Genomic DNA, 45,277 nt, shown 5'->3' with positions numbered 1-45,277 from the left:
CCGGATGTCGGGCGGTTCATAGTTACGGACCCGATAGGGCTGGCGGGCGGGCTGAATTTATATGATTATGCGCCTAACCCAATAAACTGGATTGATCCGTTAGGCTTACAACGGCTTTGTGCATTTGGAAATAAGAGTGGGCCAAAAGGTATTCGTGAGCGAGATTTGACACCCAATGAGCATGGTTTACTTCCTTCACAAGCAGGTAAGGTAAGACCTCAAGGTAAATCAGTGACCAGAACACCTAAAGAATCAGGTTTACAGGGGCATTATCATACTTTACCTGAAGATGTGAAAATGCCTGATGGGCTAGGTATTAAGCACGATGGGCGTGATATGCCGGGAGGGTATATGTCTCCTGGACATTCAACAGTGTATCCTACTAGAGATATGACGCCAGATGAGTTCAATGATTTGTTTAATTCATTACCATGGGAGTATGGTGGTAAAATATGAACAATTTTATAAAAAAGTTTATTGCTATAGAAGATTGTTTTAATGAAGGGACTCGTAATTTTATTGAGTTAGTCCAATGCAATGGGATTACATGGTCAAACTATGAGTTACAGGAAATCGCTCTAAACCAATACTATTATCATGTCCGTTCCCTACTTCTCGAATATGAACCTGATTTAATGTTTTTGTTGTGTTCTAACGATAGTGAATATAGAAGAGTGTCTCTGAAATTAATAAAAGACGGTTTGCTTGATTTGTCTTCATCTGATTTATATCTCGAGAAACTTATAAATATATCGATCATCGGTAATGATGAAGAAAAAATTCTGTCAAGAAATATTATAATTTCACGTGGATGGTTGTTAGCTCGACATGAGTTAGTCGAAGATATCATATCCAGTTTTTATAAGAATGGTTTAGACTATTATTTATATAAAGATATTGGAGAGTTTTTGTATGTTATAAGAAATAATACATTGTTAAATATGCATGTAACATTAGGAATACATAGTCAAGATAAAGACATAGTTGAGTTGGCTAATGAACTAAAAATGAATTTAGTCGGAAGATAATTCTGCCTTTGCATTCTCAATGGATGACTTTGGTTGTGAGGCGAGACTGCATTATGACCTGTTCAGATACTATGACCCGGAGCGTGGAAGAGTTACATAACCTGATCCGATAGGGCTGGCGGGGGGTATAAACCTCTATGCTTATGCGCCAAATCCGCTCTCATGGATTGATCCCCTTGGATTAAGAAAATGTTCCTCATCACGTAAGCCTGAAAAAACAAAATCAAAATCTACAGGCAGAACGAGGCCAAGAAACAAGAATGAAGAGTTTGCATTAGATCATGTAATGAAGCATCCTGAAAATGGCTCGGTAATTATTAAAGCAGATCAAATTGGAGATCCTCACTTTAAAGGTAAGGGGTGGTCAAAAGTAGAACAAAAAACCAACGGTGTAGTTGTTCATTATATGGCGAAGTTTGATAAGAATGGAAGAATGACTCATGTTACTGACTATAAGATAAAGGATTGATCATGAAATTTATCTATCAAGATAGTAAGCAAAAGAGTTATCACTGGAAGCAGTGTGAGAAACTGAATGCTCCTTTTATAGAGATTAGTCAAATTAATCGGGAGTATATGAATATATTTTATGACGTTACCAATTCTCAGATTGATTTGGAAAAAATATCCGCTGATATTAAATGTATATATTTAAGTTATACTAAATTTTTTATGTGCGATCATTTAATTATTGATGATTTATATGATCAACATTATTTTTTTAATTTAGTAGTAAAGATTGAGCATGCTGAATTTATAGCTGAGTCATTATATGATTATCTATTTAGCAAATTAAACACTTAACTGTAGTTGATAATTCGAAAACACTAATACCTGCGTTTTCAGGAACAGTACCTTGAACGTGAAACGGGACTGCATTATAACCTGTTCTGGTTCTACGATCCGGAGTGTTGGATATTAAAGGAAAAATTATCACAACTGATGCGATGGGTTGCCAGAAAGATATTGCAGAGAAGATACAAAGACAGGGAGGTGATTATTTATTCGCTGTAAAAGGAAACCAGGGGCGGCTAAATAAAGCCTTTGAGGAAAAATTTCCACTGAAAGAATTAAATAATCCAGAGCATGACAGTTACGCAATTAGTGAAAAGAGTCACGGCAGAGAAGAAATCCGTCTTCACATTGTTTGCGATGTCCCTGATGAACTTATTGATTTCACGTTTGAATGGAAAGGACTGAAAAAATTATGCGTGGCAGTCTCCTTTCGTTCAATAATAGCAGAGCAAAAGAAAGAGCCAGAAATGACGGTCAGATATTATATCAGTTCTGCTGATTTAACCGCAGAGAAGTTCGCCACAGCGATCCGAAATCACTGGCACGTGGAGAATAAGCTGCACTGGCGTCTGGACGTGGTAATGAATGAAGACGACTGCAAAATCAGAAGAGGAAACGCAGCAGAATTATTTTCAGGGATACGGCACATCGCTATTAATATTTTGACGAATGATAAGGTATTCAAGGCAGGGTTAAGACGTAAGATGCGAAAAGCAGCCATGGACAGAAACTACCTGGCGTCAGTCCTTGCGGGGAGCGGGCTTTCGTAATCTTGCCCTGGGTGGTACGATTTGCAAGATGGATAGATTGCGCATTCTGACCCGATAGGATTAAACGGTGGGCTGAACTTATATGCTTATGCGCCGAATCCGCTGAAATATAGTGATCCACTCGGATTAGATAAAGAACTTTGTAATGGAACGACTTGTGTGCGGCATTATACTAATCGTAAAGGTTCAACCGAGATTGGTAAAACAGGTAAAATATTGGCAAAAGATAATAATAGAGTGTATCTTGAGCCGGCTAGTAAAAAACCATTAAGTCAAGTCGAAGTCGAAAGTAAATATCAAATAAAACCAGGCCGTGGGTGTGATTATGTTGAAACTGATGTTCCAAATGAACAACTTGAATGGGTACCTAATCCACGATATCACACCGATGAATTGACTGCAAAAGGTGATATCACTCTTTCTGATAATGCAAAAATCACCAAACGGAAATAATATGCATAAAGACAATAAAAACATCGTGTTAACTGGAGAGGAGGCTTTGTCTGTTCTAAGTGAAATTAATTATTTGCTGATTTCTCTTAGAGACATAGCCCGGTATTATTATCATTCTCAAAGCGATGATAATATGATTAATAATGAAATTGCTTATTGCAAAGAAACCACTGAATTTATTGATAGAAATAAAATAACTCATCGTCTTGCATATATAAGAATGATTATAACGGAGAAATTTAATAACGAACTAGGCGATGATGATATGGATGATATCGAAAGAGAAATGGAAAAAATAAAGTATTGGGAAAAACCAGGCGATTAAAATAAAGCGGGTGAGGAATTAAATCTCTGGACTGCACCCCAAAAGTTGGACACCCAACTGATTAAGGTGCAGTTTTTTATGGCAAAGCCAAAATATTCTCTCAAAACCAGATTAGCTGTCGTTAATCATTATATTGCCGGACACGATGGCGCACGTCGTACTTTGGTGTTGAAGAAACATCAGTGCGACGCAAGGTAAGAGCCTGGCAACTCAGGGAAAGATCATCAGAAGTACACTTTTTGTACTAAATAATTCGCATTTTATGTTTAAAAATTGAGATATTCCTTATTACCTAAAGCTGTTTTTCATTGCTTATACATGATCAAATACTCCTTACATAATTAAGGAGAACAAAATAGAACTTAAAAAGTTGATGGGACATATTTCTATTATCCCCGATTACAGACAAGCCTGGAAAGTGGAACATAAATTGTCAGATATTCTACTGTTGACTATTTGCGCCGTTATTTCTGGTGCAGAAGGTTGGGAAGATATAGAGGATTTTGGAGAAACACATCTCGATTTTTTAAAACAATATGGTGATTTTGAAAATGGTATTCCTGTTCACGATATTATTGCCAGAGTTGTATCCTGTATCAGTCCTGTAAAATTTCATGAGTGCTATATTAACTGGATGCGTGATTGCCATTCTTCAGATGATAAAGACGTCATCGCAATTGATGGAAAAACACTCCGGCATTCTTATGACAAGAGTCGCCGTAAGGGAGCGATTCATGTCATTAGTGCGTTCTCAACAATGCACAGTCTGGTCATCGGACAGATCAAGACGGATGAAAAATCCAATGAGATTATGTGATTTCTGAACGTCTTAACATGATGGGCATTAAAGGAAAAATAATCACCACCGCTCCAATGAATGCCAGAAAGACATCGCAGAGAAGATAGCTCTAGACAAATATTACCACCCGTCAGCCCTTGTTGAGAGCGGAGAGACGTAATCTGGCCAGTCCACTAATGCTTATAAAGCCCATCGATTTCGCCCACTTTCTTTCGCCCGGTATAAAGCGCTGTCGGCATCCGAAACAATTTGTTCAGCCGTTTTTGCGGGAGCAGAACAGGCAATCCCCTGACTAACCGTAACAAATGCATTAACAGCAGATGCCTGATGCGGGATAGCTGCCAGTTTAAGTTCTTGCTTCACTCTGGCTGCTACCGTCTCAGCTTCCGGCAATGTCGCATTAAAAAGTAGGATGGCAAACTCTTCGCCACCATAACGAGCGACTATATCTTCAGGCTGGCGAATTGCGCGTTGCAGGGCGTCGGCAACTTGTATCAAACATTTATCGCCCGCTGGGTGCCCGTAGGTGTCGTTGTAGCGTTTAAAAAAATCGACATCCAACATAATGAGAGCAAATGACCCGCCGTTATCTATCGCGTCGTGTAAGATACTGTTCATTGCACGTCGGTTTGCTATCCCAGTTAAAGGATCACGATGTGCTAATGCATCAAGGCGATTAATTAACTGGTTGTTGTACTTGTTTTGTTGCCATGCTTCTTCAAACCAACGTAATAAAATAAGTCGCCCACCATATAGCGCCAGTGAAAAAAGGCCCCAGATGACAGCGAAATGAACATTCACATGCTGATTGAGAACAAGACTGGCTAACGGGATGCTAAACCATAATGGAGTGATAAATGCGAGTAATGATGGCGTGTGAAAATACAGCGCAACAACGGCACTAAGCATTAATAATACACACAGAGGGTAAGCAAAAGGTAACGTCCAGTGTGCAATGAAATAAAAGCAACACCATGACCATAACAGGCTTAGAATGACCAATAGTTGCTGAATATACAGCACTTTTTTTCGGGAGATGAGCAATAAAAGGCCACTAATCAGCAGAATGCCGAAAGATGAAATATCAATAGTATGTACAAGGTTTTTCTCATTAAGCCCTGAAGTCATGTCCTCATTAAACAAAATACCACGCAGCAAAATCATCGATGAAAAACAGATATTAATCAAGGCAAACCACGGCAGGCTAATCGACATTCCGCGAATAACCATATCCTGGCGATTTTTCCACGAATAATGAGCGTTTTTTCTTTTATCAGAAACCATTTTTTATAACCAGAAAAGGGCAGGAAACCTGCCCAATTTATACTGAATTTAAGGTGTCACTATATTGAACCAAAATTCAAAATTATCCATATAACCTAACAGCTCGTTGAGTTTTTCCGCATTGCCGGTAATTTTAACGTCTCCTTTGTCCGTGGCTTCTTTCAGCGTCTCTTCTTTCAGTACTATTTTGTTCAATACATCACGAGACAGAGTGATAGTGGCATCCGCATTCGAAGCCTCTACACCAGCGGTATGATTGAGAACACCATTTTCAAGCTCCACTTTATAGGTGCCGCCATCTTCACCAAAATCGAAATTCAACACGGCTTTGGCATCTGCCGCTTTCTCACCATTAATATGGACGGCAAGATAATCAAAGAACATCTCTGGCGTCATTGCACGCACAGTGTCAGGGCTGGCAGTATTTGGTGTTGGTAATTTTTGTACGCCGTTACGCAATTCCTGTGCGCCAGTGAGATAGAAATTACGCCACGGCCCAGATTCAGCCTGATAGCCTAACTGCTCAAGCGCATCAGCTTCCAGATTTCTCGCTGCCTGGTTGTTTGGATCCGCAAACACCACCTTACTGACAACCTGAGCAACCCAGCGGAAATTACCCTGGTCATAATCCTGTTTGGCTTTTTGTAAAATGGCATCAGCACCGCCCATATACTCGACAAATTTCTTTGCGCCTTCTTCTGGCGGCAGTTCATCAAGCGTTGCGGGGTTACCATCAAACCAGCCGAGATAAAGCACGTAAGTTGCTTTTACGTCATGACTTACCGAACCATAATAACCGCGATTCGCCCAAGTGTTAGCCAGTGAAGAGGGCAGTTTAAAGTTTGCGGCAATTTCATCACGGGTCATCCCCTGATTTGCCATACGCAGAGTTTGATCATTGATGTAACGATACAAATCACGCTGGCTTTTAAGCAGTTTGACCACGTTATCATTGCCCCAGGTTGGCCAGTGATGTTGAGCGAGAATAATCTCGGCTTTATCACCCCATAGATTGAGCGCTTCGTTAATATATTTTGACCACGGCAGCGGTTGGCGAATTTTAGCCCCGCGCAGCGAATAGGTGTTATGAAGGGTGTGCGTGACATCTTCTGCTGTTTCGATCAGTTTCTTTTCCTCAATAAACCACAGCATTTCAGAAGGCGCTTCGGAACCTGGCGCCATCAGAAAATCATAGGTCAACCCGTCAATAGTTTCTTTTTGCCCGGTTTTGGTGATGTAGTTAGTAGGAGCAATCAACGTGACCGTTCCTGCTGAAGTGGTTGTTCCCAGTCCCGCGCCGACCTGGCCTTTAACATCAGGTTTCAATAAGTTGCCATACATATAACTGGCTCGTCGGCTCATCACATTGCCAGCCATAATATTTTCGGAAACGGCCTCCTCCAAAAATCCGGCTGGCGCATAGATTTTAACTTTGCCTGATTTAACGTCAGCTTCATCAATTACGCCGCGAACACCACCGTAGTGATCGACATGACTGTGTGTGTAGATAACCGCCACTACCGGTTTTTGGCCGCGATTTTTGTAATAGAGATCCATCCCAACTTTGGCTGTTTCTGCTGAAACAAGTGGATCAACGACGGTAATACCCTCTTTGCCTTCAATGATGGTCATATTTGATAGATCGAGGTTACGAATCTGATAGACACCTTCAGTCACTTCAAATAATCCGCTGATATTTATCAGTTGCGCCTGACGCCATAAACTTGGATTCACCGTATCAGGGGCTTTATCGCCTTCTTTGATAAAAGCGTATTGTTGTGGATCCCAGATAACATTTCCTTGTTCGCCCTTAATCACGTCCTGAGGAATAGGGGCAATAAAACCTTTATGGGCATCAGTAAAGTCAGTGTTATCGGAAAACGGCAACTGGTTATAGAGTAAATTGTTTGCTTGCTGCGTGGCTGCGGTGGCGTTTTTAGGGGCTTCCGCCGCGAGGAGAGGTAAGGAACTGGTGGTGAATAATCCCGTTATTAGCAGACTTTTAACAATATGATTAAGCTGCATCTTAAGTGTCTCCAGAATGGATTTTTATTGAGGGTAATTACGGATGAAAATTTTTAGTGAGGGCAAGAATAACTATAATGGGCGTTAACAAATTGGCAAGCCGGGAACTTGGTGTTTTCTTAATGGCATGTTGGCGAAGAATATATTCTGCAAGTTAACGTTTTCGTTGGCGCTTTATTTAAAAGGGTGTAGTACAAATATGTACAATTTCAAGTAGGCATTATTACCGTAAAAACGCATTACCGGACACACGACATTCACAACGTGTGTTAATTTTACTGACATCTTTCAAAAGGAGCACAATCATGCCGCACATAGACATTAAATGTTTTCCGCGTGAACTGGACGAACAACAAAAAGCAGCGCTTGCTGCAGATATTACCGACGTTATTATTCGCCATCTGAACAGTAAAGACAGCTCGATAAGCATTGCGCTACAGCAGATTCAACCAGAATCATGGCAAGCTATCTGGGACGCCGAAATTGCGCCCCAAATGGATGCCTTGATAAAGAAACCTGGTTACAGCATGTAATGCTTAACCAGCCGTAACACGCTTGCCGCTGGTAACAAACGTGCCAGCGCCTAAATGATGCAACGTATTGAGCTTATCATCATCAAACTGCCAGCGGCCTTCGACAAATACCTGTGCGTCTGCCGCTGCTGATACCACTTCGCCAAACAGCGTGTCGTATTTCTCTTGCGCGGAAGTCGCTGGTAGCAATCGGCACTCCATCCACGCCAGACATTTCTCTTCAACAAGTGGCAAACCAAGCACCGGACCTTTCACCACCGGAATGCCATAGCAATTAAATTTATCTTCTTCACGCCCAGATACACTTCCCACTGCCCATGTCCAGTTAGTCGCTGCAACGCCCGGGATAACGATGCCAAATTTACCGTTACGTTCAATCAACTCCCTCGTCCATGTCGATTTATCTACTACAATCGCCACGCGTGGAGGTTCAAACTCCACCGGCATTGACCAGGCTGCCGCCATAATGTTACGCCGCTGGGATTGCTCATCTAAACTGGTGATCAGGACAGTAGGGCCATGATTTAACAGACGGCTGGCATGGTGTAATTCTACGGGGATGAATCGGCTCACGGTATCGCCTCGCTAAGAAGGTTGTTTTAAAAGCGTAGCTCGTAACGCAATAAGCAACGAAATTAACGGGATCGGCGATTTGCGAACGTGATGCATGTCCGCGATCGCACAAAATAGCCTGTGCGGCGTCTATTCCAGGTTTTGACATCCTCCACGCCCTGAATGACGAGGATCCCTGCTACGTTCAGGCTGTCGCCTGAATCATTTCGGTGGGTTCCTGCTTCAACGGGCGGCCTGACTGCACCATCCCTCCACAGGCAAGAACGGCGTGTCCCGCCGCTAAAATGTTACGAGCGCCGTTTACATCGGCGTTCGCAGTATATCCACATACCTGGCATCTGAATTTACTTTGTGACAGGCGATTTTCTTTCGCTGCATGACCACAACACGCGCAACGCTGGCTTGTGTACGCTGGCGGAACAGCAAGCACCTGACCGCCACGCCAGAGCTGCTTGTACTCAAGCTGGCGGCGCATTTCATACCAGCCCTGATCCAGTATCGAACGGTTTAAACCTGATTTTGCCCGGACATTGCGCCCCGGCTGGCTGACCGTACCCGCGGCTGACTTTGACATGTTGCTGACCTTCAAATCCTCAATGACTATCATTGCGTGGTTTTTGCTGATTGTCGTTGTGACTTTGTGAAGGTAGTCCCTGCGGATATTTACGATACGGTGTACCACTTACCGCAGGACTGGCTGACTGTGACATTTTTTACAACCCCCATGACCTGACGACTGTTCCGGTAGCGCATCCAGCCAAGTTTCGGCAGAAAAATACGGCTGTTTTCCTGATCGAGCTTAACGCCCTGCGGGTAGCTGAATGCGTCATTCTGTCCCCGCTTTTTGAATCGGGGAAAAGCCGCACGCTTCTGGAAGAAATTTTTGTAGGCTCGCTCAAGGTCTTTCAGTGACTGTTGCAATGGCTGTGATGGGGCATCTTTAATCCATTGTGTTTCAGTGGCATTTTTCCACTCAACCAACCAGGAAACCATTTTCGCGTAAGGGATGTATTTATTACCGGCCTCATGATTCTCATTCTGAAGCGCCAGAGCACGATTGAAAACGAAACGACATGCGCCTGCGAAGCACCTCATTTCACGCTCCTGTTGACCACCGGGTCTTAACTGGAATTTAAATGCTTGTAGTCGCTTCACAGGGCAAACTATACTTTGGTCTATGAAAAAAGAAACCGATATCCGACGCGGAAGGCACTGTGTTTTCCTGATGCATGTTCACCTGGTCTTTGTCTAACCAAATACAGACGCCAGATTTTTGACCATGACGCGACAGAAAAACTACGCACTTACTTTTCAAATGTATGTGCTGATTTTGAAGCTGAACTGGTTGAAATGGATGGTGAACAAGATCATGTCCATTTGTTAATTAACTATCCACCCAAACTGGCGATATCCAGTCTGGTAAACAGCCTCAAAAGCGTATCGAGTAGATTGCTGCGACGAGATCGACCAGATATTGCAGTCAGGTATTACCACAAATGCGTTTTGTGGAGTCCCAGCTATTTTGCCAGTAGCTGCGGATGTGCGCCAATATCCGTCATCCGCCAATACATTGAACAACAGCAAACACCTGGTTAGGTGGAAAACCGCGCCTTATATCCCCACCCTGAAGGACGGGGTTTTATGGCGCACTGGATAAAACCACTAACGGAAACGCCTGATGACGCCCATTCTGAATCATTATTTTGCCCGCATTAACTGGTCGGGAGCTGCTGCGGTCAATATCGATACGCTTCGTGCATTACACCTGAAACACAATTGCACCATTCCATTTGAAAATCTTGATGTTCTGCTGCCGAGGGAAATGCAGCTTGATGATCAATCTCTGGAAGAGAAATTGGTGTTCGCCCGGCGTGGCGGTTATTGCTTTGAACAGAATGGCGTGTTTGAGCGGGTTTTACGCGAGCTGGGTTTTCATGTACGTAGTCTGTTAGGGCGCGTAGTGTTATCTAATCCACCATCATTACCGCCGCGCACGCACCGTTTACTGTTGGTAGAACTGGAAGGTGAACAATGGATTGCCGACGTTGGTTTTGGTGGTCAGACGCTGACCGCGCCAATCCGTTTAGTGCCGGATATCGCGCAAACAACGCCACATGGCGAATATCGGCTGTTACAGGAAGGGGGCGACTGGGTGTTGCAGTTTAATCATCATCAGCACTGGCAGTCGATGTACCGTTTTGATCTCTGTGAGCAGCAACAAAGCGATTATGTGATGGGTAATTTCTGGTCGGCGCACTGGCCGCAATCGCATTTTCGCCATCATTTGTTAATGTGCCGCCATTTGCCGGACGGTGGCAAGCTGACGTTGACCAATTTTCATTTCACCCATTATGAAAATGGTCACGTAGCAGAGCAGCAGAATTTGCCAGATGCGGCGTCGTTGTATGCCGTGATGCAGGAGCAGTTTGGACTGGGCGTGGATGATGCGAAACATGGGTTTACTGTGGATGAGCTGGCGCAGGTGATGGCAGCGTTTGATACGCATCCGGAAGCGGGGAAATAGTTGGTGCCAGAGTGCCGGATGCGGCGTAAACGCCTAATCCGGCGGTTGTAGGCCTGATAAGCGAAGCGCATCAGGCAATTTGTTTTTCTGCCGTATATGGCAACGGTTTTAAAGATCAATTGCCCACTCGGCATGAAATAAAATCACCGCTGTACCAGAAATAGTCACTTTCTCCGGCTGGTTATCGCGAATTGTCACCGTCACATCAATCACACCGTCACGCCCCAGAGCGCGCCCCTGATGGCCTTTAACACGCAACACGCTGCCATCGTGGGGCAATACGTTGTGATGTACCAACCATGCCCCCATCGGACCATTGGCATTGCCGGTCACCGGATCTTCCACAATACCAATCGCAGGCGAGAACATGCGACCATCGGTTTCGTTTTTGCCTGGACGGATCTGGAAGGGAAAGAAACCATTGCAGCCAATCTGTTTGCTGATAGCGGTCAGCGCAGCAAGATCAGGCGAAAGGGCGTCGATATCCACCTCTGGTTTCAGCGGAATCATCACTTTTGAGTGTCCTGTTGTTGCGACCTGAATTGGCAAGCCTGGCAGAATATCGTCTTCAGTGAGATGAAGCGCGTTGATAATCGTCGCACGTGTTTCACCTTCCAGCGGTGGCTCAAAGCCAGGAGAACCTTGTTCCAACGAAATACGATAATCATCGTTGTGCTTTTCGATAGTCACGCGGTGTTTTCCTGCCTGCGACGTTTGCCAGACCGTGCAATTTCCCAAACCTAATACCTTCGAACGTACATAATGTGCTGCCACGGTCGCGTGACCGCAAATCGGCACTTCAACCGTTGGCGTAAAGTAGCGAATGCGCACATCGCTGTCGTCACTGTGCAGCAGAAACGCAGTTTCCGAATGGCCTAACTCGCGGGCGATAAGTTGCATTTGCGCTTCACTGAGATTATCGGCAGGGAAAACAACACCGGCAGAATTGCCGCGAAACGGTTGAGAGGTAAAAGCATCGACGTGGTAAACCTGCGGTTTCATTAATGTTCTCCTGTGGCTGGAGAACTATCATAGCCTGCAACTGGCCGGAGAGCGAAGGGCTATCCGGCCAGGGTGATGATTAACGCCGCGAACGCACAATCTGATACCGACGAGTAAAGTACTCAAACGGCGCGCTCCACACATGCACCAGTCGGGTGAATGGGAAGAGCAGGAAGATGGTCATTCCCAATACCAGATGAACGCGAAAGATATAAGCTACGCCATCAAGATGCGTCGATGCGCCGCCCTGGAAAGTGACAATGCTTTGCGCCCAGCCCACCAGCTTCATCATTTCACTGCCGTCCGGATGTTGTGCTGAAAAGGGAATGGTGGTTAACCCAAGAATGCACTGAATTAACAAAATGGCGAGGATCAGGATATCCGCACCAGAAGACGTCGCCCTGATACGCGGATTTGTTAAACGACGTACCAGCAGCCCCGCACCGCCAATCAACGTTAATACACCGCAAATACCACCGAGCACCATCGCCATCTGTTGTTTTACCGCCACCGGCAGAAACCACGCGTACATCCAGTGCGGCGTTAACATGCCAAACAGATGACCGAAGAAGATCCCCAGAATGCCGATATGGAACAAGTTCGACCACAGCACCATCCCGCGTTTATCCAGCATCTGGCTGGAGGCGGCGCGCCAGCTATACTGCCCGTAATCGTAGCGCAGCCAGCTTCCAAGGATAAAAACCGTGCCACACAAGTACGGGTAGATATCGTAAAAAAAGACGTTCAGATACTGAATCATTTCCCACCTCCCGCACTGATGTCGACATACTGCGGTGCGACATCCTGGCTAAAGCGTCGCTGATATTGATTAAGCGGCGAGCTGTCACACGCCGTGGCGTTATCTTCAATAAACTTCACCTGTTCCTCTTCCCACACCGCATCCAGCGCCTGGCGGGTGTCATCGCGCTCTTCGCTGCGAATTTGTTTAGTGACACTGTCACTTGAAAGCGTACTTCCCGCCAGATGCAGTAGGGCGTCAAACAACGAATACCACGGTGCCTCGCGTTGTTTTAAACGTCCGCCAAGCAGAGCGAGGATCGGCGCAACGTTGAGTAACCCTTCTTTCGCCTGGTCGTCCGGCAGTACGCTTAAATACTCCAGATACAGCGGCAGATAATCAGGCAGTTCCCGACAATCCAGTTGCAGACCGACCTTTTCATACTCCGCCAGCAGGTTCACCATTGCCTGGCCTCGATCGCGGGACTCGGCATGAACATGTTCGAACAGCAGCAGCGATGTGGTACGTCCACGGTCAAACACTTCGCACCATTCGGCCTGTTTATCCAGCAGCGGCGCGTTAAGCAGGTTACGGGTGAAATCCGTAAGCATCGGCGCATCGCGGCGGATCAACACCAGCGCGTCCTCCTTGCTTTCCCACAGCAGCTCGTCCGGATACTCCATCAACAGGCCGATCACCTTTAGGATCTGCATTATTCGCCCTCCGCTTTATTGCGTACTTCGGTAATGTCGATGGCATCAATTCGGCTACTATTGAACAGGTTGAATTTGCTGTCCGAGCCGTGGCAACCGTCGCCAAAAGTAAAGCCGCAGCCGTTGCGTTCTGCGAAGGCGTCGCCCGCCATTTCACGATGACTGGTCGGAATGACAAAACGATCTTCATAGTTGGCGATAGCGAGATAGCGATACATATCTTCGACCTGAGCGACGCTCAAACCCACTTCGTCGATGGCGCGGGTATCAGTAACGCCTTCCACGGTTTGTGAACGCATATAGTGGCGCATCGCCATCATCCTTTTTAGCGCCCGCAGTACCGGGCCGGTATCGCCGGCACTCAACATATTGGCGAGGTATTGCACCGGAATACGCAGGCTTTCGATGGCGGGGAGCACGCCTTCGCTTTTCGGCAAACCGCCCGCATCAGCGTAGGACTGAATCGGCGACAACGGAGGAACGTACCAGACCATCGGCAGGGTGCGATATTCAGGGTGCAACGGTAGCGCCAGTTTCCAGTCCATCGCCATTTTGTAGACAGGCGAACGCTGGGCAGCTTCAATCACATTTTGTGGAATACCTTGTTTCAGGGCTTCCTCGATCACTGAGGGATCGTGCGGATCGAGGAACACTTCGCACTGGCGCTCATAGAGATCAACCTCGCGCTCGGTGCTCGCCGCTTCCTCAATGCGGTCGGCGTCGTAAAGCAGCACGCCCAGATACCGGATGCGACCCACGCAGGTTTCTGAGCACACGGTTGGTTGGCCTGACTCAATTCGCGGGTAACAGAAGATACATTTTTCTGACTTGCCGCTTTTCCAGTTGAAGTAGATTTTTTTGTACGGACAACCGCTAATGCACAAACGCCAGCCACGGCATTTATCCTGATCGATCAGCACAATGCCATCTTCTTCGCGTTTGTAGATAGCGCCGCTGGGGCAGGTCGCCACGCAGCTGGGGTTGAGGCAGTGTTCGCACAGACGCGGCAGATACATCATGAAGGTGTTTTCAAACTGCCCGTACATCTCCTTTTGCATGGCTTCGAAGTTGCGGTCGCGGGCGCGTTTTTCGAACTCGCCGCCCAGCAGTTCTTCCCAGTTTGGCCCCCAGATCACTTTGTCCATCCGCTTACCGTCAATCAGCGAACGCGGGCGGGCGGTGGGAATATGTTTACCTTCTGGCGCGCTATGCAAATGTTCGTAGTCGAAGGTGAAAGGTTCGTAGTAATCGTCAATCTGCGGCACCACCGGGTTGGCGAAGATTTTGGTTATTACCCCCATCTTGCTGCCCAGACGCGGACGGATCTTACCGTTGACATCGCGGACCCAGCCGCCTTGCCACTCTTCCTGATCTTCCCAGTTTTTCGGGTAACCAATGCCCGGTTTGGTTTCGACGTTGTTAAACCATGCGTACTCCATGCCTTCGCGACCGGTCCAGACGTTTTTGCAGGTCACCGAACAGGTATGGCAGCCGATACATTTGTCGAGGTTAAGCACCATGCCGACTTGCGAACGGATTTTCATTTTTTCGCCTCCTGTACCTGATCGCGACCTTCATCATCCAGCCAGTTAACGTTCTTCATCTTGCGGATCATGATAAATTCGTCGCGGTTCGAGCCGACGGTGCCGTAGTAGTTGAAGCCCCAGGCCAGCTGTGCGTAACCGCCAATCATATGCGTCGGTTTCGGGCAAACGCGGGTGACCGAGTTATGAATGCCGCCGCGCATGCCGGTTACTTCCGAGCCGGGGATATTCATAATGCGTTCCTGGGCGTGATACATCATGGTCATGCCCGGCGGTACGCGCTGACTAACAACCGCACGAGCTGTCAGCGCGCCGTTGGCGTTAAACACTTCCACCCAGTCGTTATCGACAATGGTCAGTTCACGGGCATCGGTTTCGCTGATCCAGACAATCGGCCCACCGCGAGAAAGCGTCAGCATCAGCAGGTTTTCACTGTAGGTGGAGTGAATGCCCCATTTCTGGTGCGGCGTCAGGAAGTTAAGTGCTTTTTCCGGGAAGCCGTTTGGCGGGATCTGGCGCATTTCACTGACGCTGCGGGTGTCGATAGGCGGGCGATAAGCCACCAGGCTTTCACCAAAAGCACGCATCCACGGATGATCCTGATACAGCTGCTGACGGCCCGACAGCGTGCGCCACGGAATTAACTCATGAACGTTGGTGTATCCGGCGTTGTAGGAGACGTGATCGCTTTCGAGACCGGACCATGTGGGGCTAGAGATAATTTTACGTGGCTGCGCCTGAATATCGCGAAAGCGAATCTTCTCGTCCTCTTTGTGCAGCGCCAGATGGGTATGTTCGCGTCCGGTGATTTCGCCCAGCGCCTGCCACGCTTTGACCGCCACATGGCCGTTGGTTTCCGGTGCCAGCGCCAGAATCACTTCTGATGCATCAATGGCGGTGTCAATCAGCGGACGCCCCTGTGCTGGGCCATCACGCTTGGTGTAATTGAGTTTACCGAGGAAATCGATTTCATCCTGGGTATTCCACGAAATCCCTTTACCGCCGTTGCCAAGTTTGTCCATCAGTGGCCCGAGCGAGGTAAAGCGTTCATAGGTAGCAGGGTAGTCGCGTTCCACCGCCACAATATTGGGGGCAGTTTTGCCAGGGATCAGATCGCATTCGCCTTTGCGCCAGTCGAGCACTTCACACGGCTGGGAGAGCTCTGCCGGAGAGTCGTGCAGCAGTGGTTGTAATACCACGTCGGTTTCTTTGCCGAGATGTCCCACGCACACTTGCGAAAAGGCTTTGGCGATACCTTTGTAGATTTCCCAGTCGCTGCGTGATTCCCAGGCCGGATCGACCGCCGCAGAAAGTGGATGAATAAACGGATGCATATCCGAAGTATTCATATCGTCTTTTTCGTACCAGGTGGCAGTAGGCAGAACAATATCGGAGAAAAGACAGGTGCTGGACATACGGAAGTCGAGCGTCACCAGCAGGTCGAGCTTGCCTTCAATCGCTGCAGTTTGCCACTCAACTTCTTCCGGTTGGATTCCCTCCGTCGGTCCAAGTTCTTCCCCCTGAATGCCACTTTCCGTACCCAGCAGATACTTCTGCATATACTCGTGGCCCTTGCCGGACGAGCCAAGCAGGTTTGAACGCCAGACAAACAGGTTACGCGGATGGTTGCTGCCGTTGTCCGGCTGTTCGCAGGCCATGCGTAACTCGCCTGACTTCAGTGCCTGGGCGGTAAATTCGGCGGGTGATAATCCGGCCTTGTCGGCTTCGGCTTTCAGGGATAGCGGGTTACGCCCCAGTTGCGGCGCAGAAGGTAGCCAGCCCATGCGCTCGGCGCGAACGTTGAAATCAATCAGATGACCGCTGTATTTACTGGCGTCGGCCAGCGGTGAGAGCAATTCCTGCGCGGTGACTTTTTCATAGCGCCACTGGCTGGAGTGATTGTAGAAAAACGAGGTGCTGTTCATCTGGCGCGGTGGTCGGTTCCAGTCGAGCGCAAAGGCCAGCGGCAACCAGCCGGTTTGCGGGCGCAGTTTTTCCTGACCGACATAGTGCGCCCAGCCGCCGCCGCTTTGCCCGACACAACCGCAGAAGATCAGCATATTGATCATCCCGCGGTAGTTCATGTCCATGTGATACCAGTGGTTGACGCCAGCACCGAGGATAATCATCGAGCGCCCATGCGTTTTATGGGCGGTATCAGCAAATTCGCGGGCGATGGTTTCAATATACTGGCGCGGTACGCCGGTAATTTGCTCACCCCAGGCTGGGGTGTACGGTTTGATTTCAGCGTAATCTTTCGCGCTGCTTTCATCTTCCAGCCCGCGATCGAGGCCGTAATTCGCCAGTACCAAATCATAAACGCTGACCACCGGACAGACACTGCCATCGGCTAATGTCAGGTTTTTAACGGGTAATTGACGCACCAGTACCGGATCGTGTTTTACGCTGCGAAAGTGCGGATTTTCAATGCCGCCAAAGTAGGGGAAGGCCACGCCTGCAACGATGTCGTGTTGACCGAGCAGGGTTAACGACAATTCGGTTTCCGTACCGGCGGCAATGGATTCCAGATTCCATTTGCCTTTTTCTCCCCAGCGAAAACCAATCGAACCGTTCGGCACCACCAGTTCACCTGCGGTATTAACCGCCACGGTTTTCCACTGCGGATTGTTGCTTTCGCCCAGTCCATTCACCAGGTCAGACGCGCGGATCATGCGCCCGGGAACGTAGCTGCCATCTTCACGTGGTTCCAGCATTACCAGCATCGGCATGTCGCTGTAGCGGCGGCAGTAGTTGATAAAGTAGTCGCTGGGATTATCGAGATGAAACTCTTTTAAAATCACATGGCCCATCGCCATCGCCAGCGCGCTATCAGTGCCTTGCTTTGGCGCCAGCCACTGGTCGCACAGTTTTGCTACTTCCGAGTAGTCAGGGGTAATGGCGATAGTTTTGGTGCCTTTGTAGCGCACTTCGGTAAAGAAGTGAGCGTCTGGCGTGCGCGTCTGCGGTACGTTAGATCCCCAGGCGATGATGTAACTGGAGTTATACCAGTCGGCAGATTCTGGCACGTCGGTTTGCTCGCCCCAGGTCATTGGCGAGGCGGGCGGCAGGTCGCAATACCAGTCGTAGAAACTTAAACAGGTGCCGCCAAGCAGCGACAGATAACGCGTTCCGGCGGCGTAAGATACCATCGACATCGCCGGAATCGGTGAGAATCCGGCAACGCGATCCGGGCCATAGGTTTTGATGGTCCAGACGTTAGCTGCGGCAATCAGCTGGTTTAGTTCCTGCCAGTTGGAGCGGATAAAGCCGCCGCGCCCACGCACTTGTTTGTAGCTCAGGCACTTTTGCGGATCGTTCATAATCGATGCCCACGCCAGTACTGGATCGTTGTGCTGTTTAAGGGCTTCGCGCCACAGTTCAATCAGTCGTTTACGAATTAGCGGGTATTTCAGGCGGTTAGCGCTGTAAAGATACCAGGAGTAACTTGCGCCACGCGGGCATCCGCGGGGTTCATGATTGGGCAGATCAGGGCGAGTGCGCGGGTAGTCGGTCTGTTGGATTTCCCAGGTCACCAGGCCATTTTTAACGTAGATTTTCCAGCTACAGGAGCCAGTGCAGTTAACGCCGTGGGTGGAGCGCACGATTTTGTCGAATTGCCAACGCTGGCGATAGCTATCTTCCCAGTCACGGTTGCTATGCATCACCTGTCCGTGACCATCGGCAAAGATTTCGCCCTTTTGTTTGAAGTAGCGAAAGCGATCCAAAAGTTTACTCATGACTTGACTCCTGCTCCAGGAATGATTTGGGATCTGATGCCTTGTCGGATGCGACACGGTTGTACATCAGGCATCGATCTCTTATTTTTGGCTGAACTTCCGCCGACCATAAACCAGCCAGGTCAGCAGCACACAGATGATGTAAAAGATTAAAAACACTTTCATCGCGCCCACTGGCGATCCGGTCATATTCAGCGACATGCCAAATGCTTGTGGAATAAAGAAGCCGCCCACCGCGCCGATGGCCGAAATAAAGCCCAGCGCCGCCGCCGTTTCAGTGATTGCTTCTCGCTGGGCCTGTTCATCGCTGCCGCCTTTCATCTTGACGCGATAAACCGTTATCTGGCGAAAGATGACAGCGATCATCTGGAAAGTAGAACCACTTCCCAAACCAGCGGTAAGGAATAACCCCATAAACACAGCGTAAAATGCGATGAAATTGCCGGAACCCGTGCCAGGTAGGGTAAGGAACAGCAGGGCGCTGAAAATCGCCATAAAAATGAAGTTGATCAACGTCACCCGCACGCCGCCAAATTTATCGGAAATAGCACCACCCACCGACCGCGCGATGGCACCGATAAACGGGCCAAAGAACGCCAGGCGCAGAATATTCACATCCGGGAACTGTGTTTTTGCCAGCATGGCAAATCCGGCGGAAAAACCGATAAACGAGCCAAAGGTAGCGAGATAGAGCAGACTCAGCAGCCACAGATGCAACCGTTGCAAAACGGGCAACTGGTCAGCAATTGACGCACGTGAACTGGCAATATCATTCATCCCTGACCAGGCGGCGATAGTGGCAATCGCCAGTAGCGGTACCCAAATCCATGCGGCGTTCGCCAGCGACATCACCGAACCATCGGCCTGCGGTACGCCATTGACGCCAAGAAAAGCAAATACCGGTACAAAAATCACCAGCGGCGCAACCAGTTGCATCACGCTGACGCCTAAATTCCCCAACCCGCCATTAATCCCTAATGCACTGCCTTGTTTGGCTTTCGGGAAGAAAAAACTGATATTTCCCATACTCGAAGCAAAGTTCGCGCCAGCAAAACCACAGAGCAAAGCAATAACAATAAATATCCCAAAAGGGGTATTCGGATTTTGCACAGCAATACCGAGCCAGACGCAAGGAATAATCAGAATCGCGGTACTAAAAACTGTCCAACGGCGTCCACCGAATATAGGCACCATAAAGGAGTAGGGAACACGCAATAATGCGCCGGAAACGGAAGGTAAGGCGGTTAATAAAAAAAGCTGATCGGTAGTGAAATTAAAGCCGATTTTATTGAGATTAACGGCAACTGCGCTAAATAACATCCAGACACAGAAGGCAAGGAGTAAACAACTTACTGATATCCAGAGGTTTCTTCGGGCAATGTGTTTTCCTTTATTTTCCCAGAAGGCCGGATTTTCTGGCTTCCAGTCGCGTAAAAGGTAACGATTATTTTTCTCATTTTGTAGTGCCATATTCTTCCTCACATGCACACATTGTTAATGAAAAAAAGACAAGGCAGGACATTGGACGCAATGGTCCGTTATTAGAATTAAGAGTAAATAGAGTGAAGTGCTGATTGAAAGAATAGATAACAAAGCGAAACTGCGGGGGGAGAAAGCTGATTATCTGAATGGATATGTGTTACTGAATGTAACAATGATGCATCATATTTTTTACTTATTTTTAAACTAACATACGGCAAACGTGTTTGTTGCCGTATGAATCGTGGCTTTATTGTCGTAGCCTTTGCTTATCGTTGACGCGTTGCCAGCCAGCAGAGCAGGGAACCGCCGCAGACCATCAATGCGCCTTGCCAGAAAGAGAACGATAGCGGAGCACTAAGCAGTACCGCAGCAAGCGCCGACGAAAGCACAGGCGTAAAATACGAACCTACCGCCATAATGGTGACATTGCCATGTAAAATGCCGACGTTCCACGCCGCGTAAGCAAATCCTAAAGTAAATGCCGCTGAGATAAGTTTTATAATGACGGGCGTGCTAAATACCATCTCCGGTTGCGGCGTTAAAAAATAGTAAACCCACAAACTTGCTCCCGTCAGCAGGACGAAAACGGTAATACCGTTAAATCCACGGGCATATTTATTGGTGACCGTGCAATAAGCGGCCCAGATAAAAGCACCAATAAAAGCCAGGCAATAACTCAACGGGCTGGTAGTGATATTGTTGATAATTTCATCCGGCTTGAGGCCATTTTCACCCCCTAATACCCAGCAGACGCCACCAAGGGCTAATAATAATCCTGGTACAATCAGCCAGTTGGTTTTCTGACCATTAAACAGAATGGCAAAGAGAATTGTCAGGCTGGGCCATAGATAGTTCACCATACCCACTTCAATCGCCTGATGACGTGTCGCCGCATACCCTAAGGAAAGCGCCAGACAGATTTCATAGCTGACGAATAACAGACTCCCGGCGAGTAAATAGCCTTTAGGAATCTGCCGAATACGCGGAAATCCAACCGTGAAGATTAACAGCAGCCCGCTTAATGAATAGATAGCAGCAGCTCCGCCGACCGGGCCGAGCCCCTCGCTGACACCGCGAATCAATCCTACCATCGTGCTCCACAGGACGATCGCTATTAGCCCTATGAGAGTTGCTTTTTGTCGTGTCATGCTCGCTGTTTAGTCTCTCTTGCCGTTAAAAATTAAGCTGAAATTTATAGCATTTTTTTAACCAGGCTGTCAGGCAGTGGTGTGTTTTTCTACCGCCATTGAGGTAGGTCAATTTGCGCAGGCGGATTATTTTGTGGCAAACAGGTGTTCTTTTTGATTTCGCGCAAAAAGATTCAGAATTTTACTGTTAGTTTCCTCGCGCAGTAATACCCCTGAAAAAAGAGGAAAGCAATGGACGTCAGTCGCAGACAATTTTTTAAAATCTGCGCGGGCGGTATGGCGGGAACAACAGTAGCAGCATTGGGCTTTGCCCCGAAGCAAGCACTGGCTCAGGCGCGAAACTACAAATTATTACGCGCTAAAGAGATCCGTAACACCTGCACATACTGTTCCGTAGGTTGCGGGCTATTGATGTATAGCCTGGGTGATGGCGCGAAAAACGCCAGAGAAGCGATTTATCACATTGAAGGTGACCCGGATCATCCGGTAAGCCGTGGTGCGCTGTGCCCGAAAGGGGCAGGTTTGCTGGATTACGTCAACAGCGAAAACCGTCTGCGCTACCCGGAATATCGTGCGCCAGGTTCTGACAAATGGCAGCGCATTAGCTGGGATGAAGCATTCTCGCGTATTGCGAAGCTGATGAAAGCTGACCGTGACGCTAACTTTATTGAAAAGAACGAGCAGGGCGTAACGGTAAACCGTTGGCTTTCTACCGGTATGCTGTGTGCCTCCGGTGCCAGCAACGAAACCGGGATGCTGACCCAGAAATTTGCCCGCTCCCTCGGGATGCTGGCGGTAGACAACCAGGCGCGCGTCTGACACGGACCAACGGTAGCAAGTCTTGCTCCAACATTTGGTCGCGGTGCGATGACCAACCACTGGGTGGATATCAAAAACGCTAACGTCGTGATGGTGATGGGCGGTAACGCTGCTGAAGCGCATCCCGTCGGTTTCCGCTGGGCGATGGAAGCGAAAAACAACAACGATGCAACCTTGATCGTTGTCGATCCCCGTTTTACGCGTACCGCTTCTGTGGCGGATATTTACGCACCTATTCGTTCCGGTACGGACATTACGTTCCTGTCTGGCGTTTTGCGCTACCTGATCGAAAACAACAAAATCAACGCCGAATACGTTAAGCATTACACCAACGCCAGCCTGCTGGTGCGTGATGATTTTGCTTTCGAAGACGGTCTGTTCAGCGGCTACGACGCTGAAAAACGGCAATACGATAAATCGTCCTGGAACTATCAGTTCGATGAAAACGGCTATGCGAAACGCGATGAAACACTGACTCATCCGCGCTGTGTGTGGAACCTGCTGAAAGCGCACGTTTCCCGCTACACGCCGGACGTTGTTGAAAACATCTGTGGTACGCCAAAAGCCGACTTCCTGAAAGTGTGTGAAGTGCTGGCCTCCACCAGTGCGCCGGATCGCACAACCACCTTCCTGTACGCGCTGGGCTGGACGCAGCACACCGTGGGTGCGCAGAACATCCGTACTATGGCAATGATCCAGTTGCTGCTCGGTAACATGGGTATGGCCGGTGGCGGCGTGAACGCATTGCGTGGTCACTCCAACATTCAGGGTCTGACTGACTTAGGCCTGCTCTCTACCAGCCTGCCGGGTTATCTGACGCTGCCGTCAGAAAAACAGGTTGATTTGCAGTCGTATCTGGAAGCGAACACGCCGAAAGCGACGCTGGCCGATCAGGTGAACTACTGGAGCAACTATCCGAAGTTCTTCGTTAGCCTGATGAAATCTTTCTACGGCGATGCCGCGCAGAAAGAGAACAACTGGGGCTACGACTGGCTGCCGAAGTGGGATCAGACCTACGACGTCATCAAGTATTTCAACATGATGGACGAAGGCAAAGTCACCGGTTATTTCTGCCAGGGCTTTAACCCGGTTGCGTCCTTCCCGGACAAAAACAAAGTGGTGAGCTGCCTGAGCAAGCTGAAGTACATGGTGGTTATCGATCCGCTGGTGACTGAAACCTCTACCTTCTGGCAGAACCACGGCGAGTCGAACGATGTCGATCCGGCGTCTATTCAGACTGAAGTATTCCGTCTGCCTTCGACCTGCTTTGCTGAAGAAGATGGTTCTATCGCTAACTCCGGTCGCTGGTTGCAGTGGCACTGGAAAGGTCAGGACGCACCGGGCGAAGCGCGTAACGACGGCGAAATTCTGGCGGGCATCTACCATCATCTGCGCGAGCTGTACAAAGCCGAAGGTGGTAAAGGTGTAGAACCGCTGATGAAGATGAGCTGGAACTACAAGCAGCCGCACGAGCCGCAGTCTGACGAAGTGGCAAAAGAGAACAACGGCTATGCGCTGGAAGATCTCTATGACGCTAATGGGGTGCTGATTGCGAAGAAAGGTCAGTTGCTGAGTAGCTTTGCGCATCTGCGTGATGACGGTACGACCGCATCTTCTTGCTGGATCTATACCGGTAGCTGGACAGAGCAGGGCAACCAGATGGCTAACCGCGATAACTCCGACCCATCCGGTCTGGGGAATACGCTGGGATGGGCCTGGGCGTGGCCGCTCAACCGTCGCGTACTCTACAACCGTGCTTCGGCGGATATCAACGGTAAACCGTGGGATCCGAAACGGATGCTGATCCAGTGGAACGGCAGCAAGTGGACGGGTAACGATATTCCGGACTTCGGCAATGCCGCACCGGGTACGCCAACCGGGCCGTTTATCATGCAGCCGGAAGGGATGGGACGTCTGTTTGCCATTAACAAAATGGCGGAAGGCCCGTTCCCGGAACACTACGAACCAATTGAGACGCCGCTGGGTACTAACCCGCTGCATCCGAACGTGGTGTCTAACCCGGTTGTTCGTCTGTATGAACAAGACGCGCTGCGGATGGGTAAAAAAGAGCAGTTCCCGTATGTGGGTACGACCTATCGTCTGACCGAGCACTTCCACACCTGGACCAAGCACGCGTTGCTCAACGCAATTGCTCAGCCGGAACAGTTTGTGGAAATAAGCGAAACGCTGGCAGCAGCGAAAGGCATTGCCAATGGCGATCGTGTCACTGTCTCCAGCAAGCGTGGTTTTATCCGCGCGGTGGCTGTGGTAACGCGCCGTCTGAAACCGCTGAATGTAAACGGTCAGCAGGTTGAAACGGTGGGTATTCCAATCCACTGGGGCTTTGAGGGTGTCGCGCGTAAAGGTTATATCGCTAACACTCTGACGCCGAATGTCGGTGATGCAAACTCGCAAACGCCGGAATATAAAGCGTTCTTAGTAAACATCGAGAAGGCGTAAGGGGGCGAACAGATGGCTATGGAAACGCAGGACATTATCAAAAGGTCCGCAACTAACTCCATCACGCCGCCTTCGCAGGTGCGTGATTACAAAGCAGAAGTCGCGAAACTTATCGACGTTTCTACCTGTATCGGCTGTAAAGCCTGTCAGGTGGCGTGTTCGGAGTGGAACGACATCCGTGATGAAGTGGGGCACTGCGTCGGGGTTTACGATAACCCCGCCGATCTGAGCGCCAAGTCCTGGACGGTGATGCGCTTTAGCGAAACCGAACAGAACGGCAAGCTGGAGTGGCTGATCCGTAAAGACGGCTGTATGCACTGTGAAGATCCGGGCTGCCTGAAGGCGTGCCCGTCTGCTGGTGCAATCATTCAGTACGCTAACGGGATTGTCGATTTCCAGTCGGAAAACTGCATCGGCTGTGGTTACTGCATTGCCGGGTGTCCGTTTAATATTCCGCGCCTCAACAAAGAGGATAACCGGGTATATAAATGCACACTCTGCGTCGATCGCGTCAGCGTCGGTCAGGAACCGGCTTGTGTGAAAACTTGTCCGACCGGGGCTATCCACTTTGGCACCAAGAAGGAGATGCTGGAGCTGGCGGAACAGCGCGTGGCGAAACTGAAAGCGCGTGGTTACGAACATGCTGGCGTCTACAACCCGGAAGGTGTCGGTGGTACGCACGTTATGTACGTGCTGCATCACGCCGATCAGCCGGAGCTGTATCACGGTCTGCCGAAAGATCCGAAGATCGACACCTCGGTAAACCTGTGGAAAGGCGCGTTGAAACCGCTGGCAGCGGCTGGCTTTATCGCCACTTTTGCTGGGTTGATTTTCCACTACATCGGTATTGGCCCGAATAAGGAAGTGGACGATGACGAGGAGGAGCATCATGAGTAAGTCGAAAATGATTGTGCGCACCAAGTTTATTGATCGCGCCTGTCACTGGACCGTGGTGATTTGCTTCTTCCTGGTGGCGCTGTCCGGGATTTCGTTCTTCTTCCCGACGCTGCAATGGCTGACGCAAACCTTCGGTACGCCGCAGATGGGGCGCATTTTGCACCCGTTCTTCGGCATTGCGATTTTCGTCGCGCTGATGTTTATGTTCTTCCGCTTTGTGCATCACAACATCCCGGATAAGAAAGATATTCCGTGGCTGTTGAACATTGTTGAAGTATTGAAAGGCAATGAGCACAAAGTGGCGGATGTTGGTAAGTACAACGCCGGACAGAAGATGATGTTCTGGTCGATCATGAGCATGATTTTTGTGCTGCTGGTGACCGGGGTGATTATCTGGCGTCCGTACTTTGCGCAGTACTTCCCGATGCAGGTTGTCCGTTACAGTCTGCTGATCCACGCGGCTGCGGGCATCATCCTGATCCACGCCATCCTGATCCATATGTATATGGCATTCTGGGTGAAAGGGTCGATTAAAGGGATGATCGAAGGGAAGGTGAGCCGTCGCTGGGCGAAGAAACACCATCCGCGCTGGTATCGTGAAATCGAGAAGGCAGAAGCGAAAAAAGAGAGTGAAGAAGGGATATAATCTCTTTTGAACTTTAAGCTGAAAATGGCGCTGTAAAAGGCGCCATTTTTTATTGTAGACAACGTGCACTTTGTTCATGCCGGATGCGGCGTGAACGCCTTATCCGGCCTACAAACCGTTCAAATCCAATAGATTGCAGTGAACGTGTAGGCCTGATAAGCGTAGCGCATCGGGCAATGTTGCGTTTGTCATCAGTTTCAAATGGCGCTTTATAAGGTGCCATTTTTTTATTGCGTAACCAGACGGCGCAGTCGCGACACATCCACCGTTTTTTCAGCCTCTGCCAGGCTCCAGGCGTTTTGCAGATTCAGCCACATTTGCGGTGAACTGCCGATCACCACGGAAAGTTTAATTGCCATTTCTGGCGTCAACGCTGCTTTTCCGGTCAGCAATCGGCTTGCCGTTGAGGGCGCAATTTCCATTGCTCTGGCAAACTCGCGCAGGCTGACATTAAGTTCGTCCAGTGATTCCTGAATAATGTCCCCCGGGCGGGGATGATTGGCCATTTTCATCAGTGATAGTCCTCGTAATCCAGTATGTATGCATCGCCATTGACGAATTCAAATGTGATTCTCCAGTTGCCCGAGACAGATATCGCCCAAATTCCATCGCGATCGCCGCTTAACGGGTGTAGTCGGTAACCGGGCATATCGATATCAGCAAGACAGCTTGCTGCATCAATCACAGCGAGTCGGTGGCGTAATCGTTTGACTTGCGTCGGTATAACGCCGGAGGTTTTGCCGAGAAGAAACAAGTCACGCAATCCCTTGTGTCTGAAATTCATTATCATCTCTTCATCCTTGTTCCCTCGAGAGGAACACTATCACTATTGTTCCGTGCAGCGCAACAAATTTCGCTACGTTTTCGCGAATTGTGAGGGGAAAGATGGGGGAGGAAAAGAAGAAGAGTGAAATTGCGGAAAGCGTCTCGCAAAACAGGCTGCGACCCGAACATGGCAGTCGCAGCAAAGGCCTCTTAGCGGCGGAAATCAATCACCATACGGCCACGGATTTTGCCTTCTTCCATCTCGGTAAAGATGGTGTTGATGTCCGCTAACGGACGCAGGGCGACTTTCGGCACCACTTTGCCTTCGGCGGCAAACTGGAAGGCTTCGGTTAGATCCTGGCGCGTGCCGACCAGCGAACCGACCACTTCAATACCATCCAGCACAAGGCGTGGGATATCCAGGCTCATAGACTCCGGCGGCAGACCGACAGCCACAACACGACCGCCTGCTCGTACAGCATCAACCGCCGAGTTAAACGCAGCTTTAGCCACCGCTGTCACCACAGCGGCGTGAGCGCCACCGGTTTTTTCCTGCACAATTTTGGCGGCGTCTTCAGTGCGTGAGTTAATCGCTAAATCAGCGCCCATTTCGGTCGCCAGTTTTAACTGCTCATCATTGACATCAATGGCGATCACTTTGGCGTTAAATACATTCTTTGCGTATTGCAGGGCGAGGTTACCCAGACCGCCAAGACCGTAAATAGCAAACTGCCCTGGACGAATTTTTGACAGTTTCACTGCTTTATAGGTGGTGACGCCCGCACAGGTAATGCTGCTGGCCGCCGCCGAGTCCAGGCCATCTGGCACTTTTACCGCATAATCGGCGACCACGATGCACTCTTCCGCCATCCCGCCATCAACGCTGTATCCGGCATTTTTTACCGAACGACAGAGGGTTTCGTTACCACTATTACAGTATTCGCAATGACCGCATCCTTCGTAAAACCACGCCACGCTGGCACGATCGCCTGGTTTTAATGAGGTGACACCTGGGCCAACTTCTGCCACCACACCAATACCTTCATGACCCAAAATCACACCGGTCTTATCACCAAAATCGCCATTCTTAACATGAAGATCGGTATGACATACACCACAACACTCCATTTTCAGCAGGGCTTCGCCATGTTTCAGTGAGCGCAGTGTTTTATCCGTAACGTCAACATGATGATCCTTCGTAACAACCGCAGCCTTCATAGTTCCTCCTTTTCGGATGATGTTCTGCATAGCAGGTGAGGCAAATGAGATTTATTCGCCACTACCCAGTATGGATGAGATCTAAAAAAGGGAGAGAAAAATTGCCCGGTAGCCTTCACTACCGGGCGCAGGCTTAGATGGAGGTACGGCGGTAGTCGCGGTATTCGGCTTGCCAGAAATTATCGTCAATGGCTTGTTGCAAAGCTTCGGCAGACGTTTTCACCGCCACGCCTTGCTGCTGCGCCATTTTGCCAACCGCAAACGCAATTGCGCGGGAGACTTTCTGAATATCTTTCAGTTCCGGTAGTACCAGACCTTCGCCGTTCAGCACCAGCGGCGAATACTGAGCAAGCGTTTCACTTGCCGACATCAGCATCTCATCGGTGATACGTGACGCGCCGGAAGCAATAACGCCCAGCCCGATGCCCGGGAAAATAAAGGCGTTGTTACACTGGGCGATAGGGTAGATTTTATCTTTCCATACCACTGGGTTAAACGGACTGCCAGTGGCGACCAGCGCGTTACCTTCGGTCCAGGCGATAATGTCCTGCGGTGTGGCTTCCACGCGTGAGGTCGGGTTAGACAGCGGCATCACGATCGGACGCGGACAGTGTTTGTGCATCTCACGGATGATTTCTTCGGTGAAAAGCCCGGCCTGTCCTGAAACGCCAATCAGAATATCTGGTTTTACATTGCGCACCACATCCAGCAGTGACAGCACATCGCTGTCGGTATCCCAGTCACTGAGGTTTTCGCGCTTCTGCACCAGTTTGGTCTGGAAAGGCAGCAGGTTCGGCATCTTGTCGGTCAGCAGGCCAAAGCGATCGACCATAAAGACTTTCTGCCGCGCCGCTTCCTCGCTTAATCCTTCGCGCTGGGTCTGGGCGATGATCATTTCGGCAATGCCGCATCCCGCTGAACCTGCACCGAGGAAGACAATTTTTTTCTCGCTTAACTGACCACCTGCCGCGCGACTTGCCGCGATCAGTGTGCCTACCGTTACCGCCGCGGTTCCCTGAATATCATCATTAAAGGAACAAATTTCATTGCGATAGCGGTTAAGCAGTGGCATCGCATTTTTTTGCGCGAAGTCTTCAAACTGTAACAGCACGTCCGGCCAGCGTTGTTTCACAGCCTGGATAAATTCGTCAACAAATTCATAGTATTCGTCGTCTGTAATACGCGGGTTACGCCAGCCCATATACAGCGGATCGTTAAGCAGTTGCTGGTTATTAGTGCCGACATCCAGCACCACCGGCAGCGTATACGCCGGGCTGATACCGCCACAGGCGGTATAGAGTGACAGTTTACCAATTGGAATGCCCATCCCGCCGATGCCCTGGTCACCAAGCCCCAGAATACGTTCGCCGTCGGTCACCACAATCACTTTGATATTATGGTTCGGCACGTTTTGCAGAATATCGTCCATATTGTGGCGGTTCTGGTAAGAGATAAATACGCCGCGTGAACGACGGTAGATCTCAGAAAAACGCTCACAGGCTGCGCCGACGGTTGGGGTATAAATAACAGGCATCATCTCATCAAGATGATTGTTTACCAGACGGTAGAAGAGGGTTTCGTTGGTGTCCTGGATATTACGCAGGTAGATGTGCTTGTCGATTTCGGTTTTGAATCCCTGGTACTGGATCCACGCACGTTCCGCTTGTTCTTCGATGGTTTCGACCACTTCCGGCAGTAACCCCAGCAGGTTGAAGTTACGGCGTTCTTCCATGCTGAAGGCGCTGCCTTTATTCAACAACGGAAATTCCAGCAGTACAGGGCCAGCGTAAGGAATATAAAGCGAACGCTGTTTTTTTGTTTTTGGTTCCATGTCACTCACTCTTTTTTGAATATCCATCCCTGGGGTGCTTTTATCTTCTTTGCTTTACCGCCAGGGCGTCGGCCCCAAGTATAAAGCAGATAAAAACAAAAACACCATTGCGCAGGCAATGGTGTTTAATCGTCATTGAGGACTGATTGTTAAAGATTACTTTTCAGCGGGGCGTTTTCTGCCGGTTGGGGTATTTACTACGCTGGATTTGTCACCTTCGGTAACTATTTTGCGCTGGTTAGAAATTTTATGATCCAGTCCAAGAATATGACGTGCCTGACGATTCGATTTCATTTGTACTCCTCAATCCTGTAGCTAGTTTTAAGGACAACATCGCCGTAGCGAAGAAACACGTGCTAAACCCCTAAATTAGGTTGCCGATCAAGCATAGCAGCTTAAAGCGTAGGGTGCTGGCCGCTGATCACATAATTTATCGTTTGCTGGTAGATGTCACTGAGGATGTCGTTATCAGAGGCTTCGACCCATTTGGTCAACTCCATGAGAATGTCATCTTCAGTGACAACACCATGCTCTGCCCGAAGGCCTTGCTCAATGGCATTAACCAGAGCGGGTTCTGCTGTTGAATTTTCTGCCTGATAATAAGTAAACATAGTGATTCTCCGTGTCTGTGTATTTATGGTGTCTGCTACGGATCGCAGATTTATAAAGCACATTCAGCATGACAAATATTTACCGCTTCGTTGTTAAGATTAGTCCTGGTTGATGATTTTTATATTTTAACTGCATGATATTGATGGGGATTGTTATTGTAATGAGTTGATTTATATTGAGGTAATATCTCTTGGGTTATATATTTCCGGTTATCTATTGTGGTGTGGGCGTTTAATTTAAGTGCAGGAGAAATATTTTCGCCTGATTTTATTCGGAATATCCTGCTTATCCTCGTGCTGATTCTCACGTAGTCTATAATTTCCTTTTTAAGCCCACAGGAGAGCAAGAATGACAATCCATAAGAAAGGTCAGGCACACTGGGAAGGCGATATTAAACGCGGGAAGGGGACAGTATCCACCGAGAGCGGCGTGCTGAACCAACAGCCGTATGGGTTTAACACGCGTTTTGAAGGCGAAAAAGGAACTAACCCTGAAGAACTGATTGGCGCAGCGCATGCCGCATGTTTCTCAATGGCGCTTTCATTAATGCTGGGAGAAGCGGGATTCACGCCAACATCGATTGATACCACCGCCGATGTGTCGCTGGATAAAGTGGATGCTGGTTTTGCGATTACTAAAATCGCACTGAAGAGCGAAGTTGCCGTGCCGGGTATTGATGCGTCCACCTTTGACGGCATTATCCAGAAAGCAAAAGCAGGATGCCCGGTTTCACAGGTACTGAAAGCGGAAATTACGCTGGATTATCAGTTGAAATCGTAAAGCGTTGCCGGATGACGCGTCAGGCGCGTGATTGCCTGATGCGTTGTTAGCATCTCTACAGCGCCCGCCAGCACCTGATCTCACGTCCGTCAGCCCGCGTCGTTAATGATTGCCGGACTTCACATCCACTGGTTGCCAGAGGGCAGCGTTCGCGGAAAAAACAGCCCTGTGGCAGCGTGCGGTTTCCTGGTAGTTCTGTTTTACGCAATGCCCATTCCTCCTCCAGCGGCTTATCAATGGCGGGGAGGGAATCCAGCAATAATCGGGTGTACGGATGTGCCGGAGTAGAGAGCACCTGCTGAGCGTCGCCCAGTTCCACAATCTGCCCGAGATACATCACCGCCACCCGATCGCTCATATGACGAATCACTGAGACATTGTGTGAAATCAGCACATAGGTCAGCCCGCGATTTTCCTGTAGCGCTACCAGCAAATTGAGGATCTGCGCCTGCACGGAGATATCCAGCGCCGAGGTGGGTTCATCCAGCACCATCACATCCGGTTGCGAAGAGAGTGCTCTGGCAATGGCGATGCGTTGTCGCTGCCCGCCGGAGAACGCATGAGGCAGGCGGTCGAGATACTCCGGTCGAATCCCCACCTGTACAGCCAGTTCCTCTGCCAGCGCCCGCCGCTGTAGCTCACTACCGCGGTTTGCAATCCATACCGGTTCCGTGATGATGCGCCACACCGGTAAGCGAGGATTGAGAGAAGAGAGCGGGTCCTGAAATACCATCTGCATTTTGCGCTGTGATCCTGAACGAGTGCACTGCCCGTGACTCGGTTGCAGCATACCCATCAGCAACTGCGCAAGGGTACTTTTGCCACAGCCGGATTCTCCGACGATCCCTAAGGTTTCACCACGGCGGATCTGCAAGTTTATGCCATTAATGGCATGAACAAACTCGGTAGTTCTGCCAAGCCAGTTTTTGCGGGCAGGGAAATCGATATGGACGTCGCGTAACGTTAATAACGTGTCAGACACTGATGACCTCCTGCTGCGGATACCAACAGGCGCAGCGGTGGTTGTTGTCACCACACGCTGTCAGCGCCGGGACGTTTTCACACTGTGCACCTGCCGCATAGCAACGATCGCGAAAAGCACAGCCGTCAGGCAAACGGGTGAGATTTGGCACCGTCCCTGAGATGGCGGGTAAGGGCTGACGCGGTATTCCATGTTCCGGTGCACATTGCAGCAAACCAATGGCGTACGGATGCCGGGGAAGATGGATAACGTCTGCCGTCACGCCGCTTTCAATTACGCTTCCGGCATACATTACATAGACGCTATCGCACAGTTGCGACACCACGGCCATATCATGGCTAATGAACAGCACCGCAGTTCCGCTGGCGCGGGCTTTATGTTTAAGCAGGCGCAATACCTGCAACTGTACAGTGACGTCCAGCGCCGTGGTCGGTTCGTCGGCAATAATCAATTGCGGCTCGCAGGAGAATGCCAGCGCAATCATTACCCGCTGGCGCATACCACCTGAAAGTTCAAACGGATAGCGCGACATCACTTCTGCCGCATCCGGGATTTGCATCTCTTCCAGCAAAGCAATCGCTTTAGTTCTGGCTTCCCGACGACTTAATGGTTGATGATGACGGATCACGTCCATCATCTGAAGACCTATTCGACGTGTCGGATTGAGGGCGGTCATCGGTTCCTGAAAAATCATCGCTACCCGAGAACCACGCCACTGACGAAGCTGTTTTTCCCCAGCGTTAAGAACATCTTCTCCCAGCAGTAAAATCTGGCCTTGATGCACGCGATAACTGCCTACCGGCAGTAGTCGCATAATCAACATTGCGGTGACTGATTTACCTGAGCCGGATTCTCCCACCAGACCGACAATCTCCCCGCGGTTGATTTGCAATGACACATTGTTGAGCGCGTGAACGTCGCCGTTAAAACCGGGGAAACTCAGATGCAGTTGTTGAATGTCCAGAACGGGTTGGGTCATGACTGCTTTCCTCCTGCTTTCGGGTCAAGCAGATCGCGAATACCATCGCCAAAGAGATTAAACCCGACGGCAGTAATCAAAATCGCTGCCCCCGGAAATGCACAATACCACCACTGATCGAGTACATAGTTGCGACCATTCGCCACCATCGCCCCCCATTCAGCACTCGGTTGTTGAGCACCCAGACCAATAAATCCCAACGTGGCGGCCATTAAAATCGCGCTACCAATATCCAGCGATGCCTGCACAATCAGCGGCGGCAGGGAGTTACGTAAAATATGCCAGTTGATCAGATGCCAGCGTGACGCGCCAAAGGTTTTCGCCGCCTGAACGTAAGTGTACTGGCGGACAACTAATGTTTGCCCCCGCGCCAGGCGTACATAAAACGGGATACGCACAATAGCAATCGCCAGCATGGCGTTAAACAAACTCGGCCCGAGAGCGGCAGCCAGCGCCATCGTCAGTACCAGCGAAGGAATCGACAGCATAATGTCCATAATGCGCATGATGATGGCGTCTGCGCGCCCGCCCAGCACGCCTGAAAGACAGCCGAGCAGCGAACCAATAATGCCAGCAATAGCGACCACCACTAATCCGGCGAGAACAGATTGCTGGCTACCGACCAGTACGCGGCTAAACAGATCGCGTCCCACTTCATCGGTGCCAAACCAGTGCGCCGCAGAAGGCGGCAAAAGGCGGGTAGTTAAATCAATGGCGTTGGGATCATGCGTCGCCAGCCATGGTGATAAAACCATCATCAGTAACACTAATACAATGATGACTGCGCCGGTCACGGTAAGCGGACTGCCTTTCAGCATCCATAACAGTTTTGCAAGGTTAAATCTCGTTCGTTTTTGCGGACGTACTACGGGTGTTTCCTCGCTTAGCATCATTCATCACCTCCGCGTCCGATACGCGGATCAATCCACAAATAGAGCAAATCCACCACCAGGTTCACCAGCACATAAGCAAACGAAACCACGACCGCAAAGCCCATCACTGCCGGGAAATCGAGCGCCTGTATTGATGTCACTACCCAGGCACCCATTCCGGGCCAGGCAAAAACGGTTTCGGTGAGCACGGCGCCATACAGCAAATCACCCAGCGCCAGCCCCAAAACGGTAATCGAGGGGATCAACGCATTGGGTAGCGCATAACATAAAACGATATACCAGCCGGGCAAGCCGCTGGCCCGGGCGGTACGAATGTAGTCTTCACTCAATTGTTCCAGCATCGCCGAGCGAATTTGTCGGGCGACAATTCCCAGGTGAACGAACGCCAGGGTTAACGCCGGTAAGATGAGATGTTGCAGCGCATTGAAGAAGACTTCACCGTTTCCTTCAAGCAGCGCATCGAGCAGATAAAAGCCGGTTACATGTGTTGGCGGATCCAGCCAGTCATCAAGCCTTCCGCCACCTGGAAGAATTTGCAGATGACCATAAAACAGCACAATGACGCCCAGCCCAAGCCAGAACGCAGGTGTGGAGATTCCGGTAATTGCCATTAGTCGCACCAGATGATCCAACCAGCGATTTCGCCAGACGGCAGAGAGTATGCCTAGCGGGATGCCAATCAGGAGTGCCAGCAGTAGGGCGCAAACTGCCAGTTCCAGCGTCGCCGGGAAAAATATGCGCAACTCTTCCAGCACCGGACGCCCGGTACGAATGGATGTTCCCAGGTCACCATGAAACAGATCGCTGACGTAGCGGTAAAACTGCACGTATAGCGGCTGGTCGAGCCCCAGTTGTTGGCGAATATTTTCCACGATAGCATCGCTGGCCCGGTCGCCTGCCAGCAACCGCGCCGGATCGCCGGGGATCAGGTGCGAGATAATAAACGTAATCACGCAGACGCCCGCCACCACGAGCACCAGCCCCCAGCAGCGTTGGCGTAAAATACTCCAGAAGGTCACGTTATTTACTCATGGTATTGATATTGAAGACCTGTTCCAGCATGGGATTAAACACGAAGCCTTTCACTTCTTTGTTCATCGCCAGTTGGTAGTTTTTCTGGAACAGATACACATAAGCAGCGTCATCAATGACGATTTTCTGTGCCTGCTGGTAGTCCCGGGTACGCTGCATCTGGTCGGTGGTCGCGAGTGCATTGCGCAGTAACTTATCGACCTCGCTGTTTTCATAGAACGAGCGGTTACCCGGCAGACCTTTTTTGTCTGACTCAAACCAGTAATTCATAAACATATACGGGTCGGCAAAATCCGGACTCCAGTTGCCAATCGCAATGTCGTAATCACCTTTACCCACTCTGTCGCGCATGGTGGCGTTTGCCAGTTTTTCCAGCTTCACATTGATGCCCAGCTTGTTGAGACTGGATTGTGTCGCCAGGGCGATCGGTTCCCAGTTCGGGTCGTTATCGGAATAGAGAAACGTCAGGCTGGTGGGTTTGCTCGCTACTTTATCCCATTCGGCTTTGGCTTTCGTTTCGTCATGGCTATATTGCATTGCCGTCGCATCGTATCCCCACATGCCTTCCGGAATCGGGCCGCGCATTTGTTTCCCGTTACCACTAAGAATGCCGTTAACCATGCCCTGATAATCGGTAGACCAGGAAATGGCCCGACGCAGATCCGCCTGGTTAAGTGGCGCTTTGCTGTTATTCAGATACAGATAGGTGACGCGTAGTGACGGATACTCCGCCACGTTGACTTTATTTTCCTGCTTCAGTGCGTTGAGTTGATCCACGGGCAGCGCATCGGCAATGTCAATGTCGCCACGGGAGAGCTGCAGGCGACGGGAGGCACTTTCACCAATAATTTTTACCGATACCCGTTTGAAGTTCGGTTTATTGCCGGGGTAATGCGGATTTGGCACCAGAACTAATTGCTGACCTTTTTGCCAGCTTTTCAGCATAAACGGTCCGGAACCGGCGGTGTTTTGCGCGAGGAAACCGCGGGCATCATCCGCAGCGTGTTCCTTTAAGACCGCCGGATTGATAATGGATGCACCGTCATTCGCCAGGGTGTACAGGAACGGTGCGAATGGTTGGCTAAGGGTAAACTTCACCGTATGTTCGTCAGGAGCGTCAATTTTTAAATCTTTGGGAAATGCTTCCGCTGGCCCCTGGCCGATTTTCAGCAACCGCTCAAAAGAGAGTTTTACAGCTTCGGCAGTGACCGGCGTGCCATCGGCAAATTTAGCGTTGTCCTTCAGGGTGAACGTCCACTCTTTTTGATTATCAGACGCTTTCCAGCTACTTGCCAGATCGCCTTCAACGTCGGTTGAGCCTTTATCACCGTCCGTTTTGTACTGTATCAGTCGCTGATAAGATGGGTAGGTTACGGTCCAGTCGTTATTATCAATCGTCACCGCCGGGTCGAGGGTTTGTGGGTCGGCGGCCTTACCAATCACCAGCATATCTTTTGGTACGGCGGCGTGAGCAACCGGCAGTGTGGCGGCAAGGACGATTGCGATCAGTGTAGGGCGAAATGATATCGATCTTTTCATGACAGTTTCCTGATTAACTAGCGTGCTGTGTAGTAGGAGATGCAAAACAGGCGAACTGGTCAGCGAGCAGCGGGTAACTTGCAGCCTGCGGTAATTCGAAGTGCCACCATTCGCTGGAGATACCAATAAAGCCACCGCCAGTCATAATCGCATTCAGCAACAGGCGATTACGCTGGGCAGCGGGCGGTACGGAAGGGTGCCAGGCATGGGAGCGCTCGTGCATTTCATCGAATCCGGCCCCCATATCCAGAATGAAACCATGCTCATCACGAAGCGTCAGGTCAATTGCCGTGCCACGGCTGTGATTGGAGCCTACAGCCACATCAACGACATATTGCGGGTCAGGGCAGGCTTGCCACAACATTGCCTGTGCTTGTTGTGGGCGATACGCGTCGTAAATCACCAGTTGTAAGCCTGACAGTTGGGCGATACTGATGCTTTTCGCCAGCGCGGTAATCGCATCCTTGTGTAACAGGCAACGCGCTTGCTGATAAATCGGCTTGCCTGTGATGTTATCGCTACAGGCGTATTTCAAATCGATCTCCAGCTCAGGGAAGATAACGGCTAAATCAACCAGCTCGGTGGTATCCGACATAAACGGTTCCTGTATAAGACAAAAATTGCTGCGCTTTCCGCTTATGCAGATCTCATGCCATGCCGGGATAAGCGCCATAATGCTGGCTTAAAGTTATATTTTTTAACTTTTGATCAACATTTGTGCAGCGTAGTGCAGTTTTGGTGCAAGAGGGGGACTTAAAGGAGGAATCTCCAGGAATCGTAGCGGAAATCACAGTATTTAAGTGACAGTGTCACGTCAAATTAAACCCCGCGAGTGCGGGCGAGAGAAAATTGTCAGATTTTCAGCGGTAACACGCTGCTCATCCAGCCTGGAATTTCTTCGGCGGGCAGGGGGCGGGAAAAGAAATATCCCTGAATAACGCGACAGTGGATCTTGCGTAGCATCTCAAATTGTTCTTTGGTTTCGACGCCTTCCGCCACGACGGTTAAATTGAGGCTTTGCCCAATGCTGGTAATGGCTTCAAGTAAGGCACGGATGCGTTTTTCGGTCAGGCAACGATCGACAAAGCTTTTGTCAATTTTGATTTCCGTTACCGGAAGACTGACTAAACGGGATAAACCAGAAAAGCCAGTGCCGAAATCATCGACAGATAAACCTACGCCCATATCACGCAGGATCTGAATGCGCTTAAAGATTTCGGTATCGTGTTCCATCATCATGCTTTCCGTGATTTCCACCGTCAGCTGGTGGCCGTCAATACCCCAGGCTTGCATTGCATCAGACACCTGATTGGGTAGCTGATTGCTGCGAAAGTGCAGCGCAGACAAGTTAACGGAAAGCGCCGGGATATGAATATTCTGGCTACGCCATTCTGCTAGCTGGCGGCAGGCTTCAGCAATAACCCAGCGACCAATGTTTTCGATTTCACCAATCTCTTCAGCAAGGGGGATAAATCGTGAAGGAGGAACATGACCATGCTGTGGGTCATACCAGCGAGCGAGGGCTTCGATACCATACAGCTCACCGGTTTCCGCAAAGATCTGCGGCTGATAAACCAGTTTTAGTTTGTTGCTGCTGATAGCTTCTTTCAGCGCCGCACCGAGAATCAGACGCTCTTTCACCATTTCGTTCATTATCGGGCTAAAGAATTGCCAGCCGTTACCGCCGTTTTTGCGAATAAAATCCATCGCATTGTGGGCAGTCGAAAGCAGGTAGTCCCGGTTTTTACCAATGTCGTAACTGATACCAATGCTTAAAGTTAGCGGGAATGGTTTATCGTCAATCATGACCGGTTTATTGACGACGTTACGAAGTTCATCAGCTATTTGGGTAATGATACTGACGTCGTTTTCCGGGCTGATGAGGACAAACTGTGTACCTTCAATACGACAGAGATACTGGTCAGGTTTGACCTTTTCGCGAAAGCGATTGACCACTTCCAGCAATGCCTGATCGGCCCACGCATAGCCCAGACTGTCGATGACATCCTGAATATGGTCAATGCCAATAAGATACACCACCGGAGAGACGGCATTTTCTACCAGGCCATCGAGATAATTGTGCAGGTTATTGCGGTTTGGCAAACCGGTCATCGGATCAAACTGAATGAGCTGCTCAATATGCTGGCGACTTTTTTCCTGTTCCAGCGCCAGGGCGGCCATATGCTGGCTGATATCCGCCACTCGTTCGATAAACGCGCTGGTTACCGCCCCGGACGCTGTTTTGATTTTCAGAATCCCGGCAGGTGCGCCATCGCGCTGGCGAATGGTGACTGACCAGCTTTGCGCATTCTTTACTTCCGTCCCATGAGAGGATGACGCCCAATGCACCGGCATACCATTACGCAATGCATACAACGACACATGGGATTCATGAAGAATGGATTCAATATTCCGGCAGATGATTTCGCCCATTTCATGAAATGGCGGGCTGCTACACATCGCGGCGAGGATATTGCCTTCAAGCTCACGAATTTGTCGTTCTTCGGTGATATCGGAGAAGGTCATCACCAGGTTTTGCAGATTAGCCAGCACATCATAAACTGGGCTAATAGAAGCTTTGATCCAGATTTTTTCCCCCGTGCGCGTTAACAACAGAAATTCATCCTGATCACGCGCTGTTTTCCATAGCAGTTGCTGTAAGCGAATACGATTATCTGCCGGGTATTCAGGGATGTTAAGCAAAGCATCGGGCTGCATACCGCTGGCTTCGCTGATGCAGTAACCAAACATTTCAGTAAACGCGCGATTGCACTGCACGATATGGCGTTCCGGGTCCAGCACAATGACCGGGCGGTCGAGATGGTCAACGGCAATAATTAACTGCCGGGTCTGTTCTTTCTGTGCCATTTCTACGCTGGCATCACGTACCAGCGCCAGGTAATAAATTTTCCCTTCGGCAGTGACTTTGGATAGCGCGAAACGGGTCCAGATTTTACTGCCATCTTTTTTCTCCAGCTGCAATTCCCGGCTCATACCTTCGACCCGCGCTTTACCGCCTTCGCGGTTATGGCGAATATATTCTGGATGCGTAGGGCGCAAATTATGGGGAATCAGCATATCAATGTTATTGCCTATCACCTCTTCGCGTTTATACCCCCAGAGCTTCTCCGCCGCAGGATTAAAAAACATTACTTCGTCATTTTCGTTAATTAACACCGCGCCCATCATATTTTGCTCAAGGGCGGGAAAAAAAATGCCGTCGGCGGCATTTTCTGCATCGGTTAGCTTCATGATTACCTCTGCATCCGGGAGCATCTAAAGACTGGCTTTCCAGAGTTCAACACGGTTTCTACCTCGTCTTTTCGCGATATACAGAGCTTCATCGGCTATTTGAATTAAGCGTTCATAATCAGGATGCCCATTAAACATGGCAGCGCCAATGGACAAAGAAAGGGTTATGTCTTCGCCATTTGCGGCTTTCAGTTTGGTTTTTTCCACCCGGCTGCGGATCCGCTCTGCGGTACGCAAAGTGTCATTTTCTGAAGCTTCAGTCAGCACTATGATAAATTCATCGCCACCGTAGCGAAAAACATAGTCACTGCTACGTACGTTGTCGTAAAACGCCTGTGAGACTTTACGTAAAATCTCATCGCCTGTGTTATGTCCCCATGTATCGTTGATCTCTTTGAATTTATCTACATCGATGATCAGAACAGACAATGGTGTACCGGCCCGATTGGCATGGGCAATTTCACGTTTGAAGATAGTCGGCAAGAAACGGCGGTTAAGTAATTTCGTCAGTACATCCATACCTACTTCATGACGCGAGACTTCTTCAAAGAGTTCACGCAGTAAGGTGATAATTTGCGATACGGTATTTCGTATCTGTAATAAAAACTTCACGCGCAGACTTTTGTTACTCAAATTTTTGGCATTGAGCATTGCCTGATGAAAAATCCCGTCGAAATCCTGAATAAGACGAGAGATATGACCAACTTCAGCAATGCCACTAAAATAATGGCGACCTTTATGGTTAAACCACAGGCCAAAATCAGCCTGACTTAACGGTAAGCTGCTGCCTAAATCAGAATCCAACAGGACTTTATAAATAATATCTATTTCCCATGAAAGTAATGAGGCTATTTGTCGTTCTTTTTCTTCTTCGGCGTTTTCCAGTAATGAGAAGATACGATAGTTCTCGTCTTCTTTAGCCGCGCTACTGTCGCTAAAGGTAAATGCTCTGGTCATCACTTCCATAGCTATGTCGATACTGTTAATCGAAAAGTGATAAACCTGAAGTTTTTCAGAAGGTGAATAATCAGAGGAAAATATTACCGGGTAGAGGATTTTTTTCAGCACGCGAAAACCCATCTCGACAATTTCTACCGGAATGCCAATACGAGCATGGACTTCGGCTACGGTATGTTGGATTTGTATAAGTCTTTCAACATCGTCCGTTTGCGCAGAGAGCACATTGATAATCCACGTTTCCATCGCACTTTTAAGTTGCCTTTCGACCTGTTCGTTACTCAAAAACTCTTCGGCATGCGGGTCAGTGCGTACAATTCGATAAAACTCAACACTTAAGTAATGAGCATGCGTTACGGCAATTTCTGCCGCTTTGTTACGAATGAGGGGGTCGACCTGGGCAACTAATCCGGTCCACTCATCTTTCATTCTTTTAAAATACATCTCCATAATTCATACCCTTATACGGCTGGAAAGGCAGACGGAATTGAAAAACGAAACGCAACTCGTTTGGACAGGTTTATGGCACCATATTCTCCTGAAATATGAAGATATACTGAAACGAAATAAGTGACTTATGACAGTTTTAATCTACGCTACTGGTCTTCTGAAGAGTATAGCCTATCGTAATTATTTTTCGGTGATGGTTAATATCGTATGGTTTTTCATATTCATACGTTTTTATCAGGGGAATTATAACAATTCGACTTAAGTTGATTTGATTATTAGTTGAGTGTGTTTTGTTGATGACAAGCCGGTGTTTAAAGCACCGGCAGTGTCACAAAGTAAGAAAGGGCGTTTAGCTTCCCCAACGGCTTTGCAGATAGCTAACTGCCTGTTGAGTTTGCGGTTTGTTCAGATAGTCTTCGCGGAACAAAATCGTGCCGCTAATTTCTGGCACGGCGTCGTTAAGATCGAGCTGCTTTTTCAGTTCTGGCACGCCGCCGTTAACCATCCAGTCTGGCTCTATCTTTGAAGGTTCGCCGACTTTATAGAAGGCGATACCAATATAAAGACGGGTTTTGGTTGGTTTGACGACATCTGCCCACCATTTTGCCAGTACGTCATAACGTGCTGCGCTACGCGAGAACGGCCAGTAAATTTGCGGGGCTATATAATCCAGTAAGCCTTGTTCGACCCAACGACGAGTGTCTGCGTAGGATTCATCATAAGCTGCGGCCCCGCGCGTATCAGAACCGAGCGGATCGTGTGAGCGATTGCGCCAGACGCCCGCAGGGCTTACACCAAATTCGACTTCCGGCTTAATACTTTTAATGGTGTGCGACACCTTAGCAATTAACTGCTGGGTATTGTTGCGCCGCCAGTCAGCTTTTGACGCAAATGCACCACCGTATTTGCGGTATGTCTCGTTATCGTTAAGCCGTGAATCCGGCGATTCAGTATAAAAATAGTCGTCAAACTGCACGCCATCTACCGGATAACGAGAAACCACTTCAGCAACTATCGATGTGATCCAGTCCTGAACTTCAGGGATCCCTGGGTCGAGAACAAAACGGTCACCTGACGTCCTGATCCAGTCGCGATGTTGAACATAGACACTGGCCGGTTGTTGAGACAGGGTGCTATTCAGTTCCCTGATAGTTCCGGGCTTCGTATTAACCGACACGCGGTAGGGATTAAACCAGGCATGTACTTTCATCCCACGCTTATGGGCTTCGTCGAGAATAAATTGCAGCGGATCGTAACCAGGATATTCACCAATTTTGCCGGTCATTAGATCAGACCATGGCAAAATCTTCGACGGCCAAAGGGCAGTGCCGTCGGGCTTCACCTGGAAAAAGACCGTGTTAATTCCCAGTCGTTGCAAGTTTTCCAGTTTGTCGATCATCGCCTGCTGTTGCACGCGAACCCGGCTGGTGGGGTTGCTGATGTTAACCGAGGAGACGGGGGGCCAGTCGAGGCGGGACACCGTGGCCAACCAGATACCGCGCATAGGTTGCGACGATTGTTGTACGGTCGCTGGTGGTTTTGAGCCTGCTGGTGGTGTCGTCATTGAATCTGGAGGCGTGCTTTTACAACTACACAGTAAAAGAGCCAGTGCAACCAGTGCCGCTGGCCTTTTAATCGCGGATTTCACAGTTCGGGAGCAGATATCCATATATGCTTATTTCCGGTAAACAGATGTGCGCTTATTCTCGTACTTATCTGGGGCAAGTCAATACGGCAATAAGTACGCAAAAGGGAGCGATTAATTTTCGCTCCCTTGTGTTATTACCACTCAGACACGGTTAGTGTTTCTTATCGTTCATCACAATATAGTGCGGTGAACGAGCACGTGGATGCAGGAAGAAGTGACCTTTCGGCGCGTTCTGGCTGTTAATTGGCTCCAGTGTAACACCTGTATTCGCTTTGCCTTTACGGTCATGAATGGCATAGAGAATAAAGGGCAGGGCAAGAACCACCAGGAAACTAACGACCAGTAATTCGACATACATATCGGTAGAGTCACCCTGGATGTTATCCGGCGGCAGGAAGGAAACAATAAACGCCATAATTGAAGTCAGCAGACCGACAATAGCCACGACCAGTTTCACCCCTTTACCACCAGGGATATTAAATGTGCGTTTTAAGTCAGGATGTTTAAGAACCAACACAATGTAGCCAATAAACAACATGAAATAAGCACACAGATAAATCACCACCGTCAGCGCCAGTGCGATCAGGAAGGACATGTTGTTACCACCACCGGTGTTGGTGAGGATGATCAACGCGATAGAGGTAATCACCAGCTGGGAAATTACCAGAGTTACCGGCACACCATTTTTGTTCATTTTAGCGAACGCGGCGGGCAGTAGATTTTTCTGCGCGGTGACATACATCCCACGAGAAGGGCCAACAATCCATGAGGCGATTTCCGCCAGAACACCCAGCAGCAGCAGGGCAGAGATAACGCGAACCGTCCACTCAATTTCCGGTGCTACATGAGACATCAGCACGGTGAATGTTTGCATTACACCTGCGGAGAGGTTGATTTCATTACCCGGAATCACCATCGCAATGGACAAACCGCCTACTGAACTTAAGCAAATCGCTGCCACCATCAGTAGTAACATTGCCAGTGGATAGTCGCGCCCGGGGTTGCTCATTTCATTGACGTGGGTCGCGGAAGCTTCTACCCCCATATAACTCAAAATGAAGGCGACAAACACAACCAAAGTGCCAACTTTCGAGAAATCAGGGAAGAATGTTTTGGCATCCATTTCGATAGCAACCGGTGCTCCGGAGTGCAGATAAATCGCTGCTAATGCAATCAAAATAAATGCAGGCAGTAGAATACCCGCGAAGAAACCCACTTTCGCAATTCGCGCAGTATATTTAGTACCGCCAAACTGAGTTAATGCCAGCGCCCAAAGAATAATCAGCGCCGCGATAGTTTTCGTTACCGGCTCTTCATTCAGTGCTGGCCATTTCAGAATGTAGGACAGCGCCCCTAACACGAAATAGAGCATTGGAATAAAGCCAATAGCGATTTGCAGATAGCCAAATGAGATTGCAGCGAATCCCCATTTCGGCCCCAGGGTATTTGATACCCAGGCGAACACGCCACCTTCTTCCCAGCCGTCCACGGTAGCCATTTCCGCAGCACAAAGACCAACGGGAATAAACCATAAAATCCCGCCTAAGAGCAGGAAGAAGACCAATGAAAAGCCAGATGTTGCGAAGGTAGGGTATTCATAAACAGCCATTACCATCGACGCCGTGATGGCGAAGAACCCGAGTAATGTTAGCTGCTTAGCTTTACCTGTCTGTACTGATGTAGCCATATTATCCCCCTAAAACGGTTGTCCTGTGGAACCGCACCTGTTTTGCTCTGAAGTGCCTTCAGAACAATTTTTTCCGTTGCTAATGCCAGTGAACAGACTTCGGAAATTGTCCCGAAACGGGTTCGTTTCGGGACACCGTTACCGCTTAAACGTTATCAGGTATGTTTAAAGCTGTTCTGCTGGGCAATACCCTGCAGTTTCGGGTGTTCGCTGAGGTATTTCAGGGAGGCTTTGTAGTCTTCCAGTAACAGTTCAGCGAAGTCCATTTCGAAGCCACGGCGGCACATAATGCGCATTACCACGATGTCGGTGGCTTCACCACCGAGGGTAAATGCCGGAACCTGCCAGCCGCGCAG

At 49.3% G+C, this 45,277-nt stretch carries 38 protein-coding genes and 6 pseudogenes; 16 read left to right on the top strand and 28 right to left on the bottom strand.

The features are described from left to right. From FEK66_RS26095 to FEK66_RS22640, 9 genes and pseudogenes are all read left to right on the top strand, one after another. A partial coding sequence (locus tag FEK66_RS26095) for an RHS repeat-associated core domain-containing protein (protein ID WP_276609510.1) occupies positions 1–456 on the top strand: 456 nt, incomplete at its 5' end. Further along, positions 453–1,028, top strand: a complete 576-nt coding sequence (locus tag FEK66_RS22675; RefSeq protein ID WP_135492627.1) for a hypothetical protein — start codon at positions 453–455, stop codon at positions 1,026–1,028. The genes FEK66_RS26095 and FEK66_RS22675, both read left to right, overlap by 4 nt. 46 nt (positions 1,029–1,074) lie before the next feature. Continuing rightward, a pseudogene (locus FEK66_RS26090) lies at positions 1,075–1,221 on the top strand (RHS repeat-associated core domain-containing protein); the annotation flags it as partial. A 93-nt stretch (positions 1,222–1,314) separates the two neighbouring features. Then, positions 1,315–1,497 carry a hypothetical protein gene (locus FEK66_RS25750; protein WP_167854215.1) on the top strand — a complete coding sequence of 61 codons (183 nt, stop codon included), beginning with the start codon at positions 1,315–1,317 and terminating at the stop codon, positions 1,495–1,497. 2 nt (positions 1,498–1,499) lie between these two features. After that, the gene (locus tag FEK66_RS22665) at positions 1,500–1,832 is read left to right on the top strand and encodes a hypothetical protein (protein ID WP_138211550.1); all 333 of its coding nucleotides are present in this window, start codon (positions 1,500–1,502) and stop codon (positions 1,830–1,832) included. A 104-nt stretch (positions 1,833–1,936) separates the two neighbouring features. Then, positions 1,937–2,593, top strand: a pseudogene (locus tag FEK66_RS22655) (ISAs1-like element ISEc1 family transposase); the annotation flags it as partial. Between the two features lie 159 nt (positions 2,594–2,752). Beyond that, the gene (locus tag FEK66_RS22650; protein WP_138211549.1) at positions 2,753–3,046 is read left to right on the top strand and encodes an HYD1 signature containing ADP-ribosyltransferase family protein; all 294 of its coding nucleotides are present in this window, start codon (positions 2,753–2,755) and stop codon (positions 3,044–3,046) included. Between the two features lies 1 nt (position 3,047). Continuing rightward, on the top strand, positions 3,048–3,371 hold the full coding sequence (locus tag FEK66_RS22645) for a hypothetical protein (protein WP_135493543.1): 324 nt from the start codon (positions 3,048–3,050) through the stop codon (positions 3,369–3,371). 355 nt (positions 3,372–3,726) lie between these two features. Next, positions 3,727–4,276: pseudogene (locus FEK66_RS22640) on the top strand (ISAs1 family transposase); the annotation flags it as partial. Positions 4,277–4,350: 74 nt separating this feature from the next. Here FEK66_RS22640 and FEK66_RS22635 read toward each other — a convergent pair. Both FEK66_RS22635 and FEK66_RS22630 read right to left on the bottom strand, forming a co-directional pair. After that, the gene (locus tag FEK66_RS22635) at positions 4,351–5,400 is read right to left on the bottom strand and encodes a GGDEF domain-containing protein (RefSeq protein WP_135493544.1); all 1,050 of its coding nucleotides are present in this window, start codon (positions 5,398–5,400) and stop codon (positions 4,351–4,353) included. Between the two features lie 102 nt (positions 5,401–5,502). Beyond that, complete coding sequence (locus tag FEK66_RS22630) at positions 5,503–7,479, bottom strand: alkyl sulfatase dimerization domain-containing protein (RefSeq protein WP_130210865.1); 1,977 nt, start codon at positions 7,477–7,479, stop codon at positions 5,503–5,505. Positions 7,480–7,784: 305 nt separating this feature from the next. Here FEK66_RS22630 and pptA point away from each other — a divergent pair, with 305 nt between their 5' ends. Further along, a complete protein-coding gene (gene pptA / locus FEK66_RS22625; protein WP_130210863.1) occupies positions 7,785–8,012 on the top strand; it encodes a tautomerase PptA in 228 nt (75 codons plus the stop codon). Between the two features lie 3 nt (positions 8,013–8,015). Here pptA and FEK66_RS22620 read toward each other — a convergent pair whose 3' ends face one another. Together FEK66_RS22620 and FEK66_RS22615 are read right to left on the bottom strand one after the other, a co-directional pair. Continuing rightward, the gene (locus tag FEK66_RS22620; RefSeq protein ID WP_130210861.1) at positions 8,016–8,585 is read right to left on the bottom strand and encodes a flavin reductase family protein; all 570 of its coding nucleotides are present in this window, start codon (positions 8,583–8,585) and stop codon (positions 8,016–8,018) included. A 184-nt stretch (positions 8,586–8,769) separates the two neighbouring features. Beyond that, positions 8,770–9,740, bottom strand: a pseudogene (locus FEK66_RS22615) (transposase). Positions 9,741–9,762: 22 nt separating this feature from the next. Here FEK66_RS22615 and tnpA point away from each other — a divergent pair. Both tnpA and nhoA read left to right on the top strand, forming a co-directional pair. After that, positions 9,763–10,181, top strand: a pseudogene (gene tnpA, locus FEK66_RS22610) (IS200/IS605 family transposase). 82 nt (positions 10,182–10,263) lie between these two features. Beyond that, positions 10,264–11,109 (top strand): N-hydroxyarylamine O-acetyltransferase, encoded by an 846-nt coding sequence (gene nhoA, locus FEK66_RS22605; protein ID WP_130210519.1) that lies wholly within the window; start codon positions 10,264–10,266, stop codon positions 11,107–11,109. A 108-nt stretch (positions 11,110–11,217) separates the two neighbouring features. On the opposite strand, the gene FEK66_RS22600 is transcribed toward nhoA, so the two are convergent. The 7 genes from FEK66_RS22600 to yddG all read right to left on the bottom strand — a co-directional run bounded on the left by FEK66_RS22600 (position 11,218) and on the right by yddG (position 21,474). Beyond that, positions 11,218–12,111, bottom strand: a complete 894-nt coding sequence (locus FEK66_RS22600) for a PhzF family isomerase (protein WP_135493546.1) — start codon at positions 12,109–12,111, stop codon at positions 11,218–11,220. 79 nt (positions 12,112–12,190) lie between these two features. After that, a complete protein-coding gene (gene narI, locus FEK66_RS22595) occupies positions 12,191–12,871 on the bottom strand; it encodes a respiratory nitrate reductase subunit gamma (RefSeq protein ID WP_130210515.1) in 681 nt (226 codons plus the stop codon). Continuing rightward, entirely contained in the window at positions 12,868–13,563 is a 696-nt protein-coding gene (gene narW / locus FEK66_RS22590) for a nitrate reductase molybdenum cofactor assembly chaperone (RefSeq protein WP_135493547.1), read from the bottom strand. The genes narI and narW overlap by 4 nt, the downstream gene beginning before the upstream one ends. Then, positions 13,563–15,107, bottom strand: a complete 1,545-nt coding sequence (gene narH / locus FEK66_RS22585) for a nitrate reductase subunit beta (RefSeq protein WP_130210513.1) — start codon at positions 15,105–15,107, stop codon at positions 13,563–13,565. Before narH ends, narW begins: the two co-directional genes overlap by 1 nt. Beyond that, the gene (gene narZ / locus FEK66_RS22580) at positions 15,104–18,844 is read right to left on the bottom strand and encodes a nitrate reductase Z subunit alpha (RefSeq protein WP_135493548.1); all 3,741 of its coding nucleotides are present in this window, start codon (positions 18,842–18,844) and stop codon (positions 15,104–15,106) included. The genes narH and narZ overlap by 4 nt, the downstream gene beginning before the upstream one ends. Before the next feature lie 81 nt (positions 18,845–18,925). Continuing rightward, complete coding sequence (narU, locus tag FEK66_RS22575) at positions 18,926–20,314, bottom strand: nitrate/nitrite transporter NarU (protein ID WP_130210509.1); 1,389 nt, start codon at positions 20,312–20,314, stop codon at positions 18,926–18,928. A gap of 278 nt (positions 20,315–20,592) precedes the next feature. Then, positions 20,593–21,474, bottom strand: a complete 882-nt coding sequence (gene yddG / locus FEK66_RS22570; RefSeq protein WP_135493549.1) for an aromatic amino acid efflux DMT transporter YddG — start codon at positions 21,472–21,474, stop codon at positions 20,593–20,595. Between the two features lie 231 nt (positions 21,475–21,705). Between yddG and fdnG the strand changes: the two genes are divergently transcribed. The 3 genes from fdnG to fdnI are packed head-to-tail and all read left to right on the top strand — an operon-like array spanning position 21,706 to position 26,296. Next, positions 21,706–24,753 carry a formate dehydrogenase-N subunit alpha gene (gene fdnG, locus FEK66_RS22565; RefSeq protein WP_138211548.1) on the top strand — a complete coding sequence of 1,016 codons (3,048 nt, stop codon included), beginning with the start codon at positions 21,706–21,708 and terminating at the stop codon, positions 24,751–24,753. A gap of 12 nt (positions 24,754–24,765) precedes the next feature. After that, complete coding sequence (fdnH, locus tag FEK66_RS22560) at positions 24,766–25,650, top strand: formate dehydrogenase N subunit beta (protein WP_001240581.1); 885 nt, start codon at positions 24,766–24,768, stop codon at positions 25,648–25,650. Continuing rightward, a complete protein-coding gene (fdnI, locus tag FEK66_RS22555; protein WP_000045638.1) occupies positions 25,643–26,296 on the top strand; it encodes a formate dehydrogenase-N subunit gamma in 654 nt (217 codons plus the stop codon). Before fdnH ends, fdnI begins: the two co-directional genes overlap by 8 nt. 227 nt (positions 26,297–26,523) lie before the next feature. Here fdnI and FEK66_RS22550 read toward each other — a convergent pair whose 3' ends face one another. The 6 genes from FEK66_RS22550 to bdm form a co-directional block, all read right to left on the bottom strand. Next, positions 26,524–26,808: a HigA family addiction module antitoxin gene (locus FEK66_RS22550; RefSeq protein WP_000781370.1), complete on the bottom strand. Its 285-nt coding sequence runs from the start codon at positions 26,806–26,808 to the stop codon at positions 26,524–26,526. Beyond that, on the bottom strand, positions 26,808–27,086 hold the full coding sequence (locus FEK66_RS22545; RefSeq protein WP_000605676.1) for a type II toxin-antitoxin system RelE/ParE family toxin: 279 nt from the start codon (positions 27,084–27,086) through the stop codon (positions 26,808–26,810). Before FEK66_RS22545 ends, FEK66_RS22550 begins: the two co-directional genes overlap by 1 nt. A 185-nt stretch (positions 27,087–27,271) precedes the next feature. Next, positions 27,272–28,279, bottom strand: coding sequence for an alcohol dehydrogenase AdhP (gene adhP / locus FEK66_RS22540; RefSeq protein WP_135493550.1), 1,008 nt, complete (start codon positions 28,277–28,279; stop codon positions 27,272–27,274). Positions 28,280–28,412: 133 nt separating this feature from the next. After that, the gene (gene maeA, locus FEK66_RS22535) at positions 28,413–30,110 is read right to left on the bottom strand and encodes a malate dehydrogenase (protein ID WP_024166593.1); all 1,698 of its coding nucleotides are present in this window, start codon (positions 30,108–30,110) and stop codon (positions 28,413–28,415) included. A gap of 156 nt (positions 30,111–30,266) precedes the next feature. Beyond that, complete coding sequence (gene sra / locus FEK66_RS22530; RefSeq protein ID WP_000841557.1) at positions 30,267–30,404, bottom strand: stationary-phase-induced ribosome-associated protein; 138 nt, start codon at positions 30,402–30,404, stop codon at positions 30,267–30,269. A gap of 101 nt (positions 30,405–30,505) precedes the next feature. Next, a complete protein-coding gene (bdm, locus tag FEK66_RS22525; protein WP_000495763.1) occupies positions 30,506–30,721 on the bottom strand; it encodes a biofilm-dependent modulation protein in 216 nt (71 codons plus the stop codon). A 349-nt stretch (positions 30,722–31,070) separates the two neighbouring features. On the opposite strand from bdm, the gene osmC reads away from it, so the two are divergent. Beyond that, entirely contained in the window at positions 31,071–31,502 is a 432-nt protein-coding gene (gene osmC, locus FEK66_RS22520; protein WP_000152305.1) for a peroxiredoxin OsmC, read from the top strand. Positions 31,503–31,557: 55 nt separating this feature from the next. Here the strand turns inward: osmC and FEK66_RS22515 are convergent, their stop codons facing one another. The 11 genes and pseudogenes from FEK66_RS22515 to FEK66_RS22465 all read right to left on the bottom strand — a co-directional run. Next, positions 31,558–32,484 carry an ABC transporter ATP-binding protein gene (locus FEK66_RS22515; RefSeq protein ID WP_135493551.1) on the bottom strand — a complete coding sequence of 309 codons (927 nt, stop codon included), beginning with the start codon at positions 32,482–32,484 and terminating at the stop codon, positions 31,558–31,560. Beyond that, complete coding sequence (locus FEK66_RS22510; protein WP_130210487.1) at positions 32,477–33,463, bottom strand: ABC transporter ATP-binding protein; 987 nt, start codon at positions 33,461–33,463, stop codon at positions 32,477–32,479. Before FEK66_RS22510 ends, FEK66_RS22515 begins: the two co-directional genes overlap by 8 nt. After that, entirely contained in the window at positions 33,460–34,356 is an 897-nt protein-coding gene (gene ddpC / locus FEK66_RS22505) for a D,D-dipeptide ABC transporter permease (protein WP_130210485.1), read from the bottom strand. Before ddpC ends, FEK66_RS22510 begins: the two co-directional genes overlap by 4 nt. Further along, positions 34,353–35,375: an ABC transporter permease gene (locus FEK66_RS22500; RefSeq protein WP_130210483.1), complete on the bottom strand. Its 1,023-nt coding sequence runs from the start codon at positions 35,373–35,375 to the stop codon at positions 34,353–34,355. The genes ddpC and FEK66_RS22500 overlap by 4 nt, the downstream gene beginning before the upstream one ends. A 1-nt stretch (position 35,376) precedes the next feature. After that, positions 35,377–36,927: an ABC transporter substrate-binding protein gene (locus tag FEK66_RS22495; protein ID WP_130224872.1), complete on the bottom strand. Its 1,551-nt coding sequence runs from the start codon at positions 36,925–36,927 to the stop codon at positions 35,377–35,379. A gap of 13 nt (positions 36,928–36,940) precedes the next feature. After that, positions 36,941–37,522: a D-alanyl-D-alanine dipeptidase gene (gene ddpX / locus FEK66_RS22490; RefSeq protein WP_130210479.1), complete on the bottom strand. Its 582-nt coding sequence runs from the start codon at positions 37,520–37,522 to the stop codon at positions 36,941–36,943. Positions 37,523–37,779: 257 nt separating this feature from the next. Next, positions 37,780–40,179, bottom strand: coding sequence for an oxygen-sensing cyclic-di-GMP phosphodiesterase DosP (gene dosP / locus FEK66_RS22485; protein ID WP_138211547.1), 2,400 nt, complete (start codon positions 40,177–40,179; stop codon positions 37,780–37,782). A 24-nt stretch (positions 40,180–40,203) separates the two neighbouring features. Further along, positions 40,204–41,586 carry a diguanylate cyclase DosC gene (gene dosC, locus FEK66_RS22480; protein WP_130217557.1) on the bottom strand — a complete coding sequence of 461 codons (1,383 nt, stop codon included), beginning with the start codon at positions 41,584–41,586 and terminating at the stop codon, positions 40,204–40,206. 349 nt (positions 41,587–41,935) lie between these two features. Further along, entirely contained in the window at positions 41,936–43,255 is a 1,320-nt protein-coding gene (locus FEK66_RS22475; RefSeq protein ID WP_131162621.1) for a glycoside hydrolase family 10 protein, read from the bottom strand. A gap of 130 nt (positions 43,256–43,385) precedes the next feature. Beyond that, positions 43,386–44,921: an acid resistance gamma-aminobutyrate antiporter GadC gene (gene gadC / locus FEK66_RS22470; protein WP_130210471.1), complete on the bottom strand. Its 1,536-nt coding sequence runs from the start codon at positions 44,919–44,921 to the stop codon at positions 43,386–43,388. A gap of 155 nt (positions 44,922–45,076) precedes the next feature. Further along, positions 45,077–45,277 (bottom strand): annotated as a pseudogene (locus FEK66_RS22465) (glutamate decarboxylase); the annotation flags it as partial.

The sequence above is a fragment of the Escherichia sp. E1130 genome (assembly GCF_005781065.1).
GTDB lineage: Bacteria > Pseudomonadota > Gammaproteobacteria > Enterobacterales > Enterobacteriaceae > Escherichia.
This window is presented reverse-complemented; position numbering and strand designations above follow the sequence as displayed.

Bases quoted from the DNA above. Each gene is read 5' to 3' on its own strand.
- ddpX (WP_130210479.1), bottom strand. From the start codon at position 37,522: ATGTCGGATACCACCGAGCTGGTTGATTTAGCCGTTATCTTCCCTGAG.
- FEK66_RS22495 (WP_130224872.1), bottom strand. From the start codon at position 36,927: ATGAAAAGATCGATATCATTTCGCCCTACACTGATCGCAATCGTCCTT.
- FEK66_RS22510 (WP_130210487.1), bottom strand. From the start codon at position 33,463: ATGACCCAACCCGTTCTGGACATTCAACAACTGCATCTGAGTTTCCCC.
- FEK66_RS22665 (WP_138211550.1), top strand. From the start codon at position 1,500: ATGAAATTTATCTATCAAGATAGTAAGCAAAAGAGTTATCACTGGAAG.
- maeA (WP_024166593.1), bottom strand. From the start codon at position 30,110: ATGGAACCAAAAACAAAAAAACAGCGTTCGCTTTATATTCCTTACGCT.
- ddpC (WP_130210485.1), bottom strand. From the start codon at position 34,356: ATGATGCTAAGCGAGGAAACACCCGTAGTACGTCCGCAAAAACGAACG.
- FEK66_RS22675 (WP_135492627.1), top strand. From the start codon at position 453: ATGAACAATTTTATAAAAAAGTTTATTGCTATAGAAGATTGTTTTAAT.
- narI (WP_130210515.1), bottom strand. From the start codon at position 12,871: ATGATTCAGTATCTGAACGTCTTTTTTTACGATATCTACCCGTACTTG.
- osmC (WP_000152305.1), top strand. From the start codon at position 31,071: ATGACAATCCATAAGAAAGGTCAGGCACACTGGGAAGGCGATATTAAA.
- FEK66_RS22600 (WP_135493546.1), bottom strand. From the start codon at position 12,111: ATGAAACCGCAGGTTTACCACGTCGATGCTTTTACCTCTCAACCGTTT.
- narH (WP_130210513.1), bottom strand. From the start codon at position 15,107: ATGAAAATCCGTTCGCAAGTCGGCATGGTGCTTAACCTCGACAAATGT.
- bdm (WP_000495763.1), bottom strand. From the start codon at position 30,721: ATGTTTACTTATTATCAGGCAGAAAATTCAACAGCAGAACCCGCTCTG.
- FEK66_RS22550 (WP_000781370.1), bottom strand. From the start codon at position 26,808: ATGAAAATGGCCAATCATCCCCGCCCGGGGGACATTATTCAGGAATCA.
- narU (WP_130210509.1), bottom strand. From the start codon at position 20,314: ATGGCACTACAAAATGAGAAAAATAATCGTTACCTTTTACGCGACTGG.
- FEK66_RS22475 (WP_131162621.1), bottom strand. From the start codon at position 43,255: ATGGATATCTGCTCCCGAACTGTGAAATCCGCGATTAAAAGGCCAGCG.
- FEK66_RS25750 (WP_167854215.1), top strand. From the start codon at position 1,315: ATGAAGCATCCTGAAAATGGCTCGGTAATTATTAAAGCAGATCAAATT.
- fdnI (WP_000045638.1), top strand. From the start codon at position 25,643: ATGAGTAAGTCGAAAATGATTGTGCGCACCAAGTTTATTGATCGCGCC.
- FEK66_RS22635 (WP_135493544.1), bottom strand. From the start codon at position 5,400: ATGGTTATTCGCGGAATGTCGATTAGCCTGCCGTGGTTTGCCTTGATT.
- dosP (WP_138211547.1), bottom strand. From the start codon at position 40,179: ATGAAGCTAACCGATGCAGAAAATGCCGCCGACGGCATTTTTTTTCCC.
- FEK66_RS22545 (WP_000605676.1), bottom strand. From the start codon at position 27,086: ATGATAATGAATTTCAGACACAAGGGATTGCGTGACTTGTTTCTTCTC.
- pptA (WP_130210863.1), top strand. From the start codon at position 7,785: ATGCCGCACATAGACATTAAATGTTTTCCGCGTGAACTGGACGAACAA.
- gadC (WP_130210471.1), bottom strand. From the start codon at position 44,921: ATGGCTACATCAGTACAGACAGGTAAAGCTAAGCAGCTAACATTACTC.
- fdnH (WP_001240581.1), top strand. From the start codon at position 24,766: ATGGCTATGGAAACGCAGGACATTATCAAAAGGTCCGCAACTAACTCC.
- yddG (WP_135493549.1), bottom strand. From the start codon at position 21,474: ATGACACGACAAAAAGCAACTCTCATAGGGCTAATAGCGATCGTCCTG.
- adhP (WP_135493550.1), bottom strand. From the start codon at position 28,279: ATGAAGGCTGCGGTTGTTACGAAGGATCATCATGTTGACGTTACGGAT.
- narZ (WP_135493548.1), bottom strand. From the start codon at position 18,844: ATGAGTAAACTTTTGGATCGCTTTCGCTACTTCAAACAAAAGGGCGAA.
- sra (WP_000841557.1), bottom strand. From the start codon at position 30,404: ATGAAATCGAATCGTCAGGCACGTCATATTCTTGGACTGGATCATAAA.
- narW (WP_135493547.1), bottom strand. From the start codon at position 13,563: ATGCAGATCCTAAAGGTGATCGGCCTGTTGATGGAGTATCCGGACGAG.
- FEK66_RS22645 (WP_135493543.1), top strand. From the start codon at position 3,048: ATGCATAAAGACAATAAAAACATCGTGTTAACTGGAGAGGAGGCTTTG.
- nhoA (WP_130210519.1), top strand. From the start codon at position 10,264: ATGACGCCCATTCTGAATCATTATTTTGCCCGCATTAACTGGTCGGGA.
- dosC (WP_130217557.1), bottom strand. From the start codon at position 41,586: ATGGAGATGTATTTTAAAAGAATGAAAGATGAGTGGACCGGATTAGTT.
- FEK66_RS22630 (WP_130210865.1), bottom strand. From the start codon at position 7,479: ATGCAGCTTAATCATATTGTTAAAAGTCTGCTAATAACGGGATTATTC.